Annotated in this window: 56 protein-coding genes, 1 tRNA gene and 1 pseudogene (1 of these 58 running past the window's edge); 27 read left to right on the forward strand and 31 right to left on the reverse strand. The window is 64.6% G+C overall.

Annotation, left to right across the window (positions count from 1 at the left end):
- Positions 1–141: 141 nt before the first annotated feature.
- The 5 genes from O7A05_RS29575 to O7A05_RS29595 all read right to left on the reverse strand — a co-directional run bounded on the left by O7A05_RS29575 (position 142) and on the right by O7A05_RS29595 (position 6,520).
- Positions 142–2,169, reverse strand: a complete 2,028-nt coding sequence (locus O7A05_RS29575; protein WP_337096700.1) for an aldo/keto reductase — start codon at positions 2,167–2,169, stop codon at positions 142–144.
- Between the two features lie 57 nt (positions 2,170–2,226).
- Positions 2,227–3,312: an ABC transporter ATP-binding protein gene (locus O7A05_RS29580; protein ID WP_337096702.1), complete on the reverse strand. Its 1,086-nt coding sequence runs from the start codon at positions 3,310–3,312 to the stop codon at positions 2,227–2,229.
- Between the two features lie 65 nt (positions 3,313–3,377).
- Entirely contained in the window at positions 3,378–4,214 is an 837-nt protein-coding gene (locus O7A05_RS29585) for a carbohydrate ABC transporter permease (protein ID WP_224712567.1), read from the reverse strand.
- Positions 4,211–5,071, reverse strand: a complete 861-nt coding sequence (locus tag O7A05_RS29590) for a carbohydrate ABC transporter permease (protein WP_337096704.1) — start codon at positions 5,069–5,071, stop codon at positions 4,211–4,213. The genes O7A05_RS29585 and O7A05_RS29590 overlap by 4 nt, the downstream gene beginning before the upstream one ends.
- A gap of 180 nt (positions 5,072–5,251) precedes the next feature.
- Entirely contained in the window at positions 5,252–6,520 is a 1,269-nt protein-coding gene (locus O7A05_RS29595) for an ABC transporter substrate-binding protein (protein ID WP_337096705.1), read from the reverse strand.
- Between the two features lie 106 nt (positions 6,521–6,626).
- Between O7A05_RS29595 and O7A05_RS29600 the strand changes: the two genes are divergently transcribed.
- Positions 6,627–7,496 (forward strand): helix-turn-helix domain-containing protein, encoded by an 870-nt coding sequence (locus tag O7A05_RS29600; RefSeq protein WP_337096707.1) that lies wholly within the window; start codon positions 6,627–6,629, stop codon positions 7,494–7,496.
- Between the two features lie 21 nt (positions 7,497–7,517).
- On the opposite strand, the gene O7A05_RS29605 is transcribed toward O7A05_RS29600, so the two are convergent.
- From O7A05_RS29605 to O7A05_RS29625, 5 genes are all read right to left on the reverse strand, one after another.
- Complete coding sequence (locus O7A05_RS29605; protein WP_337096708.1) at positions 7,518–8,891, reverse strand: sensor histidine kinase; 1,374 nt, start codon at positions 8,889–8,891, stop codon at positions 7,518–7,520.
- 45 nt (positions 8,892–8,936) lie between these two features.
- The gene (locus O7A05_RS29610; protein ID WP_337096709.1) at positions 8,937–9,614 is read right to left on the reverse strand and encodes a winged helix-turn-helix domain-containing protein; all 678 of its coding nucleotides are present in this window, start codon (positions 9,612–9,614) and stop codon (positions 8,937–8,939) included.
- A gap of 184 nt (positions 9,615–9,798) precedes the next feature.
- Positions 9,799–10,302: an SRPBCC domain-containing protein gene (locus O7A05_RS29615; protein WP_337096710.1), complete on the reverse strand. Its 504-nt coding sequence runs from the start codon at positions 10,300–10,302 to the stop codon at positions 9,799–9,801.
- Complete coding sequence (locus O7A05_RS29620) at positions 10,286–10,645, reverse strand: ArsR/SmtB family transcription factor (RefSeq protein ID WP_337096712.1); 360 nt, start codon at positions 10,643–10,645, stop codon at positions 10,286–10,288. The genes O7A05_RS29615 and O7A05_RS29620 overlap by 17 nt, the downstream gene beginning before the upstream one ends.
- A 128-nt stretch (positions 10,646–10,773) precedes the next feature.
- Positions 10,774–11,556 carry a COG4705 family protein gene (locus O7A05_RS29625; protein WP_337096713.1) on the reverse strand — a complete coding sequence of 261 codons (783 nt, stop codon included), beginning with the start codon at positions 11,554–11,556 and terminating at the stop codon, positions 10,774–10,776.
- 201 nt (positions 11,557–11,757) lie between these two features.
- Here O7A05_RS29625 and O7A05_RS29630 point away from each other — a divergent pair, with 201 nt between their 5' ends.
- Positions 11,758–12,390, forward strand: coding sequence for a methyltransferase family protein (locus O7A05_RS29630; protein ID WP_337096714.1), 633 nt, complete (start codon positions 11,758–11,760; stop codon positions 12,388–12,390).
- A 258-nt stretch (positions 12,391–12,648) separates the two neighbouring features.
- On the opposite strand, the gene O7A05_RS29635 is transcribed toward O7A05_RS29630, so the two are convergent.
- Both O7A05_RS29635 and O7A05_RS29640 read right to left on the reverse strand, forming a co-directional pair.
- Positions 12,649–12,864 carry a hypothetical protein gene (locus tag O7A05_RS29635; RefSeq protein ID WP_337096715.1) on the reverse strand — a complete coding sequence of 72 codons (216 nt, stop codon included), beginning with the start codon at positions 12,862–12,864 and terminating at the stop codon, positions 12,649–12,651.
- Positions 12,861–13,616: a COG4280 domain-containing protein gene (locus O7A05_RS29640; RefSeq protein WP_337096717.1), complete on the reverse strand. Its 756-nt coding sequence runs from the start codon at positions 13,614–13,616 to the stop codon at positions 12,861–12,863. Before O7A05_RS29640 ends, O7A05_RS29635 begins: the two co-directional genes overlap by 4 nt.
- A 249-nt stretch (positions 13,617–13,865) precedes the next feature.
- Here O7A05_RS29640 and O7A05_RS29645 point away from each other — a divergent pair, with 249 nt between their 5' ends.
- The 5 genes from O7A05_RS29645 to O7A05_RS29665 all read left to right on the forward strand — a co-directional run bounded on the left by O7A05_RS29645 (position 13,866) and on the right by O7A05_RS29665 (position 19,692).
- Complete coding sequence (locus tag O7A05_RS29645; protein WP_337096718.1) at positions 13,866–14,885, forward strand: LLM class flavin-dependent oxidoreductase; 1,020 nt, start codon at positions 13,866–13,868, stop codon at positions 14,883–14,885.
- A 175-nt stretch (positions 14,886–15,060) separates the two neighbouring features.
- On the forward strand, positions 15,061–16,032 hold the full coding sequence (locus tag O7A05_RS29650) for a sugar ABC transporter substrate-binding protein (protein ID WP_337096719.1): 972 nt from the start codon (positions 15,061–15,063) through the stop codon (positions 16,030–16,032).
- A 136-nt stretch (positions 16,033–16,168) separates the two neighbouring features.
- Positions 16,169–17,668, forward strand: a complete 1,500-nt coding sequence (locus O7A05_RS29655) for a sugar ABC transporter ATP-binding protein (protein ID WP_337096721.1) — start codon at positions 16,169–16,171, stop codon at positions 17,666–17,668.
- Positions 17,665–18,681, forward strand: a complete 1,017-nt coding sequence (locus O7A05_RS29660; protein WP_337096722.1) for an ABC transporter permease — start codon at positions 17,665–17,667, stop codon at positions 18,679–18,681. The genes O7A05_RS29655 and O7A05_RS29660 overlap by 4 nt, the downstream gene beginning before the upstream one ends.
- Positions 18,682–18,693: 12 nt before the next feature.
- Positions 18,694–19,692, forward strand: coding sequence for a LacI family DNA-binding transcriptional regulator (locus O7A05_RS29665; protein ID WP_337096723.1), 999 nt, complete (start codon positions 18,694–18,696; stop codon positions 19,690–19,692).
- Positions 19,693–19,775: 83 nt separating this feature from the next.
- Here O7A05_RS29665 and O7A05_RS29670 read toward each other — a convergent pair whose 3' ends face one another.
- Both O7A05_RS29670 and rocF read right to left on the reverse strand, forming a co-directional pair.
- Positions 19,776–20,834 carry an ornithine cyclodeaminase gene (locus O7A05_RS29670; RefSeq protein WP_337096724.1) on the reverse strand — a complete coding sequence of 353 codons (1,059 nt, stop codon included), beginning with the start codon at positions 20,832–20,834 and terminating at the stop codon, positions 19,776–19,778.
- 2 nt (positions 20,835–20,836) lie between these two features.
- Complete coding sequence (gene rocF, locus O7A05_RS29675) at positions 20,837–21,769, reverse strand: arginase (RefSeq protein WP_337096726.1); 933 nt, start codon at positions 21,767–21,769, stop codon at positions 20,837–20,839.
- Positions 21,770–21,896: 127 nt separating this feature from the next.
- On the opposite strand from rocF, the gene O7A05_RS29680 reads away from it, so the two are divergent.
- Positions 21,897–22,337, forward strand: a complete 441-nt coding sequence (locus O7A05_RS29680) for an Lrp/AsnC family transcriptional regulator (RefSeq protein ID WP_337096727.1) — start codon at positions 21,897–21,899, stop codon at positions 22,335–22,337.
- Between the two features lie 183 nt (positions 22,338–22,520).
- On the opposite strand, the gene O7A05_RS29685 is transcribed toward O7A05_RS29680, so the two are convergent.
- The 3 genes from O7A05_RS29685 to O7A05_RS29695 all read right to left on the reverse strand — a co-directional run bounded on the left by O7A05_RS29685 (position 22,521) and on the right by O7A05_RS29695 (position 23,458).
- Positions 22,521–22,796: a hypothetical protein gene (locus O7A05_RS29685; RefSeq protein WP_337096728.1), complete on the reverse strand. Its 276-nt coding sequence runs from the start codon at positions 22,794–22,796 to the stop codon at positions 22,521–22,523.
- 342 nt (positions 22,797–23,138) lie between these two features.
- Positions 23,139–23,285, reverse strand: coding sequence for a hypothetical protein (locus O7A05_RS29690; RefSeq protein ID WP_337096729.1), 147 nt, complete (start codon positions 23,283–23,285; stop codon positions 23,139–23,141).
- Between the two features lie 98 nt (positions 23,286–23,383).
- Positions 23,384–23,458 (reverse strand) — tRNA-Gly (locus O7A05_RS29695).
- 261 nt (positions 23,459–23,719) lie between these two features.
- On the opposite strand from O7A05_RS29695, the gene O7A05_RS29700 reads away from it, so the two are divergent.
- From O7A05_RS29700 to O7A05_RS29715, 4 genes are all read left to right on the forward strand, one after another.
- Positions 23,720–24,214, forward strand: a complete 495-nt coding sequence (locus O7A05_RS29700) for a prolyl-tRNA synthetase associated domain-containing protein (RefSeq protein ID WP_337096731.1) — start codon at positions 23,720–23,722, stop codon at positions 24,212–24,214.
- A 102-nt stretch (positions 24,215–24,316) separates the two neighbouring features.
- The gene (gene trxA / locus O7A05_RS29705) at positions 24,317–25,309 is read left to right on the forward strand and encodes a thioredoxin (RefSeq protein WP_337096732.1); all 993 of its coding nucleotides are present in this window, start codon (positions 24,317–24,319) and stop codon (positions 25,307–25,309) included.
- A gap of 311 nt (positions 25,310–25,620) precedes the next feature.
- Positions 25,621–26,292, forward strand: coding sequence for an LON peptidase substrate-binding domain-containing protein (locus O7A05_RS29710; RefSeq protein WP_337096733.1), 672 nt, complete (start codon positions 25,621–25,623; stop codon positions 26,290–26,292).
- 23 nt (positions 26,293–26,315) lie between these two features.
- A complete protein-coding gene (locus O7A05_RS29715) occupies positions 26,316–26,561 on the forward strand; it encodes a Trm112 family protein (RefSeq protein ID WP_337096735.1) in 246 nt (81 codons plus the stop codon).
- 166 nt (positions 26,562–26,727) lie between these two features.
- On the opposite strand, the gene O7A05_RS29720 is transcribed toward O7A05_RS29715, so the two are convergent.
- The 3 genes from O7A05_RS29720 to O7A05_RS29730 are packed head-to-tail and all read right to left on the reverse strand — an operon-like array spanning position 26,728 to position 32,481.
- The gene (locus O7A05_RS29720; RefSeq protein WP_337096736.1) at positions 26,728–30,060 is read right to left on the reverse strand and encodes an error-prone DNA polymerase; all 3,333 of its coding nucleotides are present in this window, start codon (positions 30,058–30,060) and stop codon (positions 26,728–26,730) included.
- On the reverse strand, positions 30,057–31,547 hold the full coding sequence (locus O7A05_RS29725) for a DUF6504 family protein (RefSeq protein WP_337096778.1): 1,491 nt from the start codon (positions 31,545–31,547) through the stop codon (positions 30,057–30,059). The genes O7A05_RS29720 and O7A05_RS29725 overlap by 4 nt, the downstream gene beginning before the upstream one ends.
- A complete protein-coding gene (locus O7A05_RS29730) occupies positions 31,489–32,481 on the reverse strand; it encodes an ImuA family protein (RefSeq protein ID WP_337096738.1) in 993 nt (330 codons plus the stop codon). The genes O7A05_RS29725 and O7A05_RS29730 overlap by 59 nt, the downstream gene beginning before the upstream one ends.
- 183 nt (positions 32,482–32,664) lie before the next feature.
- Between O7A05_RS29730 and O7A05_RS29735 the strand changes: the two genes are divergently transcribed.
- Positions 32,665–33,102, forward strand: coding sequence for a metallopeptidase family protein (locus tag O7A05_RS29735; RefSeq protein WP_337096741.1), 438 nt, complete (start codon positions 32,665–32,667; stop codon positions 33,100–33,102).
- Positions 33,103–33,283: 181 nt separating this feature from the next.
- On the opposite strand, the gene O7A05_RS29740 is transcribed toward O7A05_RS29735, so the two are convergent.
- From O7A05_RS29740 to O7A05_RS29750, 3 genes are all read right to left on the reverse strand, one after another.
- Positions 33,284–34,210, reverse strand: coding sequence for an IS110 family RNA-guided transposase (locus O7A05_RS29740; RefSeq protein WP_337096779.1), 927 nt, complete (start codon positions 34,208–34,210; stop codon positions 33,284–33,286).
- 241 nt (positions 34,211–34,451) lie between these two features.
- Positions 34,452–34,658, reverse strand: a complete 207-nt coding sequence (locus O7A05_RS29745; protein WP_337096743.1) for a DUF1737 domain-containing protein — start codon at positions 34,656–34,658, stop codon at positions 34,452–34,454.
- A gap of 87 nt (positions 34,659–34,745) precedes the next feature.
- Positions 34,746–35,624 (reverse strand): HpcH/HpaI aldolase/citrate lyase family protein, encoded by an 879-nt coding sequence (locus O7A05_RS29750; protein ID WP_337096745.1) that lies wholly within the window; start codon positions 35,622–35,624, stop codon positions 34,746–34,748.
- Between the two features lie 504 nt (positions 35,625–36,128).
- On the opposite strand from O7A05_RS29750, the gene O7A05_RS29755 reads away from it, so the two are divergent.
- The 3 genes from O7A05_RS29755 to O7A05_RS29765 are packed head-to-tail and all read left to right on the forward strand — an operon-like array spanning position 36,129 to position 39,608.
- Entirely contained in the window at positions 36,129–36,827 is a 699-nt protein-coding gene (locus tag O7A05_RS29755) for a response regulator transcription factor (protein ID WP_337096747.1), read from the forward strand.
- A gap of 59 nt (positions 36,828–36,886) precedes the next feature.
- Positions 36,887–38,389 (forward strand): sensor histidine kinase, encoded by a 1,503-nt coding sequence (locus tag O7A05_RS29760; RefSeq protein ID WP_415927073.1) that lies wholly within the window; start codon positions 36,887–36,889, stop codon positions 38,387–38,389.
- A gap of 52 nt (positions 38,390–38,441) precedes the next feature.
- Positions 38,442–39,608, forward strand: a complete 1,167-nt coding sequence (locus tag O7A05_RS29765) for an NAD(P)/FAD-dependent oxidoreductase (protein ID WP_337096750.1) — start codon at positions 38,442–38,444, stop codon at positions 39,606–39,608.
- Here the strand turns inward: O7A05_RS29765 and O7A05_RS29770 are convergent.
- The 5 genes from O7A05_RS29770 to O7A05_RS29790 form a co-directional block, all read right to left on the reverse strand.
- A complete protein-coding gene (locus O7A05_RS29770; protein ID WP_337096751.1) occupies positions 39,527–40,366 on the reverse strand; it encodes a DUF72 domain-containing protein in 840 nt (279 codons plus the stop codon). The genes O7A05_RS29765 and O7A05_RS29770 overlap by 82 nt on opposite strands.
- 10 nt (positions 40,367–40,376) lie before the next feature.
- A complete protein-coding gene (locus O7A05_RS29775) occupies positions 40,377–40,862 on the reverse strand; it encodes an SRPBCC family protein (protein WP_337096752.1) in 486 nt (161 codons plus the stop codon).
- Positions 40,863–40,906: 44 nt separating this feature from the next.
- Positions 40,907–41,356, reverse strand: coding sequence for an SRPBCC family protein (locus O7A05_RS29780; protein ID WP_337096753.1), 450 nt, complete (start codon positions 41,354–41,356; stop codon positions 40,907–40,909).
- Complete coding sequence (locus O7A05_RS29785; RefSeq protein WP_224517921.1) at positions 41,353–41,673, reverse strand: ArsR/SmtB family transcription factor; 321 nt, start codon at positions 41,671–41,673, stop codon at positions 41,353–41,355. Before O7A05_RS29785 ends, O7A05_RS29780 begins: the two co-directional genes overlap by 4 nt.
- A gap of 93 nt (positions 41,674–41,766) precedes the next feature.
- On the reverse strand, positions 41,767–42,192 hold the full coding sequence (locus O7A05_RS29790) for a GNAT family N-acetyltransferase (protein WP_337096754.1): 426 nt from the start codon (positions 42,190–42,192) through the stop codon (positions 41,767–41,769).
- 188 nt (positions 42,193–42,380) lie between these two features.
- Between O7A05_RS29790 and leuD the strand changes: the two genes are divergently transcribed.
- The 5 genes from leuD (at position 42,381) to leuB (ending at position 46,819) form a co-directional block, all read left to right on the forward strand.
- Positions 42,381–42,986: a 3-isopropylmalate dehydratase small subunit gene (leuD, locus tag O7A05_RS29795; protein ID WP_224532490.1), complete on the forward strand. Its 606-nt coding sequence runs from the start codon at positions 42,381–42,383 to the stop codon at positions 42,984–42,986.
- Between the two features lie 218 nt (positions 42,987–43,204).
- On the forward strand, positions 43,205–44,146 hold the full coding sequence (locus O7A05_RS29800) for a hypothetical protein (protein ID WP_337096756.1): 942 nt from the start codon (positions 43,205–43,207) through the stop codon (positions 44,144–44,146).
- Positions 44,147–44,624: 478 nt separating this feature from the next.
- Positions 44,625–45,008, forward strand: a complete 384-nt coding sequence (locus O7A05_RS29805) for a RidA family protein (protein ID WP_337096758.1) — start codon at positions 44,625–44,627, stop codon at positions 45,006–45,008.
- A gap of 51 nt (positions 45,009–45,059) precedes the next feature.
- A complete protein-coding gene (locus O7A05_RS29810) occupies positions 45,060–45,410 on the forward strand; it encodes a VOC family protein (protein WP_337096781.1) in 351 nt (116 codons plus the stop codon).
- A 305-nt stretch (positions 45,411–45,715) separates the two neighbouring features.
- A complete protein-coding gene (gene leuB / locus O7A05_RS29815; RefSeq protein WP_337096759.1) occupies positions 45,716–46,819 on the forward strand; it encodes a 3-isopropylmalate dehydrogenase in 1,104 nt (367 codons plus the stop codon).
- A 324-nt stretch (positions 46,820–47,143) separates the two neighbouring features.
- On the opposite strand, the gene O7A05_RS29820 is transcribed toward leuB, so the two are convergent.
- Positions 47,144–49,015, reverse strand: coding sequence for a DEAD/DEAH box helicase (locus O7A05_RS29820; RefSeq protein WP_337096760.1), 1,872 nt, complete (start codon positions 49,013–49,015; stop codon positions 47,144–47,146).
- A gap of 582 nt (positions 49,016–49,597) precedes the next feature.
- Here O7A05_RS29820 and O7A05_RS29825 point away from each other — a divergent pair.
- Complete coding sequence (locus O7A05_RS29825) at positions 49,598–50,632, forward strand: aspartate-semialdehyde dehydrogenase (protein WP_217577154.1); 1,035 nt, start codon at positions 49,598–49,600, stop codon at positions 50,630–50,632.
- A gap of 279 nt (positions 50,633–50,911) precedes the next feature.
- On the forward strand, positions 50,912–51,364 hold the full coding sequence (locus tag O7A05_RS29830; protein WP_337096761.1) for a GNAT family N-acetyltransferase: 453 nt from the start codon (positions 50,912–50,914) through the stop codon (positions 51,362–51,364).
- On the opposite strand, the gene O7A05_RS29835 is transcribed toward O7A05_RS29830, so the two are convergent.
- Entirely contained in the window at positions 51,346–51,774 is a 429-nt protein-coding gene (locus O7A05_RS29835; protein WP_337096763.1) for an ACT domain-containing protein, read from the reverse strand. The genes O7A05_RS29830 and O7A05_RS29835 overlap by 19 nt on opposite strands.
- A 163-nt stretch (positions 51,775–51,937) precedes the next feature.
- Entirely contained in the window at positions 51,938–52,387 is a 450-nt protein-coding gene (locus O7A05_RS29840) for a cupin domain-containing protein (RefSeq protein ID WP_337096764.1), read from the reverse strand.
- A 173-nt stretch (positions 52,388–52,560) separates the two neighbouring features.
- Here O7A05_RS29840 and O7A05_RS29845 point away from each other — a divergent pair, with 173 nt between their 5' ends.
- The 4 genes and pseudogenes from O7A05_RS29845 to O7A05_RS29860 all read left to right on the forward strand — a co-directional run.
- A complete protein-coding gene (locus O7A05_RS29845) occupies positions 52,561–53,703 on the forward strand; it encodes a helix-turn-helix transcriptional regulator (RefSeq protein ID WP_337096765.1) in 1,143 nt (380 codons plus the stop codon).
- A 69-nt stretch (positions 53,704–53,772) separates the two neighbouring features.
- Positions 53,773–54,183 (forward strand): DoxX family protein, encoded by a 411-nt coding sequence (locus tag O7A05_RS29850; RefSeq protein WP_337096766.1) that lies wholly within the window; start codon positions 53,773–53,775, stop codon positions 54,181–54,183.
- Positions 54,184–54,193: 10 nt separating this feature from the next.
- Positions 54,194–54,720 (forward strand): annotated as a pseudogene (locus O7A05_RS29855) (SRPBCC family protein).
- Positions 54,721–54,868: 148 nt separating this feature from the next.
- On the forward strand, positions 54,869–55,052 hold the 5' portion of the coding sequence (locus tag O7A05_RS29860) for a YMGG-like glycine zipper-containing protein (protein ID WP_337096767.1). It continues 80 nt past the right edge of the window; only the first 184 of its 264 coding nucleotides appear in the window; its start codon is at positions 54,869–54,871; the stop codon falls past the right edge of the window.

Below are 55,052 nucleotides of genomic sequence, written 5' to 3' on the forward strand. Positions count from 1 at the left end.
CTCAGCCGCCCTTGGCAACCCTGCGCCAGAATCTCCATGCCTTGCGACATCGTTGGCGCGAGCCACCACGAAAGCGCAAGTTTCAAGCCATGCCAAAGCTATCTTAGCGCATATGCCCTCGAGGGGGGGAGATCAACAGCGCTATGCCCTCCGTCTCTCCGGCCCTTCATCCAGCCAGGCCAGATCTTCCGGCGTCAGCTTGATATCCAGCGCCTTGAGGCTGTCCTCAAGCTCGTCCAGTGTGCGCGGGCCGATCAGGGGGACCGACGGGAAGGGCTGCGCCAGCACGTAGGCGAGCGCGACATGGATCGGGCTCTTGCCGAGTTTGCGCGCCAGTTCGATGGCGCGGTCGCGGCGGCCGAAATTCTTTTCAGAATACCAGACCCGCACCAGCTCCTCATTGTCGGTGCGGTCGCGGCCGGCGCGGTCGGTGAAGAAGCCGCGGCCCTGGCTCGACCAGGCGAAGTTCGGCATCTGCCTTGTCGTCAGCCAGGCTTTCCAGTCATCCGTGGAAGAGGTGACGCAGCCGGGCCAGATCGGCTCCAGCATCTCGGCCAGCGAGAAATTGTTGGAGAGCGCGCCGGGTTTTTGCTTGCCGTTCTTTTCGGCATAGGCAATGGCCGCGTCCATGCGTTCCATCGTCCAGTTGGAGCCGCCGAACAGGCCGCGGATGCGGCCGGCCTTGGCCTCGGCGTCCATCGCGTCGACGAATTCGCCGACCGGCACGTCGGGATTGTCGCGATGCATGAAATAGATGTCGACGTGGTCGGTCTGCAGCCGGTCGAGCGACTGCGCCAGCTGCTTGCCGATGACGTCGGGATAGCAGAGCGGCGAATGTGCGCCCTTGGCGATGATCACCGACTGCTCGCGGACGCCGCGATTCTTCAGCCATTGGCCAAGCAGCGTCTCGGTGTAGCCGGCGCCATAGACATAGCCGGTGTCGAACAGATTGCCGCCGGCCTCGAAATAGGCGTCGAGCAGGATCGAGCCGGAGGAGAAGGTGCGGAAATCCTCGAAACCGAGCGCCAGAAGCGACACTGCGCGCGGCAGGCCGGGGATGGCGCGCTTGCCGATGGCCTTGCCATCGGTCCGCAGCGGCCGGCCGGAGAGGGTGTTGATGCGCTTAGCCGGCTTTTCGATGTCATATTCCAGCCCGACCGCGGCGCGCCATTTGTCGAGAACGCGCAGCGTGCCGAGGCTGTCGGCCCAGCCCATGCCTGGCCAGGCGAACTCCTGCCGTCCGGCAAGGATCGCCTCGCCGGCGGCATCGACCTCGAAGGAATAGAGGTGGCGGGTCTCGTCGAGGCTGATCACCTCGCGAGCCGCCCCGGACCGGATCACCTCGATCCGGCCCGGTCCGACATCGCGGTTGCCACCGGCGAACCAGAAATCGGGCACCTCGATCTGACCCTTGGTGCCGAAGATGCGCAGCACATTGTCCTGGTTGAGCGAAATACTGCAGGAAACCTCGGCGACGATGCCGTTGGCGAAGGTGAGCAGCGCGGAGGCCCACTCGTCGACGCCGGACTGGCCGAGATGGGCAGCGCCCACCACCTTGACGGGCTCGAGGAAGGGCTGCCCTGCCGCTGCGCCCGCGATCAGCCGCGCCATCGACACCGGATAGCCGCCGACATCGAGGATGCCGCCGCCGGCGAGGTCATTGGCATAGAGCCGGTGCTCTGGCATGAAGCCCGGCATGGCGAAGCCGAAGCTTGACTTGATCATGCGCACCTCGCCGATGTCGCCCGATTTGATCAGCTCGACCAGCTTCAGGGTCTGCGGGTGCAGCCGGTACATGAAGGCTTCGCCGAGAAACGTGCCGGCCTTGCGCGCCGCATGCATCATGGCGTCGGCCTCGAAGGCAGTCAGCGCCAGCGGCTTTTCGCACAAGACATGCTTGCCGGCTTCCGCCGCCTTGATCGCCCATTCGGCATGGCCGGGATGCGGGATCGAAATGTAGACCGCATCGACGTTTTTGTCGGCAAGCAGCGCCTCATAGCCGTCGAGGATGCGCGCGCCCGGAAAGGTCTCGGCCAGGCCCGGCTTGGCGGGATTGCGGGCGCCGAGCGCGACCAACTCGCCGTTGCGCGACCCCGCCACGCCGCCCGCAAAGGATTTGGCGATGCTGCCGGGTCCGAGAATGCCCCAGCGGATTTTTCCAGATGTCATGTCGAATTCTCCATGGGTCGCCGCCACGCCTGGCATGCCGGCAAAGAAAATTGCGGGTCAGCGGATCCTGGCGCCCGCCTTGTCGAAGAGCAGCGCCCGTTCCGCCTTGATCGAGACCGTGAAATGGTCGCCGCTGGCGCGCTGGCGCGAAGCCTCGCGCTCGACGATCAGCTCCTCGGGTCCGGCATTGGCGTAGACATAGCTCACCGAGCCCAGATGCTCGGCGACGTCGGCCTTGACCGGGATGTCACAATCGCCCTCGCCGGCCTCGAAGAAATGCTCCGGCCTGACGCCGAGCACGACCTCGGCGCCGACGGCGGGAAAAGTCTCGCAAAGCGGCTTGCGCAATCTGGCGCCGCCGTGATGGGCGAGCTCGATGATCGCGGCGCTGTTCGTCGTCTCGACGACCTTGGCGCTGAGGAAATTCATCTTCGGCGAGCCGATGAAGCCGGCGACGAAACGGTTGGCCGGGTCGTCATAGAGATCGAGCGGCGCGCCGATCTGCTCGACATTGCCGGCTTTGAGCACAACGATGCGGTCGGCCAGCGTCATCGCCTCGGTCTGGTCGTGCGTCACATAGATCATGGTGACGCCGAGCTCCTTGTGCAGGCGCGAGATCTCGACCCGCATCTGCACCCTGAGCTCGGCGTCGAGATTGGAGAGCGGCTCGTCGAACAGGAAGACCTGCGGCTCGCGCACGATGGCGCGGCCGATGGCAACGCGCTGGCGCTGGCCGCCGGAGAGCTGCTTCGGCCGCCGCTGCATCAATTCGTCGATGCGCAGGATCTCGGCGGCTTTCCTGACCCGGCGCTCGGTGTCGGCCTTCGGATTGCCGTTCATTCTGAGGCCGAAGGAGAGGTTCTGCTCCACGGTCATATGCGGATAGAGCGCGTAGGACTGGAACACCATGGCGATGCCGCGGTCGGCCGGCTCGACATCGTTCATCACCTTGCCGCCGATGGCGATGTCGCCGCCGCTGATGTCCTCCAGCCCGGCAATCATCCTCAGCAACGTGGACTTGCCGCAGCCGGAGGGGCCGACGAAGACGACGAACTCGCCGTCGGTGATATCGATGTTGGCGCCATGGACGACTTCGAAGGTGCCGAAGCGTTTGACGACATTGGTGAGGGTGACGGCCGCCATGTTAGAGCGAGATGTAGTTAGGTTGCATCATTCTGTGTCCCAGTCGGCGAGGCATCTCGCGCTTCCTATTTGACCGCGCCGGCGGCGATGCCGGCGATGAAATGGCGCTGCAACAGCACGAAGACGATGAGCATCGGCACCGTCAGCATGACGGCGCCGGCCATGATGCCGCCCCACGAAACCTTGGTCAGGCCGATCAGCGTGCCGAGCGCCACCGGCGCGGTCATCGCGCCCGGCTGGCTGTTGATCAGCAGCGGCCAGAGATAATTGTTCCACGAGGCGAGGAAGAGGATGATCGCAAGCGCCGCCAGCATCGGGCGGGCCAGCGGCAGCGCCACGAACAGGAAGATGCGCCATTCCTTGACGCCTTCGACGCGGGCGGCGTCGAACAATTCGGCCGGCATCATCGAGAAAGCCTGGCGCATGAAGAGCACCCCCAGCGAATTGAACAGGGGCGGCACGATCAGCGCGATCCAGGTGTTGGCCAAAGCGAAGTCGCGCGCCACCATGATGAATTGCGGGATGAGCACCACCGCATAGGGAAGCGTGATGGTGCCGAAGATGATGGCGACGACCGCGCCCTTGCCGTGGAATTCGTAGCGCGCCAGCGCCCAGCCGGCCATCGAGGTGAGCAGCACCGACAGCACGGTGTAGGTCACCGCCACCGAGACCGAAATGCCGATGGCGCCGATGAAATTGGTGTCGCGCTGCAGGTTGGCGACATTGTCGAGGAAATTGTCATGCGGCAGGAGCTCGATGCCGGGGCTGAAGATGCCGTTGTCGGGCATGGTGGAGAACACCACCATCATCCACAGCGGGAACAACCAGACCAGCGCCAGCGGCGTCAGGAAAAGATGCAGCGCTATGACGCGGCCCAGCCTTGCTTGCGAGCGCGAGGTCATTTCGGCTCCCTCATCAGCCAGAGCTGCACCAGGGTGATGGCGATGGCCAGCCCGGCCATGGTATAGGCGACGGCCGAGGCGTAGCCGAAATTGAGCGAGCGGAAGCCCTGGCGGTAGAGCAGCAGGCCGAGCGTCTCGGTGCCGCCACCCGGGCCGCCGCGCTCAGTGATCAGGAACGGCTCGGTGAAGAGCTGCATGGTGCCGATGATCGACAGCACGGCGCAAAAGACGATGACCGGCTTCAGCAGCGGCAAGGTGATGTAGAAGAACTGCTTCACCCTGCTGACGCGGTCGAGCGTCGCCGCCTCGTAGACATCCTCCGGGATCGACTGCAGGCCGGCCAGGATGATGATGGCGTTGTAGCCGGCCCAGCGCCAGGTGACCGCGATCATGATCAGCGCCATGGCCGGCGTGACGTTGGAGAACCAGTCGATCTTTGAGATGCCGACGCTCTCCAGGAGCTTGTTGACGATGCCGAAATCGAGGCTGAACATCAGCCGGAAGACGGCTGAATAGGCGACCTCGCCGACCACGACCGGGGCGAAGAAGGCGAAGCGGTAGAGGCCGCGCGCCTTCAACAGCGGCGAGTTCAAAAGCACCGCCATGACGATCGCCAGCGCAATCATCACCGGCACCTGGATGACCAGGATCAGCAGCGTGTTCTTCAGCGCATTGTAGAAGGCGGGGTCGCCGATCAGGCGGCCCCAGTTGAAGGCCGGCGCGAAGCGCCACGGCACGGTTCGCGTCGCCTGGAAGGAGATCAGGAAGGAAGAGATGATCGGCCAGATCCAGAAGATGGCGAAGATCAGAAGGTAAGGCGTGAGGAAGCGGTACGCGGTGGCGTTCTGGGTGCGCATTCTTCCTCCTTTCGTTTGTCTTTCCCTTCACCCCCTGTGGGAGAAGGTGGCCGCGAAGCGGCCGGATGAGGGGTATTCCAGGGAACGCCAACGTCTCACTCCGTTGGAACGCCCCTCATCCGTCTTGGCGCTGCGCGCCAATCCACCTTCTCCCACAAGGGGAGAAGGTGAGGCGTCGCCCTACTTCACCGGCAAACCTGTCGCGGCGGCGATCTGCTTGGCGGCGTCGTCGAGCGCGGCCTTGGCGTCGGGATAGCCGTTGGCCAGATATTTGGTCTGCACGGCGCGGACGATGATCTCGGCGTCGCTCTGGAACTGCGTGCCGCGGCTCGGCACCACCTTGGGCAGCGTGGCGAGGATATCCTTCCAGACGGTCTGGCCGCCCCAATAGGGCTGCGGCTGCGAGACGTAAGGATCGTCGAGCGCCGAGATCAGCGACGGCACCAGGCCGAAATCCTTCAGCATGGTGATCTGGCCCTCATTGGTCTCCAGCGAGTATTTCAGATAGGCGTAGGCCGCTTCCTTGTTCTTCGAGGCCGAGGTGATGGCCAAGGACGAGCCGCCGAGATTGGCGGCGCGCGGGCCGTCGGCGGTCAGGCTCGGCATCAGATAGACGCCCCATTTGCCGCTTTCCTTCGGCGATTCGGTGCGGATCGTGCCTTCATACCAGCCGCCATAGACCTGGCTGGCGACCGTGCCGGCGGTGTTGTTGGTGATCTTCGTCGACCAGTCGGCCGACGACACGATGCCGGCGTCCTTCATTTCCTTGACCTTGGTCATGGCGTCGACGCATTTCGGCTCGGCCACGGTGATCGACTGGCCATCCTCGCCGAAATAGGCGCAGCCCTGCTCGTTGGAAATCATGCGGAAGAATTCGGTGTCGCCGTTGAAATCGGCATTGGTCATCGACACGCCCGGATTGGCGTCCTGGATTTTCTTGCCGGCGGCGATGAAATCGTCCCAGGTCTTGATCGAGGCGGGATCGATGCCGGCCTTCTCGTAGAAGTCGCGGCGGTAGAAGACGGCGACCGGGCCGGAATCCCAGGGCATGGCATAGGCCTTGTCGCCGACTTCGAGCTCGGTGCGCTTGAAATCGGGGAATTTCTTCTGGTCTTCCGCCGTGTAGCCCAGCGTGTGCAAGTCGACGAAGCAGTCCGGGAACTGGCTCCAGTAGTTTTCCGCCTCGCCATTCTCGATGGAGACGATATCGGGCAGGCCGACGCCGCCGGCAGCGCAGCCGGCGATCGATTTGTCATAGGTGGGCTGGTTGCCGAGGTCCTGAACCGTGACCTTGATATCGGGGTATTTCTTGTTGAAGCCCTCGACCGTCGCCTTCAGCGATGAGGCGGCGATGTTCCAGCTCCAGATGGTGATCTCGCCGGACTGCGCCAGGGCCGGGCCGGAACCCAGAGCAAGCATAAGCGCGGCGCAGGTCAGTGTAGTGCGCATTGAAATCCTCCCATTTCATTTGCTCTCTCACTGTGAGCGTGGCTAGACTATGCGGCGCGGAAGGCTTGTCCCCGTCGAAGGGAATGAGAAGTTGGCGGAAAGTAAGATGCCGGAGCGTCCGTTCTACCAGCCTGGCGCGAGCAGCGTCGAAGGACTGCCGCTCATGCTGCAGATGTTTTACAACCACCCGTTGGTGATGCTGAAGCCGCACTGGCACGCCCAGGTGGAGGTGAATTTCATTGTGCAGGGCCGCGTGCATTACCGCATGGCCGAGCACGAGATTTCGCTCTCGGCCGGCGAGATGTGCCTGTTCTGGGGCGGCCTGCCGCACCAGATGGACGATCTTTCCGACGACGCCATCTATGCCGGCGCGCATCTGCCGCTGGTGCATTTCTTCCGCCTGCACCTGCCGGCCGACATACGCCATCGGCTGATGACCGGCGCAACGCTGGTGACCAATGCGACCGACCAGTCGGACAACGACAATTTCAAGCGCTGGAACGAATATGCGCGCTCGGGTGATCCGGCCAGGGCCGAGCATGCTGTCAACGAGCTGCTGCTGCGGCTCGAGCGGGTGCGCTTCGAGCCTTACCGGCTGGTGCCGGAAAGGGTGGCTGGGCAAGGCGCCGGCAATGCCTTCGACCAGCAGTCCTCGCGCAATGTCGGGCGCATGTGCGATTTCATCGCCGAGAATTTCCTCTACGACATCGACTGCGTGACCATCGCCGCGGCTGCCGACATCCATCCCAAATACGCGATGAGCCTGTTCAAGAAATCGACCGGCATGACGCTCAACGAATATGTCAATCTGCTGCGGTTGAGCTACGCCCAGGCGCTCCTGATGCATGAGGACGCCAATGTCCTGAGGGTCGCCATGGACTCGGGCTTCGGCTCGCTCAGCGCCTTCAACAAATCGTTCCGCAAGCTCGCCGGCATGTCGCCTTCCGACTTCCGCCGGGCAGGCGGGGCGCGGTAGCGGATCTCGTTAGCGGGATCATCAGGCGGATGCGACGGCGGGAAAGCTGACGGTCACGCCGAGGCCCGGATCGCGGTCCTCGAGCGTTATCGCAGCGCCATGCAGGTCGGCCACCGCCTTGACCAGGCTGAGGCCCAGTCCGCTGCCGGGCGTCGTGCGGCTGGCATCGAGCCGATAGAGCCGGCGGAACACTTTTTCGCGCTCCTCGGCGGGGATGCCCAGGCCATTGTCGCGGACATGAATGAGCACATGGCCGCCTCCGCCGGTCACCGAGAGTTCGATCGCGGTGCCCGGCGGACAGTGTCTCAGCGCGTTTTCGACCAGATTGGCCAGCATTTGCATCAGCAGGTCGCGGTCGCCGTGCACAAACCATTTGGTATCCGGAACGATCCGAGTTGACAGGGACTTGCCGTCGTCCTCGGCGACATCGGCATAGACCTCGCCGATAGTTTCGACGACCGGCCCGACGTCGAGGTCGACGAAACGCGCCTTGCGGGCGCCGGCTTCGATCTGGGCGATGCGCAGCAAGGCGTCGAAGGTGCTGTTGATCTGCTGGCTTTCGGCGCGGGCGTCGGTCAGCTCGGTCGAGACATCCTCGCCCGACACCGTCTTGTCGGCGGCGGATTCCAGGATCATCTGCAGCCGGTTGAGCGGCGTCTTGAGATCATGGGCGATGTTGGCGCTCACCTCCCGCATGCCGTCGACTAGGGCAGACAAGCGATCGAGCGCGGAATTCACCTGGGCCGAGACGGCGTCGATGTCGTCGCCATTGCCGGTCAGCGGGATGCGGGCATCGAGACGCCCATGCGAGACGTCGACCATGGTGTTGGCGATGCCGTCGAGGCGGCGCTGGACGCGCGAGGCAAGCACGGCGCCGCCGCCGATCGCCAGGACGGTGATAAAGAGCGTGGCCCAGCCGAAGCTCATCAACACGATCCTTTCCAGATCCTCGGTTTCCGAAAGCGAGAAGGCGACCGTCAGCTTGTTGCCGCCGACCGTGCCCGAATAGGCGCGATATTGGGTATCGGGCGGCACGCCCGGCAAGTCGGCGGCGAACATGGAAAAGCCGTCCGGCAGGCTGGTGGCGGTGAAATCCCCGGCGAGGCGGTTGCCGTTCCGATCTGTGAGGGAAAAGATTTCGTCCTTGTCCTGGCTGAACTGGGCATGGTCCCTGACGGTTGAGACGAGATCCTCCTTGTCGCTCTCGGCATAGGTGACGGCGATGAGCGAATAGGTCTCCTTGATCGACTGATCGAGCTGCCTGGCGAGCGAAGCGCTCATCAGTTGATAGACGATCGCGCCGGACAGGATGAAAGCCAGCAGGAACAGGAAGGCGAAGGTCAGCGCCAGCCTGAACGGTGTGCTGCGCAGCAGGCTGGAGCGCGGCCCGTTCATGTGACTGCAAAGCCGGTTGGCCGACCCGCAATTGCGGATGCGAGATCAGGCCGGGACATGCAGGCTGTAGCCGGTGTTGCGCACGGTGTGGATCAGCGGCACGTCGAAGGGCCTATCGACCTTGGCGCGCAGCCGGCTGATATGCGTCTCGACGACGCTGGTCTTGGGGTCGAAGTGAAAATCCCAGACGCGCTCCAGGAGCATGGTGCGGGTGATGACGCGGCCCTCGCCGCGCATCAGCACTTCGAGCAGGCTGAACTCGCGCGGCTGCAGATCGATCGGCTGGCCTTGCCGGGTCACGCGGCGCTGGATCAGGTCCATTTCGAGATCGGCGACGCGTAAGCTGGTCTTCTGCTCCTGGGCCGCCGGCCGGCGGCCGAGCGCATGAATGCGGGCAAGCAGCTCGGAAAAGGCGAAGGGCTTGACCAGATAGTCGTCGCCACCCGCCTCGAGGCCCTCGACCCGATCGTCGACGCCGCCGATCGAGGTCAGGAAAATAGCCGGCGTACGGATGCCGGCGGCGCGCACCGCCTTGATCATCGATAGGCCGTCGAGGCCGGGCACCATGCGGTCGGCCACGATCACGTCATAGGCATTGCGGGTCGCGGCGAAGAGTCCGTCATGGCCGTCGCGCAGCAAATCGCAGACATGGCCGGCCTCGGTCAGCCCCCTGACGATATAGTCGGCGGTTCTCGGATCGTCTTCAACAAGCAGAAGTCGCATTCGCCCGGTGCCGTCCTTGCCACCTTGTTTCTACGAACTTTCAGACCGAACACCGCTACACATTTTTGCGAGAGGCGCTTAGGCTGACCTGAATCTCAACACACCCCAGGCCGACCTGATATCCGTCGCGAGCCGACGACGGCAGCGGCGAAGAACCAGGCGGCCGGCCGCGAGAGCGGCAATTTCATGGCCGTCCCGCGCTCGCGCCCAGGGTGAGGAGAAGCTCGTCCAGTTGCCCGAACGTCTCGTCCATCGCATCGGCCGCCCCGGTGCCGGCAGCGTCGAGAGCTTCTTTCGAGGGATAGAGCTCGTGCATGACCAGCAGCGTCTTGCCATCCTTTTCCTCGAAGGTCACCGTGGTGACGGGTCCACCGTCGCCGCCTTCGTCATTGGTCCAGGTGAGGCGCGAGTACGGTACCACTTCGATATACCTGCCGAAGAACTCGGCGGGGTTCGAGGCATCATGGCCGAACGCCAGACGGTACCCGCCCCCGACGCGAACATCCATCTCGCAGGAACGCAGGATCATGCCCATCGACTTCGGCGCCCACCACCGCTTGAACAGTTCAGGCTTGGTCCACGCCTCGAATACGATGCGCGCCGGGGCGTCGAAGGTTCGCGTAACGACCAGCTCACGGTCGGACCTCCGTTCCACCGTCGTGCGAGCGGGCTCACTCCGTTCTTCCATCGACTTCCTCCTTCCGTTTCAGTTCCTCGACAACCTTGTCCAGCTCTTCGAAGCGTGTGTCCCAAAGCCGGCGGTATCTCTCGATCCAAGCCGCCTCTTCCTCCAGTCCGCGCAGGCCGAGCTTGCAGGTCCGCACCCGCCCGGCTTTCCGGGTGGTGACGAGCCCTGCCTGTTCCAAGACGCCGATGTGCTTCTTCATGCCCGTGAGGGTCATGTGGAATTTCTCCGCAAGGTCCGTGATCGAGGCTTCCGCGCGTCCGAGTTGCTCCAGAACGCCGCGCCGGGTGCTGTCCGACAGCGCGGCGAACGAAACATCGAGGCGGGTTTTCGAATACTGAACCATTTGGTTCAGTATCTAGCGCATCGATGAACGGCGCGCAAGAGGACAGCGGGGCGTAGGACGCTGCCGGCCGTCTCCGCCCAAACCGAGCCCGTCTGGCTACTGTAACTTACGGTGAACCTCGACATGCCTTAGTCGAGGAGCGCCTGCTCGTCTTCTTCGATCAATTTTCTCAGCGTCATATGGAGAACGATGGCGAGGATGCAGCCGAGAAAGGTCAGGCTGGTGAAGGTGGTGCCGAAGCCCATGCCGCCATATTCCACCGGCTGCGAGAGCAGGTCGCCGAAGGAGGCGCCGAACGGCCGGGTCAGAATATAGGCGAGCCAGAAGGCCAGGACGGCGTTCAGGCCGAGGAAGAACCACGCAAGCGTGATCGCCGCGATCAGGCCGCCGAAGATGAGCCCGGTGGCGAGATAACCCAGGTCGAAGCGCTCGGCCACCAGATCGCCGGCCGCCGTTCCGAGCGAGAAGGTGAAGAGGATCGCCAGCCAGTAAAAGATCTCGCGCCTGGTGGTAAAGATGGTGTGGATCGACAGGGTCTTTTCGCTCGCGTACCAGGCGATGAAAGTCAGGGCCAGCATGACCGAGAAGACGATCGTCGTCGTCTCCAGCCGGACGCCGAAATTGTCTACCAGGTTGTCGGTGACCAACGTGCCGACGACGCTGATCAGGACAACCGCCAGCCAGTAGGCCCAGGGCACGTAGCGCTTCTGCGCGAATTGCAGGATGAGCGCGACGATCAGAATGCCGGCTATGATGAGCGACGTGGCGGTAAGGCCGAGGCCGAGATTGACAGCGAGATAATCGGCCGCCGTCTCGCCCATGGTGACTGCCATGATCTTGATCAGCCAGAAATCGATGGTGACGTCCGGGACCCGGTTCAATTCGGAGTCATGTTCAATGATTGCGGTCATGGCAATGTCCGTTTCCATTCGCGCCCGAAAAATTGCGTGCGGCGGCGATCGTCAGGCTAGGCAGGCGAATTCACCCCAGCCTGTCCGCGCCCTTACAAATTCGTAAGGTCGGTCAAAAACATACGTCCGGCCTCGCCATCACGCGGCAGAGAAGCTAGAGAAGTCTTGGGGCCCTTGCCGGCGCCGGAGCGGTGAGAAGGAATGGCCTACACGTCTCTCAAATCGGCGCCGAAAGCATTCGACCAGCACAAGCGCCTGATCGTCGTGCAGGTGGCCGCCGTGCTTGCCGTCATCCTGCTCCTGTTCAGCAAGCCGGCGCTGGCCGAAGGGTCGGACGGGCACGAAGTCTTGGAGACGATCGGCTTCGCGATGGTGCTGATCTGCTTCCTCGGCCGGCTGTGGAGCATCCTCTTCGTCGGCGGCAGGAAGAATGACGAGCTGATCGTGTCCGGCCCGTTCTCGATGACCCGGAACCCGCTCTATTTCTTTTCGACCGTCGGCACGGCTGGCATCGGGCTGATGTTCGGTTCGGTGCTGGCGGCCGTCATGCTCGGCCTGGCGAGCTTCCTCGTCTTCCGCTTCACCGCGCGCAAGGAGGCCGAGTATCTCGCCGGCAAATTCGGTGCGGCTTACGCGGCCTATGCCGAACGCACGCCGTCCTTCTGGCCGAATCCGCTGCTCTACCGCGACGAGGCGCAGTGGCTGTTCTCGACGGGCGCGCTGCGGAACACGTTCCGCGACGGGCTCTATTTCCTGGCGTTGTTTCCGGTGATCGAGGCGGTCGAGTATTTGCGCCTCAGCGGCGACCTGCCGACGCTTTTCACGGTTTATTAGTTTTCCGGTAAAACCGCTTTGTCTGCGTTGGCAGGCGGCATGCCTGAAGATTGGCTGACGCGCTTGTCAGGTCCTTTCGTGACGTCGAGGCGTTGCCACGGTGCAGAATTCTGCTTCGCTGCATTCCTCGGGCAAGATCACGGAATGGATCCTCGAGTCTGCGCTCCGCTTCGCGTCGCTCCGCCCGTGGATGACGAGGTTGAGAAGCTTCCGCCAGTCTCCAGCATTTGCGCTGATTTCCCAGAAAATGAACGCCCATCAACGCGCCTTGCCGCGCGCGGCGCGGCGTGTGCTCTCCAGGAGAATTGCCAGGCAACCGGCGAGAAGCAGGAAACCGCCGACGAGGGGCGGCAGCGCCAGCAATTTCACGGCGGCGGTGATCAGCGCGATCAGGATCAGCGCCAGCAGCGCCAAGCTGCCATCATCGACGAACATGCCGACGAGCTCCTTGAAGACGAGACGGATCATGGTCATCGGGCGACTCCTTCGGCAGGCGCCAGGTAAGCGCCGCGCAACCAGCGCACGATGGCGAAGGATGCAAGGGCAATGACGGCGAAGATGGCGAGCAGAGCGAGGTCGGCGCCCGGCCATTCGGCGCCGAGGCCTTCGCCGGTCCAGAACACGCCGAAGCTGGTCAGCATCAGCCCGACGATGAATTTCAGCGAGTTTTCGGGCACACGCGCCAGCGGCCGGTGCACGGCGAGGCCGATCAGCGTCACCAGCACGAAGGCCGCCAGCGCGCCAAGGCCGGCATAGAGCGTCTGGCCATGCGCGGCGCCGACGGCAATGACGATGAACACCACTTCGACGCCTTCGAGCAGCACCGCCTTGAACGACGCGACGGCCGCCAGATAGTCGGCGCGGCGGTCGGCGGCCTGCCGCTGCAAGGCGGCCGTCTCCTTGGAAAATGCCTGCTCCTCGTCATGCAGCGCGATGACGCCGACGCTGCGCAGGATCGCCTTTCTCAGCCAGCGCATGCCGAACAGGATCAAAAGCACGCCGACCACGAATTGCAGGACGGTGATGGGGACGAGCGCCAGCAGCGGCCCGAAAACAAGCACCAGCGCCGCCAGCAGGGCGAGCGCCAGCGCCGCACCGGTCAGCGCCGGGCGCCAGCTGCGCGTCACGCCGACGGCGAGCACGATGGTGAAGGCTTCGACCACCTCGACGAAGGAGGCCAGGAACGAGGCCGTCACGGTGGAAAATATGGGTGTCAGGCCATGCATGCAGGCGTCGTCCAATGCTCGGGAATCATCGGCTGGCGAGAACGATACAGCGCTCCGGCGCCGGCGAGAATGCCAGGGATGATCCTATCTGGTCCCGCGTGAGGCGAGGGCGACTGCAGCGGACTTTTGGAGAACTCATTGACGGTCTGTATCCGTTCGGTGTCCGTTGTATCGCGGCACTGCCCTGGCTATCTGCTGGAGCAACAAGGAGTTCGAGCGGTCAATGGCCGCTCCAGCAGGAACGGAGCCATGAAGAAGATCGGATTTCTGTCGTTCGGGCATTGGTCGCCCTCGCCGCAATCGGGCACGCGCTCGGGCGCCGACGCGCTGCTGCAGTCGATCGACCTCGCGGTCGCGGCCGAGGAACTTGGGGCCGACGGCGCCTATTACCGCGTCCACCATTTTGCCCGACAGCTCGCCTCGCCGTTTCCGTTGCTTGCCGCCGCGGGCGCCAAGACCAAGCGCATCGAGCTCGGCACCGCCGTCATCGACATGCGCTACGAGAACCCGCTCTATATGGCCGAGGATGCGGGCGCTGCTGACCTGATTGCCGGCGGGCGTTTGCAGCTCGGCATCAGCCGCGGCTCGCCCGAGCAGGTGATCGATGGCTGGCGCTATTTCGGCTACGTGCCGGAAGAGGGCAAGAGCGACGCCGACATGGCGCGCCGGCATTCGGAGATCTTCCTCGACCTGCTGCGCGGCGAAGGCTTTGCCCAACCCAATCCGCGGCCGATGTTCCCCAACCCACCCGGCCTGCTCAGGCTCGAGCCCTTCTCGGCTGGCCTGCGCGAGCGCATCTGGTGGGGCGCGGCCACCGACGCCACTGCGGTATGGGCGGCCAAGCTCGGCATGAATCTACAAAGCTCGACGCTGAAATTCGATGAAAGCGGCGAGCCGCTGCATGTCCAGCAAGCCAAGCAGATAAGAGCCTATCGCGCCGCCTGGAAGGAAGCAGGCCATGCCAGGGAGCCGCGCGTCTCGGTCAGCCGCAGCATTTTTGCCTTGGTCAACGACATGGACCGCGCCTATTTCGGCGGCAGCGAGGGCGAGGATCATTTTGGCTATATCGAACCGGAGAAGCGCGCCGTGTTCGGCCGCACCTATGCCGCCGAGCCGGACAAGCTGGTGGAGCAGCTCAAGGCGGACGAGGCGATCGCCGAGGCCGACACGCTGCTGCTCACCGTGCCCAACCAGTTGGGCGTCGACTACAACGCCCATGTCATCGAGTCGATCCTGAAGCATGTCGCGCCCGCGCTGGGCTGGCGGTGAGGTGGCGAAAACGGCAAAATGCGTAATCTCCCCCGCAAGGGGGGAGATCGGCAGCTTCGGCGCCGGCGTTCCTTCCGTCCTTACCCTCGATGTTGACATCTGATAAAATAGCAACCTACTTTGCCGCGTAATCGGTTACGTAACCGATTACGGCTCACTCAAGTGGAGGAGACTAATGAGCAAGATTCCGAACACGCATGGGCTCGACTTGGGCTCGTTCTCGCGCCGCCAGTTCCTGAAGACCAGCGCCTTGGCCGCCGGCGCGCTCGCTCTGCCGCTCGGCCCGGCTTTTGCCGTCGACAAGCCGAAGGTCGGCCTGGTGATGAAATCTTTAGCCAACGAGTTCTTCAAGCAGATGCAGGCCGGGGCGGAGGAGTATGCGGCCAAGAACAAGGACAAGTTCGATTTCGCCGCCGTCGGCATGAAGGACGAGCGCGACTTCGCTGCCCAGGTCGACGCGATCGAGAACTTCATCACCCAGAACTATAACATCATCGTGGTGGCGCCGGCAGATTCGAAAGCCATGGTCACGCCGATCGCCAAGGCGCTGAAGGCCGGCATCAAGGTCATCAACATCGACGTCGCGCTCGACGCCGAGGCCAAGAAGAAGGCCGGCATCGACCTCGCCTTCTTCGGCCCGGACAACCGCGCCGGCGCGAAGCTGGCCGGCGACGCGCTGGGCAAGGCGCTGGGCAAGGGCGGCAAGGTCGTCATCCTCGAGGGCAATCCCGAGGCCGACAATGCCAAGCAGCGCAAGCTCGGCTTCGACGATTCGGTGAAGGAGTACAAGCTGAAGCTGCTCGACTCCAAGACCGCGCATTGGGAGACCGAGGAAGCCAACACGCTGATGACGAACTTCCTCACCCAGCATCCCGACATCCAGGGCGTGATGGCGGCGAACGACTCCATGGCGCTCGGCGTCGTCAAGGCGATCGACGCTGCCGGCAAGTCCGGCCAGATCAAGGTCGTCGGCTTCGACAACATCCCGGCCGTCGGTCCGCTGCTGAAGGAAGGCAAGATGCTCGCCACCGTCGAGCAGTATGGCGCGAAGATGGCGGCGATGGGCATTGACTACGGCCTGCGCGAGCTAGCCGGCGAGAAATTCTCCGGCTGGGTCAAGACCGACGTCAAGCTGATCACCGCCTGAGGCGAGCCGAGGCGCCGGCAACTCCCTCCGGCGCCACGCTTCGCCTCTCTCGTCACCGCCGCCGGCAATTCCGGCGGCGGTGACGGAGCGCCCGCGCCGCTATCGCCGACGGGCACGGTTTAGGATTCTGCCGCCCATGGATACGATTCTCTCCCTTGAAGGGGTCGGAAAGATCTTTCCCGGCGCTGTCGCGCTGAGCGAGGTGTCGCTGTCGATCGCGCGCGGCGAGACCCACATCATCCTAGGCGAGAACGGCGCCGGCAAGTCGACGCTGATCAAGCTCTTGGCCGGCATCTACCAGCCGGATTCGGGCAGGATTGCCTTCAACGGCCAGCCCTACCAGCCGAAGACGCCGCATGATGCGCAGCAGAGCGGCATCCGCATCGTGCATCAGGAGCTCAATCTTCTGCCCTATCTCAGCATCGCCGAGAATCTGATGCTGGAAAGCCTGCCGCGCCGCGCCTTCGGCATCGTCGACCGCAAGGCGCTCAACAGCCGCGCCGTGGCGCTGCTCAAGGAAGTCGGCCTCGACATCGATCCGCGCACCAGGGTCGAGGCGCTGGGCGTGGCGCAGATGCAGCTGGTCGAGATCGCCAAGGCGCTGAGCTACGACTCGAAGCTGCTGGTGCTGGACGAGCCGACGGCGACGCTGACGCCGCCTGAGATCGAGCGGCTGTTTTCCATCATCAAGCGGCTGAAGGCCAAGGGCGTCACCATCATCTACATCTCGCACCGGCTGCATGAGGTGTTCGAGATCGGCGACCGGGTGACGGTGCTGCGCAACGGCAGGCTGGTCGCGACGCGCGACCTTCACGGTCTTTCCGTGCCGGATATCGTGCGCATGATGATCGGCCGCGACATCGCCGACGAATTCGGTTTCGATGCCAGGGTCGTGCCCGGCAAAGTCGCGCTCAGCGTCGCCAATCTGAAGCGCGATGCTTCCACCCCGGAGATCTCGTTCGCCGTGCGCCATGGCGAGATCCTCGGCGTCGCCGGCCTTGTCGGCAGCGGCCGCACGGAAGCCATGCGCGCGCTCTTCGGCGCCGACCCGAAGCTCGACGGAGTCGTCGAGATCGACGGCAAGCCGGTGGCGATCACAGCGCCCAAGGACGCCGTGCGGCATGGCCTGAGCCTGCTCACCGAGGACCGCAAAGGTCAGGGCCTGCTGCTCGACATGGCCGTCGACAAGAACATCACCATTACCGATCTCAGCAAGGTTTCGCGCAACGGGCTGCTCAACCGAAGGACGGAGGCTGCGGCCGCCAACGATCTCGTCGGCCAGCTGCGCGTCAAGGCGAGCTCGATCGAGCAGGCGGTGCGCAACCTCTCCGGCGGCAACCAGCAGAAGGTGGTGCTGGCGAAATGGCTGTTCCGCGGCACCTCGACGCTGATCCTCGACGAGCCGACGCGCGGCGTCGACATCGGCGCGCGGCGCGAGATCTATCAGCTGCTGTGGCTGCTGGCGGCGCAGCAGAAGGGCATCATCATGGTGTCGTCCGACCTGCCTGAATTGATGGGCATGTGCCACCGCATCATCGTCTTTTCGAAAAACAAGATCGTCGGCGAAGTGCCGCGATCCGAATTCGACCAGGAGCGCATCCTGTCGCTCGCCTATCAGGAGTATGTGCGACCATGAGCGAGACGACCGAAGCAGCCGTTGCGGCGCCTGTTTCTCCGGGCCGGGCAAAATTCCTGCGCTTCCTGGTGCGCGATGCCGGCGTGCTCTTGGCGCTGGTGCTGATCACGCTGTTCTTCTCGGCCACCGCGCCCTATTTCGCCACCTCGGGCAACGCGCTGAAGATCTTCGTGCAGATCGCCATCAACACGGTGCTGGCGGCCGGCATGACCTTCGTCATCCTCACCGGCGGCATCGACCTTTCGGTCGGCTCGGTGCTGGCGCTGTGCACCGTGGTCGGCGCCACCGTGATGATCAACGAGAGCCTGTCGCCGGCCGTGGCGATCACGCTGGCGCTGCTGGCGTGCATGGCGACGGGTGCGGTCTGCGGCTTCCTCAATGGCTGGATCTCGACGCGCTGGAAGATCCCTTCCTTCATCGTCACGCTGGGGATGCTCAATATGGCTGCCGGTGCGGCCCGTGTCGTCAGCGACAACTCCACCATCACCGGCCTGCCGCAGAGTTTCGTCGATTTCGGCAACCTCATCATTGGCGGCTTCCTGCCGTCGATCTTCCTGGTCGCCGTGCTGGTGATCGCGGCAGGCTGGTTCGTGCTTCGCTTCACCGTCTTCGGCCGCATGATCTTCGCCGTCGGCACCAATGATGAGGCGGTGCGGCTGTCGGGCCACAATCCTGATTTCTACAAGATCGCCGCCTTCACCATCAGCGGGCTCACCGCCGGCATCGCGGCCATGGTCTATCTGTTGCGCCTCAACATCGGCAGCCCGATCGCCGGCGTCGGCTACGAGCTCAACGCGATTGCCGCCGTCATCATCGGCGGCACCAGCCTCAGTGGCGGCAAAGGCTCGATCATCGGCACGCTGGTCGGCGCCTGCATCTTGCAGGTGCTCTCCACCGGATTGCAGCTGCTCGGCGTCGGCGACAATTTCAAACCGATCGTGATTGGCCTTGTCATCGTGCTCGCGGTCATCCTAGACGCGTACCGGGAGAGACTGTTGCGGAAAATCCGCTGAGGGGAACGGGCCATGACGACGATCGCCGATGTCGCACGCCATGCGGGGGTATCCGTCGCCACCGTCTCGCATGTGATGAACCATACGCGTCACGTCGAGCCGGAAACGGCCGAGCGCGTGCGCGCAGCGATCAGCGCACTGCGCTACAGCCCGAACTCTGTGGCGCGGAGTCTCAGGCGCGGCGAGACCAAGACCATCGGCCTGCTGCTCCCGGACAATTCCAATCCGTTCTTTGCCAGCGTCGCGCGGCAGATCGAGGATGCGGGCTTCGTCTCCGGCTACACCGTGATCCTGTGCAACTCCGACGGCAATGCCGAGAAGGAGGAGCGCTATCTTTCGGTGCTGATGGCCAAGCAGATCGACGGGCTGATCTTCGCCGGCTCGTCCGACCATGCGCGGGTCTTCGCGCGCCTCTTGCCCAGTGTGCCGGCAGTGCTGCTCGACCGCGAGATCCAGTCGGTCAATGTCGATTCGGTGCTGGTCGACCACGACCATGGCGGCTATCTCGCGGGGAAATACCTGGCCGGGCTCGGCCACAGGACGATCGGCGTCATCGGCGGTCCGCGCGATTCGAGCTCCAGCCCGGCCCGCCTGCGCGGTTTTGCCCGCGCGCTCGGCGAAGCAGGCGTGGAGCTGCCGGCCTCGTCGATCGTCGATTCCGATTATCATTTCGCCGGCGGCCGCCTGGCGATGGATCAGTTGATGGCGCAGGCCCCTGGCATCACCGCGGTATTCGCCTGCAACGACCTCATGGCCATAGGCGCGGTCACCGCGCTGCGCTCGCGCGGATTGCACGTTCCCGACGACATGTCGATGATCGGCTTCGACGACATTCCCTATGCCGTCACCACCTGGCCGCCGCTGACGACGATCGCGCAGCCGGTGGAAAAGATCGGCACGCTGGCGGTGAGCCTGCTCCTCGAGAGGCTGGCCGAGCCGGAAGCGCCTTCAAGGCGCGAGGTGCTGGCGCCGGTGCTGGTGGAGAGGGAAAGCTGCGCGGCGCGGCGGTAGTGCTGGCAATTGTTGTCGTCGGTGCTGCCCCTCATCTGCCTGCCGGCATCTTCTCCCCGTGAAACGGGGAGAAGGGAAAGACTTCACGCCGCCGGCTGTATGGCCGCCCTCTCCAGCATGCCGAACAGGTCGCGCGGCTCGTCGGGGTCGGCGAGCAGGTCGAGCTCCTCATAGAGGCCGGTGGCCTGAAGCTGGTCGCGGACGTAGCGCAGCGCGGAAAAATCTTCCGTGGCGAAGCCGACGGAATCGAATAGCGTTATCTGCTCCGCCGTCTTGCGGCCCTCGGCCTTTCCGGTCATCACCTGCCACAGCTCGGTCACCGGATGGTCGGCCTCGAGCTGCTGGATCTCGCCCTCGATGCGGGTCTGCGGCGGAAACTCGACGAAGATGTCGGAGCGCAGAAGGATGTCGCGGTGCAGCTCGGTCTTGCCGGGACAGTCGCCGCCGACCGCATTGATGTGGACGCCGGCGCCGACCATGTTGTCGGTGAGGATGGTGGCGTACTGCTTGTCGGCCGTCACTGTGGTGATGATGTCGACGCCTTCCACCGCATCCTGCCCGGTCGAACAGATGGTGATATCAAAACCCTTGCCGGCGAGGTTGCGGGCGCATTTTTCGGAGGCCGAACGGTCGATGTCGTGGAGCCGCAGCCGGTCGATGCCGAGCAGCGCCTTAAAGGCGATGGCCTGGAACTCGGACTGGGCGCCGTTGCCGATGATGGCCATGGCTTGGCTGCCCTTGGGCGCCAGGTATTTTGCCGCCACCGCCGAGGTGGCCGCCGTGCGCAGCGCCGTCAGGATGGTCATTTCGGTGAGCAGCATCGGATAGCCGGAGCCGACATCGGCGAGCACGCCGAAGGCGGTGACGGTCTGGCGTCCCTCGCGCATGTTCTTCGGATGGCCGTTGACATATTTGAAGCCGTACATCTTGCCGTCGCTGGTCGGCATCAGCTCGATGACGCCGTCATGGCTGTGCGAGGCGATGCGCGGCGTCTTGTCGAACAGCTCCCAACGGCGGAAATCCTCCTCGATATAGGCGGCGAGCTCGGTGAGGAAGCGCTCGACGCCGATGGCGAGCACAAGCTTCATCATGCGGTCGACGCTGACGAAGGGAACGATGGCAAGGCGCGAAGGCTGGGTCATGATCAGAGGCTTCCGGAGTGGCTGCGGGTCGGGCGGTCCATGATGCGGCGGCCCATCAGGCTGGCGGTGAGGTCGACCATCAGCGTCGCGGTGCGGCCGCGCTCGTCGAGGAAGGGGTTCAATTCGACAAGGTCGAGGCTCGAGACCAGGACTGAGTCGGACAGCATCTCCATCACCAGATGCGCCTCGCGGAAAGTGGCGCCGCCGGGCACGGTGGTGCCGACGGCCGGCGCGATCGAAGGATCGAGAAAATCGACGTCGAGGCTGACATGCAGGAGGCCGTTCTCCTTCTCGACGCGGGCCAGGAAGGCGCGCAGCAAAGGCGCGATGCCGTGCTCGTCGATGGCGCGCATGTCGTGGACGGTGACGCCGGCTTCAGTGAGCGCGCGGCGCTCGGCCGGATCGACGCTGCGCAGGCCGATGGCGCAGATTCGGGCCGGGTCGACCGCTTGCGGCAGATCCGGGAAATAGCCCTGAAAACCCGCCTGCCCGCTGGCATAGGCGAGCGGCACGCCGTGCAGATTGCCGCTGGTGGTGGTGTCGAGCGTGTGGAAATCGGGATGCGCGTCGAGCCACAGCACGAAAAGCGACCGGCCGCGCTCCGCGGCGCGGCGCGCCACGCCCGACACCGTGCCGGCCGAGATCGAATGGTCGCCGCCGAGGAAGATCGGCATGGCGTCCCTGGAAGCCGCGTAGGCGGTCTCGGCGATCGCCGCCGTCCAGGCGGAGATCTCCGGCAGCGCCTTCAGCGCCAGATTGCCGTGCACCACGGGCGGCGCCACGGCCTTCTCGACCGCGCCCCAGTCCTCGACCTCATGGCCGAGTTCGGCCAGCACCGAGACGAGGCCTGCCGTGCGCAGCGCGCTCGGCCCCATCTCGCATCCCATCCTGCCCGCGCCGTCCTGCACCGGCGCGCCGACGATCCTGCAGCGCATTTTTTCTCACCTTTGATTGATCGGAGGAGTGAACCATCAGCCGCTGGCGGTTTGAACAGCGAAAATTGGCATTTCGAAAAGACTGATCTATCATATTGCTCAGCAGATTTGATCGAAATGGAAAGCCATGGACGCGCTCGACGAGAAATTGGTGACGCTGCTCAGGCACGATGCGCGGCGCAGCGTCTCCGACCTTGCCGTCGATCTCGGCGTCTCGCGCGCCACGGTCCGGGCGCGCATGGAGCGGCTGGAAAAATCCGGTGAGATCATCGGCTACACGGTGGTGCTGCGCGCCGACGCGGTCGATCAGAGGATACGCGGCGTCATGATGATCGAGATCGAGGGCCACGCCGCCGACCGCGTCGTCAAGGCGCTGGGCGGCCTCGCCGAGGTCTCGACCATCCACACCACCAACGGCCGCTGGGACCTGGTGGTCGAGCTCGGCACCGCCACGCTGACGGATTTCGACGCGGTGCTGCGCCGAATCCGGCTGATCCCCGGCATAACGGGCAGCGAGACCAGCCTGTTGCTGGCGACACCGCGGACGACGCGGGCGCGGCTGGCGTAGTTGCACGGTCGGTCACGGCGGCGGTGAAGCGTGAAGCGGTTCGGCGATTTTGCGAAACGCCGGGCCGCTTCACGTCCTTGTTGTCGTGCGACCCGGGCCGAAGACGACGGCGCCGGGCCGGATCGCGAGCCAGCCTTCCCCGAATTGCTCCAGGATTGCCGCACGTATCGCCCAAGCAGGTGATCAGCCGTTCGGATAGTAGCCGCCGTCGGAGCCGTCGCCCATATAGGTCCCCTGGCCGGTGGCATCCCGAAGCCGCTGATCCAGATCGTTGATCTGCCTGATCGCCGAACGGCCTCCGGTGGGCTTGATGGCATCGGCCTGCCGCATCAGGTCGCGGGCCTGGTCCTGTGTGATCTTGCCGGCCTGCCTGGCTGTGCGGATGCCTTGTTTCACGCCAAGCAGTTGCTCCGTCGCGGCTCTCGCTTCCGGGTCCGCCGGCACCGACGCCGTGGTCATGATGTCGACCGCCGCTCTATGGTGGCGATGCACGGCATAGGCGCTCGAAAGCGGTATGGCCGCTAAGATCGAGGCGGCCGCGATGATTTTAGGGGTGAAAGAACGCAGGATGACATCTCTTCGGGATGGAGAAAGCGGCAAAGCCGCTTTTTCCGAAACGGGCCGTCCGGTCGCATCGTGTCGCGGTGCAGGCCATCCACCGCCGGCGGTCCTCGGCCCAGGGAGGAGATATAGAAACCGCCGCGGCATTGAAATGGAGTGGCACGCAAACGTTATCCGATGTGATCTGCGGTTGAATCGCCGATGCGCCGCGGCGAGGCGGTCGCCGAAGGCCGGACGTCTTCAGGCGACGCCGGCGAATGGGACCGGCGAATAGCCAGCCAGCCCGCCAATTGCGGCATTGACCCGATCGGCCAGATGCTCGGCTTCGCTGCGCGTCAGCCCGATCAACGGCCGGCCGTCCATCTCCTCACCGGAGATTAGGCGCACTCTGGAGTTCTTCGGGCTTGGGCGTGCTTGCAAACCTTAAACGCGAAAAAGCCGCGGAGACCGCGGCTTTTCGTTTGCTTGATCCTCGGTGAGGAAACTGGAGCGGGTGAGGCGATTCGAACGCCCGACCCCAACCTTGGCAAGGTTGTGCTCTACCCCTGAGCTACACCCGCTCGTGCGGCCTCGGGCCGCAAGCCGCGCCTATATGGCCGAAGAGCGCGGCGATTGCAACAGGGAAATGACGGTCTTTTTGGAGCGAATTTCTTCCCGCGGCGACGTTCGCGTCGAAGCATCGAAGCGGCGCGGAACCGGACCGATCGCAAATCAGCAGGCAAAGCCGTCGCCGGCTTTTCCTGGAATTGTTCCGGCGGCCTTGCCCCGATGGCACCGTTGGCCGTAAACGGCATGAGCCCTGTTCGACCGTGCGAGGACCGATGCCGAAGACCGAAGCCGAGCTCAATGAATTTCTTGCCGATCTCGGCATTTCCGTCTCGACGGTCAGGCACCCGCCGCTGTTCACGGTCGCCGATTCGCAAGGCCTGCGCGGCGAGATTCCCGGCGGCCACACCAAGAACCTGTTCCTCAAGGACAAGAAGGACAATTATTTCCTCGTCACCGTCGGCGAGGACGCCGTGGTCGACCTGAAGCAGATCCACCACCTGATCGGCGCCGCCAGCCGGGTGTCATTCGGCAAGCCGGAGATGCTGATGGAGCTGCTCGGCGTCATCCCCGGCGCGGTAACCGTCTTCGGCCTGATCAACGACACGGAAGGGAAGGTCAAGGTGGTGCTCGACCAGGCCTTGATGAGCCATGACGTCATCAACGGCCATCCGCTGACCAATGAGGCGACGACCTCGATCGCCGCCGCCGACCTGATCAGATTCGTCGAGGCAACCGGCCACGATCCTGTTATCCTGAAAGTCTCATAATCTTGAAAGTCGGGGCTTGATCGCCACATGGAAGGCGGTTCCAAAATCCGACAATGATGCGCCGGGCGCCGACGCCTGGAGCGCGACCGAAAGGGCGACACGATGAGCGACAACAATCCGTATAGCGGCGCGTTTGGCGGCAATGGCGGCCAGTACGCCCAGACGGTGCAATATGGCGGCGGCGACCGCCCCAAGGTTTCGCTGGGCGACGCGCCGGCGGCGGCCGACCTGATCAAGGAGACGACAACAGCCGCCTTCGCCGCCGACGTCATCCAGGAATCGCGCCGCCAGCCGGTGCTGGTCGACTTCTGGGCGCCATGGTGCGGGCCCTGCAAGCAGCTGACGCCGCAGCTCGAAAAGGCGGTGCAGGCCGCCGGCGGCAAGGTCAAGCTGGTCAAGATGAACATCGACGAACATCCCTCGATCGCCGGCCAGCTCGGCATTCAGTCGATCCCCGCGGTCATCGCCTTCAAGGACGGCCAGCCTGTCGACGGCTTCATGGGCGCTATCCCCGAAAGCCAGATAGCCCAGTTCATCCAGAAGGTCGGCGGCAAGGGCGGCGGCGCGCCGCAGATCGCGGACGCGCTTGCGGCGGCCGCCGAGGCGCGCACGGCCGGCGACGCGCAGACCGCGGCCGACATTTACGATGCGATCCTCGAGCAGGCGCCCGAGACGCTCGAGGCGATCGCCGGCTTGGGCGAGATCCTGTTTGACGCTGGCGATGCGGAAGGCGCCAAGGCCGTGCTCGCCCGGGCGCCCGAGGATAAGAAGGACGCGCCCGCACTGGCGGCGCTGCGCGCCAAGATGACGCTGGCGGCGGAAGCGGCGGCGCTCGGCGATCCGGCCGAGCTCGAGCGCCGGCTGGCCGCCAACCCCGCCGACCATCAGGCGCGCTTCGACCTGGCGATGATCCAGAACGCGCGTGGCGAGCGGAATGCCGCCGCCGACAATCTGCTGGCGATCGTCAAGGCCGACCGGAGCTGGAATGACGATGGCGCCAGGGCGCAGCTGTTGAAGTTCTTCGAGGCGTGGGGAATGACCGACGAGGCGACGCTCGCGGCACGCCGCAAGCTCTCGTCGCTGCTGTTCTCGTAGCGCGGCTCGGCGTTTCACGGACTCGCCTGACCGCTGCAATGTTGTTCTGACGCAATTCCGGACGGAAAACCGTTTCACACTTTTCCTGGAATTGCTCTAGGCTTGTTCTTTGCGCAATTCTGGGCGGAAACTGCTGGTTTTTCGGAATTGCCCCGAATTTTTGCCGGCTGTCGCGGCCGGCAGGCTTGAGCGGCGGAGCGCCAGCGCCAGATAAGGGCAGGCTGGCGGTTTGCCGCCAAACGAAGACGAGTTGCCGGGCGAGAGGAGATTGCAGGTGATGCGCTTGCCGGCGTTGCTTTGGGAGGGTTGCGGTGCGCGTCGGTAACGCACTCTACCGGCTTGCCAAGGATCTGCCATCGGCAATCCCGGTGTTCCCGCTCGCCGGAGCGCTGCTTCTGCCCGGCGGCCGCATGCCGCTCAACGTCTTCGAGCCGCGCTATCTGCAGATGATCGACCAGGCGATGGCCGGCTCCCGGCTGATCGGCATGATCCAGCCGAGCCTCGACGGCGCTTTGCGCGACGACGGCGAACCGGAGCTGTGCAGCGTCGGTTGCGCGGGACGCATCATCTCGCTCGCCGAGACGGGCGACGGCCGCTATCTGATCTCGCTGCAGGGCGTGTGCCGGTTCCGCATCGTGCAGGAGCTCGCAGCAAAGGCGCCGTTCCGGCAGTGCAAGATGATGCCGTTTCTCGCCGACCTCGAGGAGGATGCGGCCGGCGCCGAGGTCGACCGGCCGGCGCTGCTCAAGGCGTTTCGCGCCTATCTGCAGGCCAACGATCTCGAGGCCGATTGGGAGAGCGTCAGCCGCGCCGAAAACGGCATGCTGGTCAACGCGCTCTCGATGATGGCGCCCTATGGACCGGCCGAAAAGCAGGCGCTCTTGGAAGCGCCGGACCTGAAGACGCGCGCCGAGACGCTGATCGCCATCACCGAAATGACACTGGCGCGCGAGGATGACGAGTTTGGGCCAAGCCTGCAATAGTTTGCCGACACGGGGTGAGTTCTATGACGGACGGACGTGACGGACGAAAAGCCGAGGTTGACCCGAAACTTCTTGAATTGCTGGCTTGCCCGCTTACCAAGGGGCCGCTGACCTGGGACCCCGAGCGCAGCGAGCTGGTCTCGCGCGTGGCGAAGCTCGCCTATCCGGTGCGCGACGGCATCCCGATCATGCTGCCCTCGGAGGCGCGCACGATCTCGGCCGAGGACATGCTGACGCCGCCGCCGCCGCGGCTCGGCGGGCCGTCGTGAGTGGGCTTACGCCAACGGCGATCACGCGACTTTCGAGATTGGCAGCAAGGCGTCGGCGACTGCATAACGCCGCTGCAGCGGGGAAATCCGAAATGCTGTCCCGCCGACATCAAAGTTGTGCATCGGGACGGCACACGCAGTCGGGCGTATGCTTCCCAGTGTCATCCTACTGAAAATTCCGCCCTTTCGGCATGACCTGTTGCGCGGCGCTCGATAGCGTCGCGACGTCCTGATGGACCGGCTGGCCACGGCTTGCGGCGGATCCAATCGGCCGTTCGGCGGGATTATGCTCGATGACCGGTCGATTGGCGGATTCCAGCAGCACGCTCAGCCAGGACGTCAAATCCTCGACCCTGTCGGCGACGATGTGGATGACGTCCGATTCGTGCTGCAGCTTGCCGGTGACGCGGATGAAGCGGGCGCCCATGACGATGGAGCGGAAACGGTCGAAGACGCGCGGCCAGATGATCACATTGGCGATCGACTTCTCATCCTCCAGCGTGAGGAAGATGGCATTGCCCTTGCCGGGACGCTGGCGCACCAGAACGAGGCCGGCGACGGAGACGCGGCGGCCATCGCGCACCGACGGCAGGCGGGCATTGGGGGTGACGCCGGCGCGATCCAGCCTTTCGCGCAGGAAGGTGACGGGATGCTCCTTCAGCGACAGGCCGAGCGAGCGGTAGTCGTGGACGACATGCTCACCGAGCGGCATTTTCGGCAGTTTCGTTTCCGGCTCCAGCTCGCGCAAGCGAAGCGAGGGCTGGTCGAACAGCGGCAGTTTTTCGGCGGCGCTTTTGCCGTCGAGCGCCCGCACCTCCCAGAGCGCGGCACGGCGGTCGAGACCGATCGAGCGGAAGGCGTCCGCCTCGGCCAGTCTTTCGATCTCGCCGACATCGAGACCCGAGCGCAGCCAGACGTCCCTGACCGAACGATAGCCGTCGCCGCGCTGCGCGACGACTGTATCCATGCGCTCTTCGGACAGGCCCTTGATCTGGCGGAAGCCAAGCCGCACGGCATGCGCCGTTTCGATGACGCCGCGCATCGAGGCGTGACGCTCGAGGATGCGTGACGGATCGAAGGCGGTGGCCTCCAGCGTGCAGTCCCAGACGGAATGGTTGATGTCGACCTCGCGTATCTCGACGCCATGATCGCGCGCGTCGCGCACGAGCTGGGCCGGCTGGTAGAAACCCATCGGCTGGGAATTCAAGATCGCGGCGCAGAACACATCCGGATAAAAGGTCTTGAACCAGCAGGAGGCATAGACCAACAGCGCGAAGGATGCGGCGTGGCTCTCGGGAAAGCCATATTCGCCAAAGCCCTCGATCTGCTTGAAGCAGCGCTCGGCGAACTCCCTGGGATAGCCTTTCTCGACCATCCCTTCGACCATCCGCGTCTCATAGTTGCCGATCGTGCCGGTGCGCTTGAAGGTCGCCATGGCGCGGCGCAGTTCGTCGGCTTCGCCCGGCCGGAAGCCCCCGGCGACAATGGCGATCTTCATCGCCTGCTCTTGGAACAAAGGCACGCCGAGCGTCTTGCCAAGGATCTCTTCCAGCTCAGGCTTGGGGTATTCGGCCTTCTCCTTGCCCTGTCGTCTACGCAGATAGGGATGCACCATGTCGCCCTGGATCGGACCGGGCCGCACGATCGCCACCTCGATGACGAGATCATAGAATTCGCGGGGCTTAAGCCGCGGCAGCATCGACATCTGAGCGCGGGATTCAATCTGGAAGACGCCCAGCGTATCCGCCCGGCAGATCATGTCGTAGACGCGAGGGTGTTCCGGTGGCAGCGAGTTCAGGCTATAGGGCCGGCCGTAATCGTCCCGCGCCTGCGGATAATGATGCGTAAGCAAGGTTAGAGCGCGCTTCAGGCAAGTCAGCATGCCGAGCGCCAGCACGTCCACTTTAAGGATCTTCACCGCGTCGAGATCGTCCTTGTCCCATTCGACCATCTTGCGCTCCTCCATCGCCGTCTTGACGATGGGCACGACCTCGTCGAGCCGGTCGCGGGTGATGACGAAGCCGCCGACATGCTGGGAAAGATGGCGGGGAAAGCCCATGATCTCGTTGGCGCGCTCCAGCACCTGCCTGGACAGCGGATCGGTGCGGTCGAGGCCGCCGGCATTGGCTTCCCTTTCGCCAAGCTCGGAGGTCGACCAACCCCAGATGGTGCTCGACAGCGCGCTCCTGACGTCTTCCGACAGGCCCATGGCCTTGGCCACTTCGCGCAGGGCGGAGCGGCCGCGATAGCTGATGACGGCGGCAGCCAAGGCGGTGCGCTTGGCGCTGTATTTCGTATATATGTACTGAATGACCTCTTCGCGCCGTTCATGCTCGAAATCGACGTCGATGTCGGGCGGCTCGTTGCGCTCCTCGGAGATGAAGCGCTCGAACAGCGCATCGATCCGGTCGGGGCCGACTTCGGTGATGCCGATGCAGAAGCAGATGACCGAATTGGCGGCAGAGCCGCGCCCCTGGCAGAGGATGTCCTTGCTGCGGGCGAATTTCACGATGTCGTAGACGGTCAGGAAATAGCGCGCATAGTTCAGGCGCTCGATCAGGGCGAGTTCTTCTTCGATGCGTTGCGTGACATGCGAAGGCACGCCGGCCGGGTAGCGCCTTACCGCCCCTTCATAGGCCAAACGCGCGAGCTCGGCCTGCGGTCCAAGCCCGGATTCGGTCGGCTCGTCCGGATAATTGTATTCGAGGTCGCTGAGCGAGAAGGTGAGCTCCTCGGCGAAGCGCAGCGTCTCCGCCAGCGCCTGCGGGTGTCGGCGGAAAAGACGTGCCATCTCCAGCGGCGGTTTCAGATGACGCTCGGCATTGGCGGTCAGCTCCAGCCCGACCTCGGAAACCGGCGTGTTGAGGCGGATCGCGGTGAGCACGTCCTGCAGCGGACGGCGATCGGCGGCATGGTAGAGCACGTCATTGGTCGCCATCAGCGGAACGCGCGCATGCTCGGCCATCGCCGCGGCCTGCTCGATGCGGAAACGGTCGTTGCCGCCATAGTCCGGCGCCACGGCAAGACGGAGCGCGGCGCCGAAGCGATCCTTAAGCCGGCTAATGAATGCCAGATTATCTTCCGCGTGGCCAGACAGATCGGGCAGGATCGCCAGCGACATCCGATCGCCCCATTCGAGCAGGTCGTCAAGCTCAAGCAGCGTCGCGCCCTTCTCGTTCTCGTCGCGCAGATTGGCCTGGGTCAGCATGCGGCAGAGATGCCCCCAGCCCTGACGGTCGCGGGGATAGGCGAGGATGTCCGGCGTGCCGTCGCCGAACACCAGGCGGCAGCCGGGATGATAGGCCATCTTCTCCACCTTGGCCTGCTGCCAGGCGCGCACGACGCCGGCGACCGTGTTCCTGTCGGCAAGCCCGATCGAGGCAAAGCCGTAGAATTTCGCCGTGACCACCAGCTCCTCGGGCTTGGAGGCGCCGCGCAGGAAGGAGAAGTTCGACTGGATGCCGAATTCGGCATAGGGGATGACGGTCAGCGCGTTCATGCGAACACTCCATGCATGAACCAGCGCGGCGGCGCGGCCTGCGGCGCGCTGTTGTAGAGGCCCTGGCGGTAGAGCCAGTAGCGGCGTCCCTCGCTGTCCTCGATGCGGTAATAGTCGCGGGTCGGCGCCTCCTCCTCGCCGGGCAGCTGCCGCCACCATTCGGCGGCGATGCGTTCCGGCCCCTCGGCGCGGGCGACACGGTAGAGCGCGCGCCGCCAGCGGAAATTCATCGGCGGGCCTTCGGGGATCTCGGTCGCCGGCACCTCGATCGGCTCGGGCGAGCGGAACAGGCGCACCGGCCGCTCCGGCGGGTAGACGGTCATCGGTGGTGCTGTTCGGGGCGGCGCCGCCCGGCCGGCCGCCGGGGCGCGCCTTTGCGGCGCTTCGGCGAAAGGCACAGCTTTGACGGCCCGTTCCGGCAGATGGCTTTCGACGACCACCGGCTTCAGCACAGCGGCCTCGCCGAGACGGGCGCGGACGCGGTCGGCAAAAAGCGCGATGTCGGCGTCATCATCGGCCGTATCGCCGGTGAGGTCGCCCTGAACCAAGTCGAAGGCGGCGACCGACAGCGCGGACAGCCGCACGAGGTCGAAGCCGAAGCCGGTGTCGATGCTCTGCTCCAGCGCGGTGAGCCGCTCATGGAAAAGTCTTTGGATCAGCCGCGGCTCGCGCATCGGGCGCGAGGTGCCGACGGCGATGCGGCTGACGGCGCCGTCGACGCGGAAGAGAAGCAGCGCCAGCGTCCTTGCGCCCTCGCCACGGCGTTCGAGGTCGGTCTTCAAGGCGATCGCCAGTCGGCTCACCAGCCGCTCGATGTCGTCGGTGAGCATGACCGGCTCGGCAAGATGGCGCTCGACCGAGAGCGGCGCGACGGGAAGGCGCGGCGACACCGCCTCGTCGAGGCGGCCGAGCGCCTGGTCGAGGCGCAGAAGCAAGGTGGCGCCGAAACGGCGGGCAAGCGGCGCGCGCGGTGCTGCCATCACCGCGCTGGCGGTGCGCAGGCCCACGCTTTCGAGGCCGGCGCGGGTCTCCGGCGCGATGCGCAGCGCCGACAAGGGCAGCGGCGAAAGCAGCGCTTCTTCCTCGCCGCCGGCCACGATGCGGTCGCCATGGAAGCGCGCCGCCGCCCAGGCGGCGCCCGGCGTCGAGGCCAGCCCGGCGCGGACATCGAAGCCCTGCTGAAAGAAGCGGGTGAGGATCTCGTCCTGCATGGCGCGCTCGCCGCCGAACAGATGCGTGCAGCCGGTGACGTCGAGGAACAGCCCGTCCTCGCCGTCGATCGCCACCAAAGGCGTGTAGCGGTCGCACCAATCGGCAAGGCCTTCGAGCAGGCGGCGGTCGGCTTCCGCATCGGCCTCCACCACATCGATCGAAGGGTGCATGGCGCGGGCATCGGCAATGCCCATGCCGCGCTTCAGCTTCAGCGCCTCAGCCCGCTCGTCGAGGGCTGCGATGCGCTGGGTGTTGTTGTCGCGATGGCTGATCACCAGAGGCAGGTGATGCGAGGACCGGGAACGCCAGGACCGCCCCAGACGCTGGCGCAGGATCCGCTCCGCGGCCAGATGCGGGAACCACAGCGACAGAATTCTCTGTTCTTTCTGCAAAAGCGTGCTCATCGGGGTTCCACTCCAGTGTGAATTGTCCGGGCAGGGCCGTGCGGCTCTTGCCGATATCGATTTTGAAAGCGGGGCGGCCGATCGAGCCGGCGAGCGGCCCGGCGACCGTCTCGCGGCTTGCCGAAGGTGCTGCCGAAACGATGAGGCGCACCGGGGCGGCGGTGGGATCGGTCTCGCCGGCCTGGCGCAGCAAAAGCAGCGGACGGCCGGCATTCCGGGCGCGGGCGTGGAGCCGGCGCGTGGCGGTGAGGTCGAGAAGCCGCGGACTGCCGCGGATTTCGAGGATGACCGCGGCGAAGGCGGTCATGCGGGCCGCCTCCTCGGCGATCCAGAGCGCGTCGAGCAGTTTCGGCGCCTCGGAAAACAGCAATTGCTCCGGCTCGATGCCGAACAGGGCGTGAAGGCCCCTGGCATAGGGCAGGCCGGCCTCGTGAAAGATTTCCGCCGTGCCGACCCAGAGAATCGGCAAGCCCTGCTTCTCCTTGAGGACCAGGCTTATGAGCGAGAGCGCGAAACCGGCGACGGCACCGGCATCGCGGGTCTCCAGGCCATGGATTTCGCTGAGCGCCGCCTTGGGCAGGCCGCCGCCAAGGGCGGTGTCGAGACGATCGATGCCGGTATGCAGGAAGGCATCCGCCGAAGCCACGGCAAGACCGCGCCGGACAATCGTCATATCCGACTTGGCGATATCGTCGGGCGCGCTTCCCGCAGGCGCCTGCAGGCGCTCGGGCAGCGTTCCCTCGATCTTCGCGATCTGGCGGCGCAGGGCAAAAACAGTTTCCCGCGCCACGGCGCTTATCGCCATGACGTTCACTTCCGGCAGCAGTTGTTCCTGTTATGTTCTTATAGATTCCAGAGGCGACCGGAAGAGTCAAGCAGACTCGCAAGGAATTTATTCCTTCGCCTTTTACCCTGAAAGCGAACGGCCAGCCGGCCCATTTGCCTCTATCGGCGCGAAAGCCTATATGCCGGGATCAAAGGACAGTTCATGGCCCGCATCTACAAGACACGCAGCTGGCACGACCAGCTTTCTCCGTCGATGGACGAGATGGAGTTTCTGGCGCTGGAGACCTACGCCCATCTGCCGGACGAGTTCCGCAAGCTCACCGGCGAGATCATCATCCAGATCGCCGAGTTCCCGACCGACGAGATCATGGACGACCTGTCGCTGGAGACGCCCTTCGATCTGCTCGGCCTGTTCGAGGGACGCGGCATCGCCGAGCGCTGGAACCCACAGACCGGCGAGGGCCCGAATCGCGTCACGCTCTACCGCCGCGCCATCCTCGACTACTGGGCCGAGAACGAGGAGACGCTGGGCGACATCGTCACCCATGTGCTGATCCACGAGATCGGCCACCATTTCGGCCTGTCGGACGACGACATGGAGCGGATCGAGGAGGCGGCCGAGCAGGCGGCGCCGGGCTGAGTGCGCACCACCCTAGGGCGAAGCAAGGAGCGAAGCGACGCGCGTAGACCCTAGGATCCATGCCATTCCATCAACACCAAGCCCGCGGTGCAGAACGGAACGCTTGCCCGACACCCGCAAACGTCCCCTATATTCTGACTCGCTGCGCCTTTCGGCTCAGGTAACGGCATGGCAACTGTGTTCACACGAATGCGGTTTTGTCGCGCATGATGGCGTTGAGGACGACCAGGAGCTTCCTTGCGACGGCGATGATAGCCAGTTTCTTGGAGCCTGACCGGGCTGCAAGTGCGGTGTAGAAGGTCTTGAAGCGCTCACAGGTTCGAATGGCCGTGAGGGCTGCCATATAGAGGGCGCGGCGCACGCGTGATCGCCCGCCCTGGATCTGGCTCCTGCGGTTGAGCTTGCCGCTCTTGTTGTCGAACGGGGCAAGGCCGACCAGTGCCGCGATCGCCTTGGGCGAGCGCTGGCCGAGCTCGGGCAGGAGCGCCAGCAGCGAGAGCGCGCCAACCTTGGAGACGCCGGGCACGGAGACCATCAGCGCATGGTCGCGAGCGGCGTCCTGGTTTTGACGAATGACTTCGGCAATCTGGCTTTCGAACGCCTTGATGCGAGCATCGAGGCCGGCGATCAGGTCTTTGAGGCTGGTGATGACGATCGCCTCGAAAGCCTCGCCGAGTTGCTTCTTCAGCGTTGCCCGCATCGCGACCAGTTGATCGCGGTGGCCGGCAAGCGACTGAAGCCGCTCACCTTCTTCGCGTGGCGCCGGCTCGGCCTCAGGCTGATAGCGACGGCCATAGTCGCTCAGCATCCTGGTGTCGAGAGGATCGGTCTTGGCGCGCCGTCTGGTCGACTTGGCATAGTGGTGGGTGTGCGCCGGGTTGTGCCGCGAGAACGGCACGCCGGCCTTGGCCAGCGCATGGCGCAGCAGCCGGTCATGGACCCCTGTCGCCTCCATGACGACGAAGTCCCGGCTGGGATCAAGCCCTGCCACATAGGCCGCGATCGCATCGGCCTGGTTGTCGACGCGCCGAAGACGGCCGCTTGTCTCATCAAAAAAGTCCAGCCACTGCTTGGAGATGTCGCAGCCGACATAGTTCTGGGCTATCATGTCCACGCCTCTTCCTGTGGTGCGGGGTCTGCTTGGAACAGCCCCGTGCAACTGTTCAGGTTGATGGTTCATCGGTGGGAAGGGACCGGGCCATGCCACGGCCTGTCCGAAAGGACGACCAGGATCCACTCGGCCTCCTTCCCACTTCAACCATACACCAGAACCAACACACAGGATCCTCGGGTCTGCGCGTCGCTTCGCTCCTTGCTCGGCCCGTGGATGACGAAGTTACCGCCCTCCCCTACCAGTCGCTGAGCTTGGTATCCGGCGTGTAGTCCTGGCCTTCGACATCCTTCACCACGGCCTGGCCACATCGCATCGATTTCGTCTGCTGGTCAAAGCCATAGGTCGGCGAGCCGAACAGGTGCCAGCCCTTGTTCAGCGCCGCGGTCACCTTGTGGCAGAAGGTGGCGTCGTCCGGGCCGGTGAGGAAGCGGTAGAGTTTCATGGATTGATCCTGTCGTGCCTAATCTGTCGTAACTAATTTGTAGTGATTGGCGAAAAGCCGGGCTGAAAAATCGTGTTTCGTCCGACATCATGCGCCGATGATCGCGGCCTTCGCCAGAAGTTTCTCGGCTTCCGCCAGGTGCAGTCGCTCGACCATGCGGCCGTCCAGCGCAATCACCCCTTTGCCGGCATTTTCGGGCCGCGCGAACGCCTCCCGGATCGCGCGGGCCCTGGCCAGCGCCTCGGGCGACGGTGAAAAGGCGCGGTTCGCCGGTTCGATCTGGGCGGGGTGGATCAGCGACTTGCCGTCGAAACCCATGGCGGCGGCTTCCGCGCATTCGCCGGCAAAAGCGTCGAGATCGCGAAAATCATTGGCAACGCCATCGATGACGTCGAGGCCACCGGCCCGCGCCGCAAGCACCAGTTGCATCAGCCAGGGCATCAGATAGCGCCGGTCGGGCGTCGCCAGGATGCCGGTCGCCTTCACCAGGTCGTTCGTTCCGGTCACGAAACAAGCCAGCCTCGAAGCAGGATCGCGGCCAAGCTCGGCGATGGCGCCGATGTTGAGCAGCACCCTGGGCGTCTCGATCATTGCCCATAGCTTCACGCTGTCCGGCGCGAAATTGTCGTCGAGCAGGTCGCCGGCTTCGAGGATGTCGCGCGGCGTGCCGATCTTGGGCAGAAGAATGCCGTCGGGCTCGGCCTTGGCCACGGCCAGCAGGTCCTCGGTGCCCCATTCGCTTGCCAAAGGATTGATGCGAACCACCATCTCGCAGCTTTTCTCGCGCCGGGCGAGAATGCCTGCGACCTTGTCGCGCGCCGCTTTTTTGTCGGCGGGCAGGACGGCATCTTCGAGATCGATGATGACGGCGTCGCAGGCCAGGGAGCCGATCTTGGCGAGCGCCTTGTCATTCGAGGCAGGAATGTAAAGCACCGAGCGGCGCGGTCGGTAAGTGTCGACGGTCATGGCCGATCTATGCCGGGTGATGGCGGATGAGGCAAGACGCAGGTCAATCTCCCCCTCAAGGGGGAGAGGATGTCGGCTCCTGCACCAAATCTGCAAATCCTTGCTGAAAAGCTCCGGGATTCCGCCGCGCGCTTTCCGCATGGGCCGGCGAAACCGGCCGCATGCGAACACCTCACACATCCCGCTGGTCCCTGCCGCGCCGGCTCCGCAATGAAGGCTGGTGGCTCGTCGAGCCGCAAAGGCGGTGCCATGAGGCGGCCATCCTGCCTTTCGCCCCGAGGTCGCTCCACATGGTGGGAGCGGACACGCCGGGGACGGTTCGGCGATGACGCTCCTTGCCGACCCCGCCATGGGCTCTGCCCAGGCATGCGCCAATGCCCGAGGCCCTTGTCGGTTCATCTCCTTGCCCCGATGCAGCTCCGGATCGAAAACAATTTCGCACTTCTCCATGGAATTGCTCTAATCCTGCCGTCACCGAACCCTACGCATCGGGCCGCTGATTTCATGCCGCACAACATACTCGTCGCCGACGACGACCCGCATATCCGCGAGATCATCTGCTTCGCGCTGGAAAAGGCCGGCATGACGACGGCCGCTGTCGCCAACGGCGCAGCGGCGCTCCAGGCGGTCGAGCGCCGCGCGCCCGACCTCATCGTGCTCGACATCGGCATGCCGGAGATGGACGGGCTGGAGGTCTGCCGCAGGCTGAGGCAGAAATCCGACGTCCCGGTGCTGTTTTTGTCCGCGCGCGACGAGGAGATCGACCGCGTGCTCGGGCTGGAGATGGGCGGCGACGATTATGTGACCAAGCCGTTCAGCCCGCGCGAGCTGGTCGCTCGTGTCAACGTCATCCTGCGGCGAGCGCGTCCGGCACCGGTCGAAGAAGAGGCCGACGACCGGGCGTTCGCGCATGGCAAGCTCATGCTTGTCCCGGCAAGCCATGAGGCGAGTTTCGACGGCAAGCCGCTCATCCTGACCGCGATCGAATTCGCCATTTTGAAGGGCTTCCTCACCCGCCCGCAGCACGTGCTTGGCCGCGACGCGGTGATGGCCAATGCCTATGCCTCCAACATCCATGTCTCGGAACGCACGGTCGACAGCCATATCCGCAACGTGCGGGCCAAGCTGGCGGCGGTCGGCTGTCTCGACGCGATCGCGACGGTGCATGGCGTCGGCTTCCGGCTCGGCCGATGCGGTGGTTGAGCAAGGAAAGGTGGCGGCCGCGGCTTGCCACCGTCGTCGTAGTCATCCTCATCCTGGTGATGGCGCTGCCGCTGGTCGGGCTGTTCTTCTTCCGGCTCTATGAGAACCAGCTGATCCGCCAGACCGAGGGCGAGCTGATCGCGCAGGGCGCGGTCGTTGCCGCTGTCTACGCCCAGGAGGTGCGCGCGGCCGGCATTCCCCAGGACAGGCTGGGTTCGCCGATCTCGGCCGATCCGGCGAGGGACAGCAATTATCCCTATGATCCGGTCGAGCCGCGGCTCGACCTTGCCTCCGACGATGTCATGCCGATGCGCCCCGCGGCGCTTCCCGCCGCCCCCGACCCGGCCTTCGCGGCCATCGGCGCCCGGCTCGACGGCATTCTCGATGAAACGCAGAAAACGACGCTTGCCGGCTTCCGCCTGCTTGATCCGCGCGGCGTGGTGATTGCCGGCGGCGACGAGGTCGGCCGGTCGCTAGGCGATGTCGAGGAGGTACGGACCGCGCTTTCAGGTCATTATGCCAGCGAACTGCGCTTGCGGATCCCCGACCAGCCGGCGCCGCCGCTCTATTCGGTCAGCCGCGGCACCAGGGTGCGCGTCTTCGTCGCCATGCCGGTCGAGCTCGACGGCCGGGTCGCGGGCGTCGTCTATCTGTCGCGAACGCCGAACAACATCGTCAAGCACCTCTATGGCGAGCGCGGCAAGGTGACGTTGGCGGCAATCACGATCGTCGGAGGCACGCTCTTGATCGCGCTGGTGTTCATCCGCACCGTCAGCCGGCCGATCTACGCGCTGATCGAGCGGACGAAGCGCATCGCCGCCGGCGACCGCGAGGCGATCAGGCCGCTCGCCCATCATGGCACGCGCGAGATGGCGGCGCTGTCGGCGGCGTTCCTCGACATGGCGCAAAAACTGCAGGCGCGCTCCGACAGCATCCAGACCTTCGCCACCCATGTCTCGCATGAATTGAAATCGCCGCTGACGGCGATCCAGGGCGCGGCGGAGCTGCTGAGGGATTCCGGCGGTGCGATGGACGAGGCCGAGCGGCGGCGTTTCTCCAACAACATCGTCACCGACGCCGGGCGGCTGAATCTCCTGGTGCGGCGGCTGCTCGACCTGGCGCGCGCTGAAAATCTGGAACCGAGCGGCGAAAGCACGACGCTTCATGCGGCGTTGGCATCCTTGCCGATCGACACAAGGCTGGAAGCGCAGCTTGAAGGCGGCGGCGATATCAGGCTCGGCATCTCGGCCGAGAATCTCGGCATCGTGCTCGCCAATCTCATCGACAATTCGGCAAGGCATGGCGCCCGACAGGTGGCGATCCACGCCTCAGCCGATGGCGAGCGCGCGTCGGTCCGGATCGGCGACGACGGCGAGGGAATCTCGGCCCCCAACCGCGCCAGGATCTTCGAACCGTTCTTCACCACGCGGCGCGAATCCGGCGGCACCGGCATGGGGCTCGGCATCGTGCTGGCCCTCCTGAAAGCGCATGATGGCACGATCAGGCTGGTTGACTCCGAGCGCGGCACGCGCTTCGAGATCGATCTTCCTGCATTGATTTGAGCGTGCGAACCCGAGCGTCGGGACCATGCTCTGGAGTCGGAGAACCAAAAGCGTGCGCTATGACATCGTCATCATCGGCGGGGCCATCGTCGGGTCCTCGGTCGCCTATTACCTCCGCGAGGAGGGCTTTACCGGCTCGATCGCGCTGATCGAACGCGATCCACAGTTCTCCCATGCGGCGACGACCTTGTCCTGCGCCTCGATCCGCCAGCAATTCTCGATCCCCGAAAACATCCGCCTGTCGCAGTTCACGCTGAAACTGTTCCGGCGGCTGAAGGAAACCTTCGGCGCCGATGCCGATATCGGTTTTCGCGAGGGCGGCTATCTCATCCTCGCCGGCGAGGCCGGGCTGCCGATCCTCAAGGCCAATCACGAGACGCAGGTCGCCGAAGGCGCCGACATCGTGCTGGAGGATGCCGGCCAGCTGACGCAGCGTTTTTCCTGGCTGTCGGCCGAAGGCATTTCCGCCGGCGCCTATGGCCGAACCGGCGAGGGCTGGTTCGACGCGCATGCCATGCTGATGCTGTTCCGCAAGGCGCTGCGCGACAAGAAGATCGATCTCATCACCGCTTCCGCCATCGGCATCGCGCGCGACGGCGATCGCGTCACCAGCGTAAGCCTCGACAATGGCGAGACGATTGCTGCGGGCACCGTCATCAACGCCGCCGGGCCGAATGCCGGCAAGGTCGCCGCCTTGGCCGGGCTGGCGCTGCCGGTCGAGCCGCGCAAGCGCAATGTCTTCGTCTTCGAAGCGCGCGAGAAATTCGCCGACATGCCGCTGCTGGTGGATCCGTCCGGCATCTATGTGCGGCCCGAAGGCTCGGTCTACATCACCGGCGGCGCCGAGCCGGAGGAAGGCGATCATGCGCCCGATCCGACGGATTTCGACGTAAACTGGCCGCTGTTCGAAGAGGTGATCTGGCCGGTTTTAGCCACCCGCATCCCGGCCTTCGAGGCGATCAAGCCGACGCGCGCCTGGGTCGGGCATTATGACTACAACACGCTCGACCAGAATGCGGTGATCGGCCCGCATCCGGAGGTCGACAATTTCCTGTTCGCCAACGGCTTCTCCGGCCACGGCCTGCAGCAGGCGCCGGCGGTCGGCAAGGCCCTCGCGGAGCTCATCGTGCATGGCGGCTACCGCACGATCGACTGTACGGCATTTGGATATGAGCGTGTGGCGGAAGGACGGGCGTTCCGGGAGCTGAACGTCATCTGACGGACGGCTGCATCGACCGAAAGCGCATTGCCGAGCGCATGGCCTCGTGCCGTGTTGTTGAAGATGCACCAGACCTCCGATACGCTGGCTTCGGCAAGCCGCCTGCCGATATCCAGAAGCTGACCGGCCTCGTAGTCCGAATAGTAGACGCGCGGCGCGCCATGGAATCGGAAGTAGGCGAGATCGCGCCAGCCGCCGGGCATAGCGGCGGCAGGCACGGGAGCGGGATCGGCCGCAACGCGCCCAACTTGAAAGCGGCTCAGCAAGGCCCCGGCTTCCGGCTCGAACCAGCTGGGGTGACGCGGTTCGCAAACCAGGCGCCGGTCGCTCTTTACACGCAGCATCGTGAAGAAGTTTTCGGCTGTTTGGGGCTCGAATTGCAGACTGGGCGGCAGTTGCACCAGGAGCACGGAAAGCTTGGTACCGAGGCCGCCGATCTGACCCAAAAACGCGTCCAGAAGATCATCGCAATCTTCGAGGCGGCGCTCATGCGTCACGGCTCTGGGGATTTTTGCGGAAAAGCGAAAATGATTCGGGACCGAGCGCGCCCATCGCTCATAGGTTTGCCGCCGATGCGGCTTGTGGAATGAGGAATTGATCTCCACGATCGAAAGCCGTGCCGCATAACGTTCGAGCTGCGAGCCGGAACCGGGGAAAGAAGGTTTATGCGCTGCCGGTATGCTCCATCCGGCGGTTCCCACGACACGGCGGCTGTTCTCCATCCCCCAAAAATCTGAACGGGTGCGATTGCGAGTCAAGGGAGATCTTTCAGGTAGCCGGCCGAGCGCCGAAATACCCCTGCAGCCACCCAAGCACCCGCGCCCAGCCCTCGGCATGTTCCGCTGCCGCGTCCGGGAAACCCGCGAAGCCGCCGTGGCAGATGGTGAGCCGCGTGCCGCCGGCGATCGGCTCCAGCAGATAGGCGACCGTCGTTTCGCGCCGGCCGAGCGCCGGATGGTCCCAGTCGTAACGCCGCGTCTGTACGATCCGACGCGGCATTTCGATTTCGAGAAACTCTCCGCCGGCGGGCAGGCGCCTGCCGTCGGCGGTTCGCACCGTGACACGCCAGCTTCCGCCGACGCGCAGATCCGCGTTCCAACCGGTCATGCGGTAGGTTTCGGGCGAACCCCACCAGCGCTCGACCTCGCTGGTGACCAGCGCCGCGCCAACCTCGTCGGGCGAGGCGGGAAGCTCGGCCGCGGCCATGACCGTGTCCGCGTTCGCCATGGCTTGCGGTAAGGACAGTTGCAGCATCGCATACACCTCCGGCGAAATCGTCTCATATCCGAAACGAATACTCATCCCTTTGACGGCGGGCGCTCGAAACCCTTGCCGGTTTCGAGCAGGCTCTTGAGGCTGGCGAGCACCAGCGGCCAGCCTTTGGAGACGTTCGGGATCAGCCTGTGGGGGCCGTCGGCCTCATGGGTGACGGCGAGCTTCATCAATTCGCCGTCGGGCTCGATGGTGAAGGTGCAGCGCGTATAGCCGTCCTCCTTAACCTCGGGCATCCATTCGTTGCGCCATTTGATGACGAGGCGTTTCGGCGGGTCGATTTCGAGGATCTCGCCGGAGTCGGCGATGCGCCCGTCGGGGAAGACCAGCTTCCAGCTCGAGCCGACCTTCCAGTCGCTCTCCTGATGGGAGCAGAGGAAGAACTGCCGGTTGAATTCCGGATCCGTCAGCGCTTCCCAAAGTTTTTCAGGCGTCGTGCGGATATAGGTGACATAGACAAAGCTGTTCTCGCTCACGGCTCTTCCCTTTCAAGACGTTGCTTCAGGTCACTGAGGGCAGCAAGCCGCCCCCGCTCGAACTTGCCGATCCAGCGCTCGGCGATCTCGTTGATCGGAACGGGGTTGAGGTAGTGCTCCTTCTCGCGACCCCGGCGCATTGTGGTGACGAGGTTCGCCTCCTCGAGGATCGCCAGGTGCTTGGTCACCGCCTGGCGCGTCATCTCCATGTTCTCGCAGAGCGCGTTCAGCGTCTGCCCGTTCCGGGCATGGAGGCTGTCCAGCAATTGCCGGCGGGTCGGGTCGGCCAAAGCGCGAAACACAGCATCCATGCTCATGGCTTTAATATGCAACCATTTGGTTGCATGTCAAGTTCAAAAAAAGAGCTGGCGACTACAGCAGCCCAGAAAGGCCATGAGGCCGTCAGGAGGTCAGCGCTTGCGGGAGAACCAGAAAGCGTCGGTCATGCGCGTCATGCCGATGCGCTCGTAGAAGCCGACGGCGTCGGGCATCGAGATCAGGCTGATGGCGACCGAAGGCCCGAGCTGCCGCTGCGCCTCGTCCATCAAGCCCTTGCCGACGCCGAGCCCTTGCGCCGAGGCGGATACGGCGAGTTCGGAGATGTAGCAGACCCAGGAGAAATCGGTGATGCCGCGCGCGACGCCGATCAGCGGCTTGCCCTCGATGTCGAGCCGCGCTGTCAGCACCAGATTGGCATTGCCGAGCATTGTCTTCAGGCGCGCTTCATCGTCGACGGGCCGTGTTGCACCGAGGCCGGATTCGACCAGCACGCGGCGGAATTCGGCGACATCGAGCGCGGGTTCGCTGGCGTAAAGGACTTTTGAAGGATCGGCCATGGCCGCAGATTGCACCAGCCGGCCAGGATTTCGAAGCCGTTTTTTGAGGTGTTCCAGCTCCGGCGCGCATGCCAGCTCGACATTGGCCCAAGGCCCGCGCACGAACAGTTGCCTTTCATTTGCCGCCGGCCTTGTGTAAACCGTCCGGCAAAATTCCCCGCAAGCCACGAAGAAGACGGGCAAGGACCATGGATAAATTCACCAAGCTCACCGGCGTCGCCGCGCCCATGCCGATTGTCAATGTCGACACCGACATGATCATCCCCAAGGATTATCTCAAGACGATCAAGCGCACCGGGCTCGGCACCGGGCTTTTCGCCGAGATGCGCTACAATGAGGACGGCTCGGAGAACCCGGATTTCGTGCTCAACAAGCCGGCCTACCGCAAGGCGCAGATCCTGGTCGCCGGCGACAATTTCGGCTGCGGTTCGAGCCGCGAGCATGCGCCCTGGGCGCTGCTCGATTTCGGCATCCGTTGCGTGATCTCGACCTCATTCGCCGACATCTTCTACAACAACTGTTTCAAGAACGGCATCCTGCCGATCACAGTCAGCCCGGAAGACCTCGACAAGCTGATGGACGACGCTTCGCGCGGCTCCAATGCGACGCTGTCGATCGACCTCGAGGCGAAGGAAATCCGCGGGCCGGATGGCGGCGTGGTCAAATTCGACCTCGACGATTTCAAGCGCCACTGCCTCTTGAACGGCCTCGACGACATCGGGCTCACCATGGAGAAGGCCGGCGCCATTGCGTCCTTCGAGAAGAAGAATGCCGAGCAGCGTCCCTGGGCCTGAGAGACCGTTTGGAAATTCTACTCCGGCGGCCATCTGATGGCGGTTTCTGCGCTTCCGTTGCTCACGGACCAAATGTCCGCTGCGCTACGGTTCTCGAAACCACCACCATATGACTCGCCAGTGCGAATTTCGAAACAGTCTCTGGGCGGCATGGCTTTAAATCAATAGGCTCCGGCCTTCGCAGGCCGGGTTCGTGACGGCTGAATGGAGGGAGAGTCATGACACGCTTGCTTCTGGCCGCATCGGCGGCAATCCTTCTCGCCACGGTCAGCGCCAATGCGCAGACCACGGCGCCGGCCACGCAGCCGGCGCCCGCCGCGTCCGACCAGCCGGCTGCCGATCAAGGCGCGGCCGACCAGGGATTGAGCAGCGACCAGGCCGCTCCAGATGACGACAAGCAGGCGCCGATCCCCTTCGAAGGCGGGCAGCTCACCATCACGCAGCCGGAGCAGGACGGCGAGAAGGTGCTGGCTTATGATGGCAAGCAGCTCGCCAGCAATTACGACGTCTTCTTCGACAAGATCGTCAAGATCGGCGACGTCAACGTAGCGCTGGTCGATGTCGGCGACGGCGGCAACCAGTGCGGGCCGGCCAAGGTCATCGTCTGGAAGCCGAAGGACGGCGAGATCCAGACCACCACGGTCGAGCAGGACGAATGCGGCGCGCCGCCGGCAGCAGTCTCCGACAGCGCCATCTATTTCGTGCCCTACCTGCTGCCGGGCGAGTCCAAGCCGGCGCTGCAATGGGCGCCCGCGGAAGGGCTGACCACCTCCGGCAACCTGACCTACACGCCCGAACCCGGCACCGGCTGGAAGGATGTCGACCCGTCGAAATTGGACAACATCATCGATGCCTTTCACAACGAGGCTGTCTACAAGGCCGGACAGGCGTTGCTGGGCAATGACATGCCCGACATGGCGACCAGCCTTCTGGTCGGCGGCGGCACCGAAAAGACGGCATCCGGCGCCTTTTACGCCACCGGCTGCGTGCCGCATGACTGCGGCGGCAATGACGGCTTCATGGCCGTCGACCCCGCCAAGCAGAAGGTCTATTTCGCCCGCCGCGGCGACAATGGCGAGCCGCAGGCCTGGCCGCCGATGAAGGACTGGCCGGACGACGTCAAGAAGGCGTATGTCGACGCGCAGGGGTCAGGGAATTAAGGTATGCTGATATTCAGGTGAGGCCGGCCTGCAAGTGGTGTTTCCTGCGCTTCCGGTGCTCACGTACTTCAAGTATGCCCCGCTCCGGTTCTCGGCAGCCACCACTTTCGACCCGGCCTGACCTGAAGCTCAACATACCTTAGGCCGGTGTCTTGCTGACCACCCGTCAGCTTCGTCATCCACGGGCGGAGCGACGCGAAGCGGAGCGCAGACCCGAGGATCCATTCCGTGACCGCTGCCGTAGAATGGGGCGGGGCAAATTTCTGCACCGCCAGCGGCGCCTCGGCGTAACGGCATGGATTCCAGGGTCTGCGCGCGTCGCTTCGCTCCTTACTCCACCCTGGAGTGACGACGGGAGGAAGCAGCAGCCAATCTCCGAGGCCTGCGCTTGCCTTCGTGACAATCGTCCGTCCGGCTTGGCCCACGACCTGACCGGTCTTCCCCTGCTAGACCGATGCAACCAACGCGAGGCCACCCCATGCGCAAGCTCATCTCCACCGGTTCGCCCTTCGAGAAAACCGCGGGCTATTCGCGCGCGGTGGTGCAGGGCGACTGGTGTTTTGTCTCCGGCACGACCGGCTATGATTATGCCACCATGACCATGCCCGACACGGTCGAGGCGCAGACGCGCAATTGCCTTGCCACCATCGCCAAGGCGCTGGCCGAGGGCGGGTTCGACTTGGCCGATGTGGTGCGGGCGCACTACTACATCACCGACCAGGCCCATGTTGACGTCGTCTTCCCGATCCTCGGCGAGGCGTTCGGTGACACCCGCCCGGCGGCGACGATGATCGTGTGCCAGCTCAACAAGCCGGAGATGAAGATCGAGATCGAGGTGACGGCGCTGAGGCGCACGGCGTAGGGATTGGTTGCCGGCACTGGGAAGCGCGCGCAAAGCAGGGGTCAACCTATGGTGAAAGTCAGGCGCATCGTCGCCAACATCGCCACATCCGACATCGCCGCGGCCAAGCGCTTTTATCAGGACGTGCTCGGACTTGATCTGCTCATGGATATGGGCTGGATCGCCACCTACGGGGCCGAGGAACGCATGCAGGTGCAGGTGAGCTTCATGGCGCAAGGCGGATCCGGCACGCCGGTGCCGGACCTGTCGATCGAGGTCGACGATGTGGACGCGGCGCTCGCGGGTATGAAGACCGCTGGCTTCGCCATCGAATACGGTCCGGCCGACGAGCCTTGGGGCGTGCGGCGCTTCTATGTGCGCGATCCGTTCGGCAGGCTGGTGAATATTCTGTCGCATCGGTAGGGCTCTTCCAGCTTGGGTTCCTCGCCCCCACGAAGTGGGGGAGAGGTGGCTCGGCGAAGCCGAGACGGAGAGGGGGAGTGCCCTACGAAGGCCCCCTCTCCGTCCGCTTCGCGGACACCTCTCCCCCGCCTTCGGCAGGCGCGAGGAACCGGAGCCACACCTGCCGAGCGCCGCAGTATTTCTCCGTCCCCTTGCGCCGCAAGCGCTTGGCGTTTAGCAAGACGCCGGCCGCACAGCGCCGCGCGCCTCTTCGGCGCGCAAGGATGCTGTGCAAACAGAAACTCATTCTTTCCGGACGGTTCTCCATGGCTTCGAAAAATCTCTTCCTGCTCGCCGGCGACGGCATCGGCCCAGAGGCCATGGCCGAGGTGAAGAAGCTGATCAAGGCCATGAACGATAAGCTGGGCAGCGGCTTTGCCACCGATGAGGGCCTGGTCGGCGGCTGCGCCTATGACGCGCATGGCGCGGCAATCTCCGATGCCGACATGGCTAAGGCGATGGCGGCGGACGCGGTGCTGTTCGGCGCCGTCGGCGGGCCGAAATGGGATGCCGTGCCTTACGAGGTGCGCCCCGAGGCTGGCCTGCTGCGGCTGCGCAAGGACATGGAGCTGTTCGCCAACCTCCGGCCGGCGATCTGCTACCCGGCTTTGGCCGCTTCTTCCTCGCTCAAGCAGGAGGTGGTCGAGGGCCTGGATATCCTTATCGTGCGCGAGCTGACCGGCGGCGTTTATTTTGGCGAGCCGAAGCAGATCATCGATCTCGGCAACGGCCAGAAGCGCGGCATCGACACCCAGGTCTACGACACGTTCGAGATCGAGCGCATTTCGGGCGTCGCCTTCGAGCTGGCGCGCACGCGTAAGAACCGCGTCACCTCGATGGAAAAGCGCAACGTCATGAAGTCGGGCGTTTTGTGGAACGAGGTCGTCTCGCAGACCCACAAGGCGCGCTATTCCGACGTTAAGCTCGACCATATGCTGGCCGATGCCGGCGGCATGCAGCTGGTGCGCTGGCCAAAACAGTTCGACGTCATCGTCACCGACAATCTGTTCGGCGACATGCTCTCCGACATCGCCGCCATGCTCACCGGCTCGATCGGCATGTTGCCGTCGGCCTCGCTCGGCGCGCCGGATGCCAAGACCAAGAAGCGCAAGGCGCTCTACGAGCCGGTGCACGGCTCGGCGCCCGACATCGCCGGCAAGGGCATCGCAAACCCGATCGCCATGATCGCCTCCTTCGCCATGTGCCTGCGCTATTCCTTCGGCATGGTGGCCGAGGCCGACAGACTGGAAGCGTCGATCGCCGCCGTGCTCGACGACGGCCTGCGTACCAAGGACATTCTTTCCCCGGGCATGAAGGAAGTCGGCACCACCGAAATGGGCGACGCCATCATCGCCAAGTTCCTGGGATGATCGTATGACTGTCGACATTCGCTAGGCGAGGGTCGACATTGCGCACCCCACGCGTTCGTCATTCTATGGCGGAGCAAAGAGCCAAGCGACGCCGCGCAGACCATAGAATCCGTGACCTATATGAGCGTCGCAGCGGTTCAGAACGGCTCCCTGTTCTGCGTCGTCCCTATTCTTCGCGCGAGGTCACGGAATGGATCCTCGGGTCTACGCGTCCGCTTCGCCCGTGGATGACGAAGTTCGGACGCTTCGGCCAATCTCGGAGGTTGCGATTTGCCGCTGAAAAGAACGCCGGCGCTCGCCGCGGGCCTGCCTTCCGTCGCGATCCTACGCTGGCCGCTTCTTCTGCTTCTTGCGCTTTGCCGGCTGGTCGGGTTTCGGCCCCTCGAACTTTGGCTTGTCGAACTTCGCCTTTGCCGGCTTCTTCGCCCAGGATTTTGACCCCGGCGCCGCGGCAGGCTGACGCTCGCCTGGCGCCCGCTTCTCGAATCCGGGCGCGCCCTGGTCGAAAGACCGCTTGCCGCGATGCGGCTTTTTCTCCGGCCTCTGTGGCTGGTAGCCAGCGCGCGACAAGTCCGGCGTGCCATCGATCCGCCTGACCGCGATGCTGCCTTGCAGCTTGCGGTCGGGGCCGATCGCGGCGACGAACCGGTCGGCCCAGTCTGCGGCGATCTGCACGAAGGTTTCCTCCGGCTGCATCTTGATGGCGCCGATCTCGCGCTTGGACATGCCGGCACTGCGGCACAGCATCGGGATCAGCCAGCGCGGCTCGGCATTCTGCCGCCGGCCAACCGACAGCGAGAACCAGACGCTGTCGCCGAAATCGTCGCGGCGGCCCGATGTTTCTTCCCGGCGCGCGAACTTCTCCTTTGACGGCGCGAATGGCGCGACATCGATCAGGTCCTCGGGCGCCGACCTGCTTGCCCGGCAAAGCCGTACGAAGGCGGCCGCCACCAATTCGGCGCCATGCCGCTCCAGAAGCGCCGCGGCGAAGTCGCGCTCCTCGTCCTTCACCGGCTCGCCGAAGGAAGAGTCGGCCAGGATGCGCTCGTCATCGCGCCGCAGCACCTCGTCGGCCGAGGGCGGGCTTGCCCAGGCCGCGGTCAGGCCGGCATTGGCGAGCAGCCGCTCGGCTCGCCGGCGGGCATTGCCCGGCACGATCAGCGCGCTCACTCCCTTGCGCCCGGCGCGGCCGGTGCGGCCGCTGCGATGCAGCAGCGTCTCCGGGTTGCTTGGCAGGTCGGCGTGGATGACGAGATCGAGATTGGGCAGATCGATGCCGCGCGCGGCGACGTCCGTCGCGATGCAGACCTTCGCGCGGCCGTCGCGCATCGCCTGCAGGGCGTGGCTGCGCTCGTTCTGGCTGAGCTCGCCGGACAGCGCCACCACCGCAAAATTGCGGTTGTTGAAGCGCGCGGTGAGATGGTTGACAGCGGCACGCGTGTTGCAGAACACCATCGCGTTGCCCGCCTCGTAATAGCGCAGCACGTTGATGATGGCGTTCTCGCGATCGGCGGGCGCGACGGAGAGCGCCCGGTATTCGATGTCGAGATGCTGCTTTGCCTCGCCGCCCGCCGAGATGCGCACGGCGTCGCGCTGGTAGCTCTTCGCCAGCGTGGCGATGGAGCGCGGCACGGTGGCGGAAAACATCAGCGTGCGGCGCCCGGCGGGTGCTGCGTCGAGAATGAATTCCAGGTCCTCGCGGAAGCCCAGATCGAGCATCTCGTCGGCCTCGTCGAGCACTACCGCCTTCAGCTCCGACATGTCGAGCGCGCCGCGCGTGATGTGGTCGCGCAGCCGGCCCGGCGTACCGACAACGACGTGAGCGCCGCGCTCCAGCGCTCGCCGCTCCGTGCGCATGTCCATGCCGCCGACGCAGGAGGCGATCTCAGCGCCGGTCAGCTCGTAAAGCCATTCCAGCTCGCGCCGCACCTGCAGCGCCAGCTCGCGCGTCGGCGCCACGACCAGTCCGAGAGGCGCGCCGGCCTGGGCAAACCGCTCAGCGCCGCCAAGCAGGGTCGGCGCCACGGCAAGGCCGAAGGCGACGGTCTTGCCGGAGCCGGTCTGCGCCGACACCAGCGCGTCGGCCTCGCCGAGCTCAGGCCCAAGCACCGCCTTCTGCACCGGCGTCAGCGCCGAATAACCGCGCTTTTCCAGCGCCTGCGCCAGCGCAGGAACAATCGTTTCGAAACTGGACATTTTCTTCTTTCGGAATTCGGTTTCTGCGCTCGTCATGGAGCACAAGGCCGGCACCGCGCCAGCCAAGAGAGTTGGGCGTTCGTACTTCCTGCGGCCGTTATTGTACAGAGCAGACGGCACCGCCTTTCCCTTCTCCCCGTGTGGGAGAAGGTGGATCGGCGCGCAGCGCCGAGACGGATGAGGGGTGTTCCAGCGGAGTGAAACGCTGGCATTCCCTGGAGCACCCCTCATCCGGCCGCTTCGCGGCCACCTTCCCCCACAAGGGGGAAGGGACGAGCTGCGCCAATTGACTCTTTTACCAAACCGCGTAAAAGCCCGCGTCGAACGGGATCGTTTTTCGATGCGCGGCCTTTTGGTGGCTCTTCTTGCATTCGATGCCCCCAGCCACAATGTAACGCATTGGGCTGGGCGCTTAGATGCGTCCGTCCGTTCCAGCAAAACTACGGCCAAAAAAACCACCACCAAAACGGTGTGATTCCCTTGGCCTAACCACCCTCTCCCGGGTACGGCCCGGGGGACGAAACCCGCATGAGGCCGGCGGGTTTTCTCCAATAACCAAGCGGAGAGGGACAGGAGATATCAATGAGTTTCAAGGTTGCGGTAGTCGGCGCCACGGGCAATGTGGGTCGCGAAATGCTCAACATTCTGGACGAGCGCGGCTTCCCGGTGAGCGAGGTGGTGGCGCTGGCGTCGCGGCGCAGCCAAGGCACCGAAGTGTCCTTCGGCGACCGCACGCTGAAGGTCAAGGCGCTCGACCAGTATGATTTTTCCGACACCGACATCTGCGTCATGTCGGCGGGCGGCAATGTATCGAAGGAATGGTCGCCGAAGATCGGCAAGCAGGGCTGCGTCGTCATCGATAATTCGTCGGCCTTCCGCTACGATCAGGACGTGCCGCTGATCGTGCCGGAGGTGAACCCGGACGCGATCTCGCTGTTCACGCGCAAGAATATCATCGCCAACCCGAACTGCTCGACGGCGCAACTGGTGGTGGCGCTGAAGCCGCTGCATGACGTCGCCACCATCAAGCGCGTCGTCGTCGCCACCTACCAGTCGGTCTCCGGCGCCGGCAAGGAAGGCATGGACGAGCTCTTCACCCAGACCCGCGCGGTCTTCGTCGCCGACCAGGTCGACGTCAAGAAGTTCACCAAGCGCATCGCCTTCAACGTCATCCCGCATATCGACGTCTTCCTCGATGACGGCTTCACCAAGGAAGAGTGGAAGATGGTGGCCGAGACCAAGAAGATGCTCGACCCCAAGATCAAGCTGACGGCGACCTGCGTGCGCGTGCCGGTGTTCATCGGCCATTCGGAAGCGGTCAACATCGAGTTCGAAAAGCCGATCACGGCGGATGAGGCGCGCGACATCCTGCGCGAGGCGCCCGGATGCCAGGTGCTCGATAAGCGCGAGAACGGCGGCTACATCACGCCGCTGGAATCGGCCGGCGAGGACGCCACCTTCATCTCGCGCATCCGTGAGGATTCGACCGTCGACAACGGCCTGTCGATGTGGGTGGTCTCCGACAATCTGCGCAAGGGCGCGGCGCTGAACGCCGTGCAGATCGCCGAGCTCCTGGTCGAGCGCGGCCTGATCCAGCCGAAGAAAAAGGCGGCCTGACGGCAGTTTGTTTTCGCTCACGGGCCGCGCCGCCGCTGCCGCGGCTGGCCCTGCGCGGGCGCGCCGGAAGGCCGGCGGCCCGCAGTCGCAGGCTCGGCCTTCGGCAGTTGAATTTCGCTCACGGGCCGTATCGCCGCTGCGCGGCTGGCCCTGCGCGGGCGCGCCGGAAAGCCGGCGGCCTGCCGTCGCAGGCTCGGCCTTCGGCCGTGGCGCTTCTTCCTTCTCCCCGTTCAACGGGGAGAAGGTGCCCGAAGGGCGGATGAGGGGCAGCGCCGGCCTATGAACGATCGCACCAAAGTTATCCTACGCCCAGCCGCAAGCTCGGACGCCGCCGCCATCACAATCACGATATGCGCGTCGCTCAATGCCTTCGATTGGATGCCGTTGCTGCACACGCCGGAGGAGGACCTCTTCTTCATCCGCGACATCCTGCTGCCCACTCAGCAGGTGACGGTCGCCGATGCTGGCGGCCGGATCGTCGGCTTCATCGCCATCGGCGGCGAATGGGTCGAGCAGCTCTATCTCGATCCGGCCCGGACCGGGCAAGGCATCGGCAGCCGGCTGCTTGCCCAAGCCACCGCCGGCATGCCTCTGGTCAAGCTTCATTGCTTCCAGGCTAACACCGGCGCGCGCCGTTTCTACGAACGCCACGGTTTTCGCGCTGAAGCCTTCGGCGACGGCTCGGCCAATGAGGAAGGCTTGCCGGATATTCTCTATGTCCTCCGTCGCTGAGCCAAGCCGCCGCTTTCCGTCGCCAGGCCGCGCAAAATCGCCAGTGCTTCCTCCGCCCGCTCCGCCGGCACGAACAGATGGTCGTGATAGAAGGCCGACACCGGATTGACGCCCATGCCGGCCGCCGCGAGCCGCGTCGTGATGGCGGCAAGGAAACCGACGGCTTCGAGCGAGGAGTGGATGTCGAGCGTGATCATCCGGCAGCGGAAAATGCCGGTAAGACTGGCTGCCTTCGCCTGGCTTTCGGCCAGGATCAGCGTCGCGCCCTCGCGCTCGATGAAGCGCATGACCGGCTCCAAGCCCTCCGGCAAGGCTGCGCCGGGCGGCAAGGTCGCGAAGACATAGACTTCCGGGTAAAGCTGCGGCGTCATCGATGCCAGCAGCTTTTGCAGGTCCGTCTCGCCGCTCATGGTTTCCTTCCCCGGAATGCGCGTGGCGCTGTTCTTCTGTCTTGACGCAATTCCGGACGCGTGACTACGGCGAAGGCGCCGAGCCCAACCGCTTACACTTTTCCTGGAAATTGCTTTCGGGAGGAAGTCCCGGAACATGTTCCCGGCCGTCAGGCTGGGTCGCCTAACGTTCCGGATATCCTAAGGGTGGCCCGGTAATCTCCATGTCGAACTGGGTGGCGATCGCCTTGATTGCGGCCACGTCTCGCGGAATCTCCAGTCCCTGCGCGGCGACCGCCGGGAAAAAGCCTTCGAGACCCCCCGGGGACAGGATGGCGATCCATCGCGCAGGCTCGACGACGACGAACGCGTGCTCAATGCCAGCGGGAACGTGGAATATTTCTCCGGCGCTGCGTTCGGAAGTTTCCCCGGCGCGCCAGAAGCGCAACCGCCCTTGGAGAATGACGAAGATTTCGTCGGCCTCGAGATGGCGATGGCGTGGCGGTCCGTCGCCCGGACCAGCATCGGATGCAAATGCCCCGAGCTTGCCGCCGGTCTCGCGCGCCGTCAGAAGCGTTTCGTAGTGCGTACCGTTCCAATCGGTCTGAGTGCCAGGTGCTGCCCGCGTTTGCATCTTCGCCACATGTGGTTGGAGTGAACCTTGATGGCATCACAATAGCTACACGCTGACCCCGGGCGGTCGCCTCGTATGAACATATGAGATGCGGGGGCGAATGGTTGTCAGCAAAGCCGGCTTCCGGCAAACTGCAGATCCCTTCAGGTGAGGGAGCTTTGGAACCGGCACGCATGCACGACTTCGACGGCATGGTCGGGCAGATTTATGATGCGGCGGTCGAACCCGGCCGCTGGCCGCAGGTTCTCGAGACGCTGTCGGATTTCCTCGAAGGCGCCGCCACCAAGCTGACGTTCCAGAACGCAAGGACGTTGCGCAGCGAAGCGAGTTCGGTGCGCATGCCGCCCGAGGCGGACCTCACCTACGCGCAGTATTACTACAAGACCAATGTGTTCCTGCCGCGCATCGCCAGGCTGCGCGCCGGCGCATTGATTCCCGTGTGGGACCTCCTGCCGCGCGAAGTCTACCAGCGCTCCGAGTTCTATAACGACTTCTGCCGGCCCGGCGACATGTGCCACCCGATCGGGGTCGTGCTGGCCAACGAACCGGACATGCGCGTCGTGTTCACCTGTGGACGCGCCAGGACAGCCGGCGAGTTCGAGCCCGAGCATCTCGACCGGCTGCGCCGCGTCGGGCCGCATCTGGTTCGCGCGGCGAGTGTGGGGTTGCGCCTCTCGCGTTCGGAGCTCGCCAGGAGTGCCAATGTCGAGGCGCTCGACCACGTCGCCCAGGGCGTGCTGATCGTGGCGGCGAATGGCGAAATCCTGTTCGCCAACCGGGCGGCCGAAGCGCTGCTCATCGAAGCCGACGGAATCAGGATCGAGAAATCGGCGCTGCGCGCAAATAAGCAAGCAGATGCCGCGAAATTTCGCCGGTTGATTGCCACGGCCGCGGAGCAGTCGGACACCGCAGGCGGCGTGATGGCGCTCGCGCGGCCGGCGCCGCGTCGACCGCTGAGCGTGCTGGTGTCGCCTCTGAAGATCGAGTGGACGTGGTTCGTGGCCGGCCGCCCCGCCGCAATCGTGTTCGTGGCCGATCCGGACAGCGCGCCGCGGACCATGCAGGCACAGTTGCGCAACCTCTATCGACTGACCCCGGCCGAGGCGGCCGTGGCCATTGCGATCGCCCGCGGCGAAGGACTGCAGGCGGTCGCAGACGAGCTCGGCATCAGCCTGACTACGGCGCGCACCCACCTGCAGCACGTTTTCGAAAAGACGGAGACGCGGCGGCAGGCGGAGCTGGTGCGCCTCATTGCGGCGAGTGGCGTTTACGACCGGTTGGCGGAACCTGCGCCGAAAGGACTCCGGACCCTGTAGGATCGCGGCCCCATAGCGCGTCCTTGGTTCGACCTCGGCAGAGGGATCGAACCATCAGGAGGAACACCCATGAGCATTTCCGAAGCCGTGCCTGTCTCGAACGGCGCCTTGTGGACCGGGCGCGCGCTCAGCGCCGCCGTCGTCCTGTTCATGATCTTCGACGGCGTCATCAAGCTGCCGCCGCTGGATGTCGTTACCCGGACGATGACCGAACTCGGCTGGCCGGCCGACGCCAATGTCGCGCGCCTGATCGGGGTCATCGGGCTGATCTCGACCGCGCTCTATGCCATCCCGCGCACCTCGGTGCTCGGCGCCATCCTGCTCACCGCCTATATGGGCGGCGCGATTTCGACCCATGTGCGGATCGGCAACCCGCTCTTCTCGCACACCTTGTTCGGCGTCTATCTCGGCATCATCCTGTGGGGCGGGCTCTATCTGCGCGACCAAAGGGTGCGCGCGTTGATCCCGTTCTCGCGATAGGGAGAGAAAAATGCTCACCACCATCCTCATCATCCTGGTCGTCATCATCGCCGCCGTGCTGATCTATGCCGCGGCCCGGCCGAACGATTTCGTCGTAACCCGCTCGGCCAGCATCAAGGCGCCGGCCGAGACGATCTTTCCGCTGATCAACGATTTCCGGCGCTGGCCCGAATGGTCGCCCTTCGAAAAACTCGACCCCCAGATGCAGCGCACGCTGTCCGGCACCGACAGCGGCAAGGGCGCGGCCTATGCCTGGGAAGGCAACTCCAAGGCCGGCAAGGGCCGCATGGAGATCACAAATTCGGTGCCCTCATCGCTGGTTTCGCTCAAGCTCGACTTCGAAAGGCCATTCCGGGCCAACAACACGGTCGACTTCTCGCTCTCGCCGTCCGGCGACGGCACCACGGTCACCAGGGCAATGCGCGGCGCAAGGCCTTTCATTGCCAAGCTGATGGGCCTGTTCATGATTTCGACACGCTGATCGGCAAGGATTTCGAGGCCGGGCTCGACAAGCTGAGACGCCTTACCGAGCGGTAAAAAACCACGATAATTCAATGAGTTCATGCCCGGCGCCATAAATTCGGCCGGCACGTAGTCGGCCAATCTTCATCATTGCCGGGATCAATTTAGCTGTTTGTGAGTTTAGGGCATGGCGGCGAGGACGGCGCTTGAGAGAGGAACAGCAATGAAGAAAGCAATTACCATCCTGGTGCTGACGGTCGCCCTCGGCGCCTGCTCGCAAACGGAAAAGGGTGCTGCGATCGGCGGCCTTGGCGGTGCGGCGGTCGGAGCCGCGGTGGCCAACGATCCGGTGGAGGGCGCGGTGGTCGGCGGCGCGGTCGGCGCCGTGGCCGGCGCACTGATCGGAC

Source organism: Mesorhizobium argentiipisi (SeqCode) (assembly GCF_037179585.1).
Lineage (GTDB): Bacteria > Pseudomonadota > Alphaproteobacteria > Rhizobiales > Rhizobiaceae > Mesorhizobium > Mesorhizobium argentiipisi.

Bases quoted from the DNA above. Each gene is read 5' to 3' on its own strand.
- O7A05_RS29575 (WP_337096700.1), bottom strand. From the start codon at position 2,169: ATGACATCTGGAAAAATCCGCTGGGGCATTCTCGGACCCGGCAGCATC.
- O7A05_RS29580 (WP_337096702.1), bottom strand. From the start codon at position 3,312: ATGGCGGCCGTCACCCTCACCAATGTCGTCAAACGCTTCGGCACCTTC.
- O7A05_RS29585 (WP_224712567.1), bottom strand. From the start codon at position 4,214: ATGACCTCGCGCTCGCAAGCAAGGCTGGGCCGCGTCATAGCGCTGCAT.
- O7A05_RS29590 (WP_337096704.1), bottom strand. From the start codon at position 5,071: ATGCGCACCCAGAACGCCACCGCGTACCGCTTCCTCACGCCTTACCTT.
- O7A05_RS29595 (WP_337096705.1), bottom strand. From the start codon at position 6,520: ATGCGCACTACACTGACCTGCGCCGCGCTTATGCTTGCTCTGGGTTCC.
- O7A05_RS29600 (WP_337096707.1), top strand. From the start codon at position 6,627: ATGCCGGAGCGTCCGTTCTACCAGCCTGGCGCGAGCAGCGTCGAAGGA.
- O7A05_RS29605 (WP_337096708.1), bottom strand. From the start codon at position 8,891: ATGAACGGGCCGCGCTCCAGCCTGCTGCGCAGCACACCGTTCAGGCTG.
- O7A05_RS29610 (WP_337096709.1), bottom strand. From the start codon at position 9,614: ATGCGACTTCTGCTTGTTGAAGACGATCCGAGAACCGCCGACTATATC.
- O7A05_RS29615 (WP_337096710.1), bottom strand. From the start codon at position 10,302: ATGGAAGAACGGAGTGAGCCCGCTCGCACGACGGTGGAACGGAGGTCC.
- O7A05_RS29620 (WP_337096712.1), bottom strand. From the start codon at position 10,645: ATGGTTCAGTATTCGAAAACCCGCCTCGATGTTTCGTTCGCCGCGCTG.
- O7A05_RS29625 (WP_337096713.1), bottom strand. From the start codon at position 11,556: ATGACCGCAATCATTGAACATGACTCCGAATTGAACCGGGTCCCGGAC.
- O7A05_RS29630 (WP_337096714.1), top strand. From the start codon at position 11,758: ATGGCCTACACGTCTCTCAAATCGGCGCCGAAAGCATTCGACCAGCAC.
- O7A05_RS29635 (WP_337096715.1), bottom strand. From the start codon at position 12,864: ATGACCATGATCCGTCTCGTCTTCAAGGAGCTCGTCGGCATGTTCGTC.
- O7A05_RS29640 (WP_337096717.1), bottom strand. From the start codon at position 13,616: ATGCATGGCCTGACACCCATATTTTCCACCGTGACGGCCTCGTTCCTG.
- O7A05_RS29645 (WP_337096718.1), top strand. From the start codon at position 13,866: ATGAAGAAGATCGGATTTCTGTCGTTCGGGCATTGGTCGCCCTCGCCG.
- O7A05_RS29650 (WP_337096719.1), top strand. From the start codon at position 15,061: ATGAGCAAGATTCCGAACACGCATGGGCTCGACTTGGGCTCGTTCTCG.
- O7A05_RS29655 (WP_337096721.1), top strand. From the start codon at position 16,169: ATGGATACGATTCTCTCCCTTGAAGGGGTCGGAAAGATCTTTCCCGGC.
- O7A05_RS29660 (WP_337096722.1), top strand. From the start codon at position 17,665: ATGAGCGAGACGACCGAAGCAGCCGTTGCGGCGCCTGTTTCTCCGGGC.
- O7A05_RS29665 (WP_337096723.1), top strand. From the start codon at position 18,694: ATGACGACGATCGCCGATGTCGCACGCCATGCGGGGGTATCCGTCGCC.
- O7A05_RS29670 (WP_337096724.1), bottom strand. From the start codon at position 20,834: ATGACCCAGCCTTCGCGCCTTGCCATCGTTCCCTTCGTCAGCGTCGAC.
- rocF (WP_337096726.1), bottom strand. From the start codon at position 21,769: ATGCGCTGCAGGATCGTCGGCGCGCCGGTGCAGGACGGCGCGGGCAGG.
- O7A05_RS29680 (WP_337096727.1), top strand. From the start codon at position 21,897: ATGGACGCGCTCGACGAGAAATTGGTGACGCTGCTCAGGCACGATGCG.
- O7A05_RS29685 (WP_337096728.1), bottom strand. From the start codon at position 22,796: ATGACCACGGCGTCGGTGCCGGCGGACCCGGAAGCGAGAGCCGCGACG.
- O7A05_RS29700 (WP_337096731.1), top strand. From the start codon at position 23,720: ATGCCGAAGACCGAAGCCGAGCTCAATGAATTTCTTGCCGATCTCGGC.
- trxA (WP_337096732.1), top strand. From the start codon at position 24,317: ATGAGCGACAACAATCCGTATAGCGGCGCGTTTGGCGGCAATGGCGGC.
- O7A05_RS29715 (WP_337096735.1), top strand. From the start codon at position 26,316: ATGACGGACGGACGTGACGGACGAAAAGCCGAGGTTGACCCGAAACTT.
- O7A05_RS29720 (WP_337096736.1), bottom strand. From the start codon at position 30,060: ATGAACGCGCTGACCGTCATCCCCTATGCCGAATTCGGCATCCAGTCG.
- O7A05_RS29730 (WP_337096738.1), bottom strand. From the start codon at position 32,481: ATGGCGATAAGCGCCGTGGCGCGGGAAACTGTTTTTGCCCTGCGCCGC.
- O7A05_RS29735 (WP_337096741.1), top strand. From the start codon at position 32,665: ATGGCCCGCATCTACAAGACACGCAGCTGGCACGACCAGCTTTCTCCG.
- O7A05_RS29740 (WP_337096779.1), bottom strand. From the start codon at position 34,210: ATGATAGCCCAGAACTATGTCGGCTGCGACATCTCCAAGCAGTGGCTG.
- O7A05_RS29745 (WP_337096743.1), bottom strand. From the start codon at position 34,658: ATGAAACTCTACCGCTTCCTCACCGGCCCGGACGACGCCACCTTCTGC.
- O7A05_RS29750 (WP_337096745.1), bottom strand. From the start codon at position 35,624: ATGACCGTCGACACTTACCGACCGCGCCGCTCGGTGCTTTACATTCCT.
- O7A05_RS29755 (WP_337096747.1), top strand. From the start codon at position 36,129: ATGCCGCACAACATACTCGTCGCCGACGACGACCCGCATATCCGCGAG.
- O7A05_RS29760 (WP_415927073.1), top strand. From the start codon at position 36,887: ATGGCGCTGCCGCTGGTCGGGCTGTTCTTCTTCCGGCTCTATGAGAAC.
- O7A05_RS29775 (WP_337096752.1), bottom strand. From the start codon at position 40,862: ATGCTGCAACTGTCCTTACCGCAAGCCATGGCGAACGCGGACACGGTC.
- O7A05_RS29785 (WP_224517921.1), bottom strand. From the start codon at position 41,673: ATGAGCATGGATGCTGTGTTTCGCGCTTTGGCCGACCCGACCCGCCGG.
- O7A05_RS29790 (WP_337096754.1), bottom strand. From the start codon at position 42,192: ATGGCCGATCCTTCAAAAGTCCTTTACGCCAGCGAACCCGCGCTCGAT.
- leuD (WP_224532490.1), top strand. From the start codon at position 42,381: ATGGATAAATTCACCAAGCTCACCGGCGTCGCCGCGCCCATGCCGATT.
- O7A05_RS29800 (WP_337096756.1), top strand. From the start codon at position 43,205: ATGACACGCTTGCTTCTGGCCGCATCGGCGGCAATCCTTCTCGCCACG.
- O7A05_RS29805 (WP_337096758.1), top strand. From the start codon at position 44,625: ATGCGCAAGCTCATCTCCACCGGTTCGCCCTTCGAGAAAACCGCGGGC.
- leuB (WP_337096759.1), top strand. From the start codon at position 45,716: ATGGCTTCGAAAAATCTCTTCCTGCTCGCCGGCGACGGCATCGGCCCA.
- O7A05_RS29820 (WP_337096760.1), bottom strand. From the start codon at position 49,015: ATGTCCAGTTTCGAAACGATTGTTCCTGCGCTGGCGCAGGCGCTGGAA.
- O7A05_RS29825 (WP_217577154.1), top strand. From the start codon at position 49,598: ATGAGTTTCAAGGTTGCGGTAGTCGGCGCCACGGGCAATGTGGGTCGC.
- O7A05_RS29830 (WP_337096761.1), top strand. From the start codon at position 50,912: ATGAACGATCGCACCAAAGTTATCCTACGCCCAGCCGCAAGCTCGGAC.
- O7A05_RS29835 (WP_337096763.1), bottom strand. From the start codon at position 51,774: ATGAGCGGCGAGACGGACCTGCAAAAGCTGCTGGCATCGATGACGCCG.
- O7A05_RS29840 (WP_337096764.1), bottom strand. From the start codon at position 52,387: ATGCAAACGCGGGCAGCACCTGGCACTCAGACCGATTGGAACGGTACG.
- O7A05_RS29845 (WP_337096765.1), top strand. From the start codon at position 52,561: ATGCACGACTTCGACGGCATGGTCGGGCAGATTTATGATGCGGCGGTC.
- O7A05_RS29850 (WP_337096766.1), top strand. From the start codon at position 53,773: ATGAGCATTTCCGAAGCCGTGCCTGTCTCGAACGGCGCCTTGTGGACC.